At 59.3% G+C, this 45,167-nt stretch carries 32 protein-coding genes, 3 pseudogenes and 1 riboswitch; of the genes and pseudogenes, 20 read left to right on the plus strand and 15 right to left on the minus strand.

From position 1 onward, the window contains the following. Positions 1-346 precede the first annotated feature (346 nt). The 6 genes from lexA (at position 347) to HU806_RS24280 (ending at position 8,740) form a co-directional block, all read left to right on the plus strand. A complete protein-coding gene (gene lexA, locus HU806_RS24255; protein WP_186615206.1) occupies positions 347-964 on the plus strand; it encodes a transcriptional repressor LexA in 618 nt (205 codons plus the stop codon). Then, a complete protein-coding gene (gene imuA / locus HU806_RS24260; protein ID WP_186615208.1) occupies positions 964-1,587 on the plus strand; it encodes a translesion DNA synthesis-associated protein ImuA in 624 nt (207 codons plus the stop codon). The genes lexA and imuA overlap by 1 nt, the downstream gene beginning before the upstream one ends. Positions 1,588-1,594: 7 nt before the next feature. Then, a complete protein-coding gene (locus HU806_RS24265) occupies positions 1,595-3,016 on the plus strand; it encodes a Y-family DNA polymerase (RefSeq protein WP_186615210.1) in 1,422 nt (473 codons plus the stop codon). Further along, positions 2,992-6,090: an error-prone DNA polymerase gene (locus HU806_RS24270; protein WP_202884441.1), complete on the plus strand. Its 3,099-nt coding sequence runs from the start codon at positions 2,992-2,994 to the stop codon at positions 6,088-6,090. Before HU806_RS24265 ends, HU806_RS24270 begins: the two co-directional genes overlap by 25 nt. A 158-nt stretch (positions 6,091-6,248) precedes the next feature. Continuing rightward, positions 6,249-8,360, plus strand: coding sequence for an ATP-binding protein (locus tag HU806_RS24275; protein ID WP_186615215.1), 2,112 nt, complete (start codon positions 6,249-6,251; stop codon positions 8,358-8,360). A 95-nt stretch (positions 8,361-8,455) separates the two neighbouring features. Next, complete coding sequence (locus tag HU806_RS24280; RefSeq protein ID WP_186615217.1) at positions 8,456-8,740, plus strand: hypothetical protein; 285 nt, start codon at positions 8,456-8,458, stop codon at positions 8,738-8,740. Positions 8,741-8,818: 78 nt separating this feature from the next. On the opposite strand, the gene HU806_RS24285 is transcribed toward HU806_RS24280, so the two are convergent. Then, on the minus strand, positions 8,819-9,472 hold the full coding sequence (locus tag HU806_RS24285; protein WP_186615219.1) for a Pr6Pr family membrane protein: 654 nt from the start codon (positions 9,470-9,472) through the stop codon (positions 8,819-8,821). 223 nt (positions 9,473-9,695) lie between these two features. Then, positions 9,696-10,217, minus strand: a complete 522-nt coding sequence (locus tag HU806_RS24290; RefSeq protein WP_186615221.1) for a DUF4142 domain-containing protein — start codon at positions 10,215-10,217, stop codon at positions 9,696-9,698. 217 nt (positions 10,218-10,434) lie between these two features. Between HU806_RS24290 and HU806_RS24295 the strand changes: the two genes are divergently transcribed. Continuing rightward, a complete protein-coding gene (locus tag HU806_RS24295) occupies positions 10,435-10,668 on the plus strand; it encodes an HP1242/YdcH family protein (RefSeq protein WP_186615223.1) in 234 nt (77 codons plus the stop codon). 114 nt (positions 10,669-10,782) lie between these two features. On the opposite strand, the gene HU806_RS24300 is transcribed toward HU806_RS24295, so the two are convergent. From HU806_RS24300 to HU806_RS24310, 3 genes are all read right to left on the minus strand, one after another. Then, positions 10,783-11,646: a LysR family transcriptional regulator gene (locus HU806_RS24300; RefSeq protein WP_186615263.1), complete on the minus strand. Its 864-nt coding sequence runs from the start codon at positions 11,644-11,646 to the stop codon at positions 10,783-10,785. Positions 11,647-11,799: 153 nt separating this feature from the next. Then, positions 11,800-12,117, minus strand: coding sequence for an SCP2 sterol-binding domain-containing protein (locus HU806_RS24305; RefSeq protein WP_186615225.1), 318 nt, complete (start codon positions 12,115-12,117; stop codon positions 11,800-11,802). A 51-nt stretch (positions 12,118-12,168) separates the two neighbouring features. After that, the gene (locus tag HU806_RS24310; RefSeq protein ID WP_186615227.1) at positions 12,169-12,879 is read right to left on the minus strand and encodes a histidine phosphatase family protein; all 711 of its coding nucleotides are present in this window, start codon (positions 12,877-12,879) and stop codon (positions 12,169-12,171) included. A 261-nt stretch (positions 12,880-13,140) separates the two neighbouring features. Here HU806_RS24310 and sohB point away from each other — a divergent pair, with 261 nt between their 5' ends. Continuing rightward, entirely contained in the window at positions 13,141-14,172 is a 1,032-nt protein-coding gene (sohB, locus tag HU806_RS24315; RefSeq protein WP_186615234.1) for a protease SohB, read from the plus strand. A gap of 75 nt (positions 14,173-14,247) precedes the next feature. Here the strand turns inward: sohB and HU806_RS24320 are convergent, their stop codons facing one another. From HU806_RS24320 to HU806_RS24330, 3 genes are all read right to left on the minus strand, one after another. Further along, positions 14,248-14,742, minus strand: coding sequence for a DUF934 domain-containing protein (locus HU806_RS24320; RefSeq protein ID WP_053121484.1), 495 nt, complete (start codon positions 14,740-14,742; stop codon positions 14,248-14,250). After that, positions 14,726-16,384 carry a nitrite/sulfite reductase gene (locus HU806_RS24325; protein WP_186615236.1) on the minus strand — a complete coding sequence of 553 codons (1,659 nt, stop codon included), beginning with the start codon at positions 16,382-16,384 and terminating at the stop codon, positions 14,726-14,728. Before HU806_RS24325 ends, HU806_RS24320 begins: the two co-directional genes overlap by 17 nt. 475 nt (positions 16,385-16,859) lie before the next feature. Further along, a complete protein-coding gene (locus HU806_RS24330; protein WP_186615238.1) occupies positions 16,860-17,078 on the minus strand; it encodes a DUF2970 domain-containing protein in 219 nt (72 codons plus the stop codon). 170 nt (positions 17,079-17,248) lie between these two features. On the opposite strand from HU806_RS24330, the gene HU806_RS24335 reads away from it, so the two are divergent. Next, positions 17,249-24,145: an NEL-type E3 ubiquitin ligase domain-containing protein gene (locus tag HU806_RS24335; protein WP_186615240.1), complete on the plus strand. Its 6,897-nt coding sequence runs from the start codon at positions 17,249-17,251 to the stop codon at positions 24,143-24,145. 83 nt (positions 24,146-24,228) lie between these two features. Here HU806_RS24335 and metH read toward each other — a convergent pair whose 3' ends face one another. After that, positions 24,229-27,939 carry a methionine synthase gene (gene metH, locus HU806_RS24340; protein WP_186615242.1) on the minus strand — a complete coding sequence of 1,237 codons (3,711 nt, stop codon included), beginning with the start codon at positions 27,937-27,939 and terminating at the stop codon, positions 24,229-24,231. A gap of 81 nt (positions 27,940-28,020) precedes the next feature. Here metH and HU806_RS26575 point away from each other — a divergent pair, with 81 nt between their 5' ends. From HU806_RS26575 to nfuA, 5 genes and pseudogenes are all read left to right on the plus strand, one after another. Beyond that, positions 28,021-28,308 carry a fatty acid cis/trans isomerase gene (locus HU806_RS26575; RefSeq protein ID WP_238350233.1) on the plus strand — a complete coding sequence of 96 codons (288 nt, stop codon included), beginning with the start codon at positions 28,021-28,023 and terminating at the stop codon, positions 28,306-28,308. After that, positions 28,271-28,375, plus strand: coding sequence for a fatty acid cis/trans isomerase (locus HU806_RS26685; protein WP_346657193.1), 105 nt, complete (start codon positions 28,271-28,273; stop codon positions 28,373-28,375). The genes HU806_RS26575 and HU806_RS26685 overlap by 38 nt, the downstream gene beginning before the upstream one ends. Continuing rightward, positions 28,348-28,448, plus strand: a pseudogene (locus HU806_RS26935) (hypothetical protein); the annotation flags it as partial. The gene HU806_RS26685 and the pseudogene HU806_RS26935, both read left to right, overlap by 28 nt. A gap of 63 nt (positions 28,449-28,511) precedes the next feature. Beyond that, on the plus strand, positions 28,512-28,829 hold the full coding sequence (locus HU806_RS26580) for a fatty acid cis/trans isomerase (protein ID WP_346657192.1): 318 nt from the start codon (positions 28,512-28,514) through the stop codon (positions 28,827-28,829). Between the two features lie 116 nt (positions 28,830-28,945). Beyond that, the gene (nfuA, locus tag HU806_RS24350) at positions 28,946-29,530 is read left to right on the plus strand and encodes a Fe-S biogenesis protein NfuA (RefSeq protein WP_135844710.1); all 585 of its coding nucleotides are present in this window, start codon (positions 28,946-28,948) and stop codon (positions 29,528-29,530) included. Between the two features lie 204 nt (positions 29,531-29,734). Here the strand turns inward: nfuA and cobM are convergent, their stop codons facing one another. The 5 genes from cobM to HU806_RS24375 all read right to left on the minus strand — a co-directional run bounded on the left by cobM (position 29,735) and on the right by HU806_RS24375 (position 33,035). Beyond that, a complete protein-coding gene (gene cobM / locus HU806_RS24355) occupies positions 29,735-30,481 on the minus strand; it encodes a precorrin-4 C(11)-methyltransferase (protein ID WP_186615244.1) in 747 nt (248 codons plus the stop codon). Between the two features lie 68 nt (positions 30,482-30,549). Beyond that, a complete protein-coding gene (locus tag HU806_RS24360; protein WP_186615246.1) occupies positions 30,550-30,954 on the minus strand; it encodes a cobalamin biosynthesis protein in 405 nt (134 codons plus the stop codon). Further along, entirely contained in the window at positions 30,951-31,646 is a 696-nt protein-coding gene (locus HU806_RS24365; protein ID WP_186615248.1) for a CbtA family protein, read from the minus strand. The genes HU806_RS24360 and HU806_RS24365 overlap by 4 nt, the downstream gene beginning before the upstream one ends. Before the next feature lie 11 nt (positions 31,647-31,657). Further along, positions 31,658-31,846, minus strand: a complete 189-nt coding sequence (locus HU806_RS24370) for a CbtB domain-containing protein (RefSeq protein ID WP_186615250.1) — start codon at positions 31,844-31,846, stop codon at positions 31,658-31,660. Positions 31,847-31,945: 99 nt separating this feature from the next. Then, positions 31,946-32,167, minus strand: a riboswitch (cobalamin riboswitch). 58 nt (positions 32,168-32,225) lie between these two features. Further along, positions 32,226-33,035 (minus strand): hypothetical protein, encoded by an 810-nt coding sequence (locus HU806_RS24375; RefSeq protein WP_186615252.1) that lies wholly within the window; start codon positions 33,033-33,035, stop codon positions 32,226-32,228. 193 nt (positions 33,036-33,228) lie between these two features. On the opposite strand from HU806_RS24375, the gene HU806_RS24380 reads away from it, so the two are divergent. The 5 genes and pseudogenes from HU806_RS24380 (at position 33,229) to HU806_RS24400 (ending at position 41,705) form a co-directional block, all read left to right on the plus strand. Continuing rightward, the gene (locus tag HU806_RS24380; RefSeq protein ID WP_186615254.1) at positions 33,229-34,410 is read left to right on the plus strand and encodes a pyridoxal phosphate-dependent aminotransferase; all 1,182 of its coding nucleotides are present in this window, start codon (positions 33,229-33,231) and stop codon (positions 34,408-34,410) included. 35 nt (positions 34,411-34,445) lie between these two features. Continuing rightward, positions 34,446-34,613, plus strand: a pseudogene (locus HU806_RS24385) (IS630 family transposase); the annotation flags it as partial. Between the two features lie 356 nt (positions 34,614-34,969). Further along, a complete protein-coding gene (locus HU806_RS24390; protein ID WP_186615256.1) occupies positions 34,970-36,895 on the plus strand; it encodes a hypothetical protein in 1,926 nt (641 codons plus the stop codon). A gap of 185 nt (positions 36,896-37,080) precedes the next feature. Then, positions 37,081-39,114 carry a hypothetical protein gene (locus HU806_RS24395; protein WP_186615258.1) on the plus strand — a complete coding sequence of 678 codons (2,034 nt, stop codon included), beginning with the start codon at positions 37,081-37,083 and terminating at the stop codon, positions 39,112-39,114. Positions 39,115-39,413: 299 nt separating this feature from the next. Then, positions 39,414-41,705: an autotransporter outer membrane beta-barrel domain-containing protein gene (locus HU806_RS24400; protein WP_186615260.1), complete on the plus strand. Its 2,292-nt coding sequence runs from the start codon at positions 39,414-39,416 to the stop codon at positions 41,703-41,705. 207 nt (positions 41,706-41,912) lie between these two features. On the opposite strand, the gene HU806_RS24405 is transcribed toward HU806_RS24400, so the two are convergent. Further along, positions 41,913-43,898 (minus strand): hypothetical protein, encoded by a 1,986-nt coding sequence (locus HU806_RS24405; protein WP_186615262.1) that lies wholly within the window; start codon positions 43,896-43,898, stop codon positions 41,913-41,915. 37 nt (positions 43,899-43,935) lie between these two features. Here HU806_RS24405 and HU806_RS24410 point away from each other — a divergent pair. After that, positions 43,936-45,167: pseudogene (locus HU806_RS24410) on the plus strand (hypothetical protein); the annotation flags it as partial.

Below are 45,167 nucleotides of genomic sequence, written 5' to 3' on the forward strand. Positions count from 1 at the left end.
TTTCTGCCCAACTGTCGTAGTCGCCCAGGCAGCGGCGAAAGTCCTGCAGTACTTCCTCGACGTCGGGCGTGCTCCTGGCGGCCAAGACCAGAGAACCAATGGCGCCTATTAAGGACGGGATCTTGTCGGATGGAAGCATGCAGACATCTCGCAACACAGAGGTGGGCGCGAGACTGTGCCGGGGTTGGCTGAAGAAATAAGTCAGGGAAAGAAGCAGCGTATGTAGGGCAATTCTCAAATTTCCCCTGCGCCGCCAGAAACCGACGCTCCCTCGCCACAATGACAAGCGCAGCCAACCTGTGAACTGACTGGCGGCGCTTGTCAGAAAAAACCGACAGGAGTACAAATGTACTCCATGACGACTCTCACTCCTCGCCGCACCGCTATCCTGACCTTTATCCGCGAACGCATCGCCGAGCAGGGGCAGCCTCCGAGCCTCGCTGAAATCAGCGAGGCGTTTGGGTTCGCCTCTCGCAGCGTGGCGCGCAAGCATGTGCTGGCGTTGACCGAGGCCGGTTTCATTGAAGTCAATCCGCACCAGGCCCGAGGCATTCGGCTGCTGAACCAGCCGTCACGGCCCGAGTTGCTGGACGTGCCGGTGCTGGGGCGGGTGGCTGCCGGGCTGCCGATTGGCGCCGACGCCGAGGTTCACAGCCGCCTGCTGCTGGACCCGGCGATTTTCACCAAGGCGCCGGATTATTTGTTGCGGGTCCAGGGCGATTCGATGATTGAGGACGGCATTCTCGACGGTGACCTGGTGGGTGTGCAGCGCACGCCCCAGGCCGCCAATGGGCAGATCGTCGTGGCGCGCCTGGACGGGGAAGTGACTATCAAGCGCTTCGAGCAAGTCGGCGAGCGCGTGCGTCTGTTGCCCCGCAATCCGGCCTATCAGCCAATCATCGTTGAAGCCGACCAGGACCTGGCGATCGAAGGCGTGTTCTGTGGCCTGGTGAGACAAGGCTGATGGGCGCTGTCGTTGCGCTGGATACGCTGTTCAATGGCGGCCAGGTCTGGAAGGGGCGACCTGCGCCGCCGGCCGCCAGTCCGCAGCCCACCGGTCATGCGGCGCTGGACGCGGCATTGCCCAATGGCGGCTGGCCGGAAGCAGCGCTGACGGAAATTCTCATCGGCGCGCCGGGCGTGGGCGAGTTGCAACTGGTCTGGCCGACCCTCGCGCGGCTGTCGGCGGCGGGGGAGCGGATCGTGCTGGTGGCGCCACCGTTCGTACCCTATCCCCAGGCTTGGCGAAATGCCGGGGTCGACCTGCGCCAACTGTCGATCATCCAGGCCGATCAACGCGATGCCTTGTGGGCCACTGAGCAATGCCTGCGTTCGGGCAGTTGCGGCGCGGTGCTGTGCTGGCCTCGGCAGGCGGATGACCGGGCCCTGCGTCGGTTGCAAGTCGCGGCGGAAACCGGCCAGACCCTGGCGTTCGCCTGGCGCCCGATCCAGGAAGCCATCAACCCGTCTCCGGCGGCCCTGCGGATTGCCATCGATGCCCGGCCAGCACAATTGCGAGTGCTCAAGTCCCGGGGCGGGCTGGCTCGTTCGGCACCGATTGCGTTTGCCACGCACACCGAGCATTGAGGTTGCGATGCGCTGGGTCTGTATCCTCTTTCCGCAATTGGCGCTGGACGCCGCGCTGCGCCAGCGCCCCGATCCCGATGAGCCCCTGGCGCTGCTGACCGGTCCGGCCCAGCGTCGGGTGTTGCAAGCGGTCAATGAACCGGCCCGCGCCCTGGGCTTGCGGCCCGGGCAGACCATGACCGCCGCCCAGGCCCTGAGCAAAGGGTTTGCCACGGCCGAGTACGACGCGGCGCAGATCGAGCACTGGCAACAATTCCTTGCCGCCTGGGCCTACCGCTTCAGTTCCCAGGTCAGCGTGCATTACCCGCGCACGGTGGTGTTCGAAATCGAATCGAGCCTGGGGCTGTTCGGGCCCTGGCCGGTGTTCGAGGCACGCTTGCGGGACGAGCTGACGGAACTGGGCTTTCGCCATCGCATCGTCGCCGCACCCAACCCGGTGGCGGCGCGGGTACTGGCCAATGCTTATGACGCCCTGGTGGTGCCCGATGGCGAGACCCTGCAAGCGTACCTGGGGCACATGCCCGTGGACCGCATCGGCCTGGCGCCCGACGTCGCCACGGCGTTGTCGCGCATGGGGCTGCGCCGCCTGGATCAGGTCCAGGCCTTGCCCCGGCACACCTTGGCGCGGCGCTTCGAGGCCGACGTGCTCAAGCACTTCGACGCGCTGACGGGCAGTCGCACCCTGGCGCTGTCGTTCTACTTGCCTGCGGACCGTTTCGATGCGCGCATCGAACTCAATTACGACGTGCAATCCCACCAGGCGTTGCTGTTTCCGCTGCGCCGCTTGACCGGTGATCTTTCGGCTTTTTTGTGTGGACGCGACAGCGGCGTGCAGCGCTTCGACCTGCATCTGGAGCATGCGGGTTTGCCCGACACGGTGATCAAGGTCGGCCTGCTCAGCGCCGAGCGGGACCCTTCGATGCTGTTCGAACTGGCCCGTGGCCGTCTCGAACAGGTACAGGTCGAGGCACCTGTGCGCGGTTTTCGGTTGTGCGCCGAAGACCTGCCGAGCTTCGTGCCCCAGCGCCTGGAGTTGTTCGACGAACGTCCCCAGCAGTCCTTGCCCTGGGAGCAATTACGCGAACGACTGCGGGCGCGCCTGGGTGACGATGCCGTGCAAGGGCTGGGGTTTGGCGACGATCATCGACCCGAGTGCGCTTGGCAACTGACGCCCGAGCCGCGACTCCAGGCCTGTCCTCTGCGCGATGAAGTCCAGCGTCCCGGCTGGTTGCTTGGCGAGCCCCAGGCGTTGCCCGAAGGCCAGGCGCGCATCCTCATGGGTCCGGAACGCATCGAGTCCGGCTGGTGGGACGGCGCCGATGTGCGCCGCGATTACTACCTGATCGAAACCCGTACCGGGCAACGCGCCTGGGCCTATCGACCGGTGGGCGAAAGCGGGCCGTTATGGCTGCAAGGCTGGTTCGCATGAGTATCGACTACGCCGAACTGCATTGCTTGTCGAACTTCAGCTTCCAGCGTGGCGCCTCCAGCGCCCTGGAGCTGTGTCGCCGTGCCAGACAGCAGGGCTATCGGGCCCTGGCGATTACCGACGAGTGCACCTTGGCCGGGATCGTCCGGGCCTGGCAGGCGGCCAAAGAGCTGGACCTGCAACTGATCGTGGGCAGCGAAATCCAGGTCGAGGATGGCCCCAAGCTGGTGCTGCTGGTGGAAAACCTCGAAGGCTATCAAGCCTTGTGCCGGTTGATTACCCGCGCCCGGCGTCGCAGCGAGAAGGGTCGTTATCGCATCGTCCGGGAAGATTTCGACGACCCCCTGCCGGGACTGTTGGCGTTGTGGGTTCCCGACGGCAAGGACCCCGAGGCGCAAGGCCGTTGGCTCCAACGGTTTTTTGCCGGGCGCCTGTGGCTGGCTGTGCAGCTGCATTGCGGACAGGACGACCGCAAGCGCCTGGCCGACTTGCTGGCGTTGGCCGAACGCCTGGACCTTCCCGCCGTCGCCACGGGCGATGTGCACATGCATGTACGTGGTCGCCGCGCCCTGCAAGACACCATGACCGCGATCCGACATCACATCACCGTGGCCGAGGCTGGCCAGCGTCTGCACCCCAACGGCGAACGTCATTTGCGCAGCCTCCAAGCCTTGGCCGGTCTTTACCCTCGCGCCTTGCTCGATGAAACCCTGGAGATCGCCCGGCGTTGCACGTTCGACCTCGCTCAGTTGCGCTATGAATACCCCCGCGAACTGGTGCCCGAGGGCCATGACCCAGCGTCCTGGCTGCGGGAGCTGACCGAGCGCGGCCTGCGCGAGCGCTGGGAAAAAGGCGTGACAGACAAGGTACGAGTGCAGATCGACAAGGAATTGAAGCTGATTGCCGAACTCGGCTACGACAGTTATTTCCTCACCGTGCAGGACATCGTCAGTTTCGCTCGCAGCCGCCATATTCTTTGTCAGGGAAGAGGCTCGGCGGCCAATTCGGCGGTGTGCTACGCCCTGGGCATCACCGAAATCGACCCGAGCTGTACGGACATGCTGTTCGAGCGCTTCCTGTCCCGCGAGCGCAATGAGCCGCCGGATATCGATGTCGATTTCGAACACGAGCGCCGTGAAGAAGTCTTGCAGTACGTGTTCCAGCGTTATGGCCGTCATCGCGCGGCGTTGACCGCAGTGGTCAGCAGTTACCACGGCGCCGGGGCGGTGCGCGACGTGGCCAAGGCCCTGGGCCTGCCGCCGGACCAGGTCAATGCCCTGGCCGATTGCTGCGGCCGTTGGAGTGACGAGGCACCGCCATTGGACCGCTTGCGTGAGGGCGGTTTCGACCCGGACAGCCCGGTGTTGCGCCGGGTGCTGGGGCTGACCCAGCAGTTGATCGGCTTTCCCCGGCACTTGTCCCAGCACCCTGGCGGCTTCGTGATTTCCCAGCAACCCCTGGACACCCTCGTGCCGGTGGAAAACGCCGCCATGGCCGAGCGCACCATCATCCAGTGGGACAAGGACGATCTCGATGCGGTCGGGCTGCTCAAGGTGGACATCCTGGCCTTGGGCATGCTCAGCGCGATTCGCCGATGTTTCGATTTGATCGCGCACTACCGAGGCATTCGCCATACCTTGGCGTCACTGGCCAAGGACGACAAAGCCACGTTCGACATGATCAGCCGCGCCGACACCATCGGCGTGTTCCAGATCGAATCCCGGGCGCAGATGGCGATGTTGCCGCGGCTCAAACCCAAGGAGTATTACGACCTGGTGATCGAAGTGGCGATCGTGCGGCCGGGACCGATCCAGGGCGGCATGGTGCATCCGTATCTGCGTCGGCGGAACAAGGAGGAGGCTGTCACTTACCCTTCGCCAGAATTGGAAGAAGTATTGGGACGTACCTTGGGTGTTCCGCTATTCCAAGAACAGGTCATGCAGATCGCCATCGTCGCCGCGGGTTACAGCCCGGGCGAAGCGGACCAATTGCGGCGCTCCATGGCTGCCTGGAAACGCCACGGTGGGCTTGAGCCTCATAAGAAGCGGCTGGCCGACGGGATGGAGGCCAGGGGTTACAGTCTTGAATATGCCGCGCAAATCTTCGAGCAGATCAAAGGCTTCGGCAATTACGGTTTCCCTGAATCCCACGCCGCCAGTTTCGCCTTGCTGACCTACGCCAGCAGCTGGCTCAAATGCCACGAACCGGCGGCGTTCGCCTGTGCCTTGATCAACAGTTGGCCCATGGGTTTCTACAGCCCGGACCAGATCCTCCAGGATGCTCGCCGCCATCAGTTGCAGATCCGTCCAGTGGACGTGCGCGCCAGCGATTGGGACTGCAGTCTCGAACCCTTGGAGGGCCGGCAACCGGCCATTCGCATGGGCCTGCGCATGATCAAGGGTTTTCGCGAGGACGATGCCAGGCGCATCGAGGTGGCTCGCGGCCAGCGGGCTTTCAGCGATGTGGCCGACCTCGGCGAGCGTGCTCGACTTGATGCCCGGGCCTTGGCGCAACTGGCTGACGCCAGTGCCTTGCGCGGTCTGTCCGGCGATCGCCACCGCGCCCGTTGGGACATTGCCGGGGTACAAAAACAACTGGGCCTGTTCGCGGGCCTGCCCAGTCAGGAAGAGCCGCCCGTGGACCTGCCAAAACCCACCGTGGGAGAAAACCTGTTCGCCGACTACGCCACGCTGGGCACGACGTTGGGCCCCCATCCGCTGGCCTTGCTGCGTCCCGAACTGCGCGCCCGGCGCTGCCGCAGTTCGCGGGAATTGCAGGACGTTGAACATGGTCGCAACGTCAGCGTCGCCGGTCTGGTCACCGGTCGCCAGCGCCCGGGCACGGCCAGCGGCGTGACCTTCGTCACCCTGGAAGATGAATTCGGCAACCTCAACGTAGTGGTCTGGCGCGACCTCGCCGAGCGCCAGCGCAAGGTCCTGGTGGGTTCGCAATTGCTCCGGGTGGATGGGCGCTGGGAGAGTGTCGGTGAAGTTCGCCACCTGATCGCCGGGCGCTTGAGCGACCTGAGTGGACTGCTGGCGGGCATCCATGTGCGCAGTCGCGATTTCCGCTAGCGCTGCAGCCCCGTGGCGAGGGAGCAAGCTCCCTCGCCACGGGGAGCGGCGCGCACCTGCCGCATGAAACCAATTGCCAACCTTGCGCTCGAAGCACTAGCACAAGGGACTTGTGGTATGCCGCTTCCCTGCTGGTAGTTTGAGGTGAGAGTCGTTCCATGAAGTTCTTATCCCAGAATAACGGGTGTCCCGGATGGGACGGCGAAATGGCCCGGCGCATTCGGGCATACGATTGGAGTCGCACCGAACTGGGCGCGATCGAGCACTGGTCCGCCAGCCTGCGCAGCGCCGTCCAATTGATGTTGGCTTCGCCCTTGCCAATGGTCATGTTGTGGGGCCGCCAGGGCTTCATGATTTATAACGACGCCTATGCCGAGTTTGCGGGCGGCCGTCATCCCTATCTGTTGGGACGCGCGGTGGAGTTGGGCTGGCCGGAAGTGGCCGAGTTCAATCGCCATGTGCTGGACGTGTGCCTGGCCGGTGGCACCTTGTCCTACCGCAGCAAGGAGCTGGTGCTGCTGCGCGATGGCAAGCCCGAAGATGTCTGGATGGACCTCTATTACAGCCCGGTGCCCGACGACGATCACACACCGGCGGGCGTGTTGGCCATCGTCGTGGAAACCACCGAACTGGTACTGACCGAGCGGGCCCGGCAAGAGGCTGAGCGCAGTTACCGTGCGGTGAATGAACGCATCCAACTGGCGCTCTCGGCCGGGCCGTTGCTGGGCTCGTTTGTCTGGGATATCCAGGCCGACACGCTGTCTGGCGATGAGCGTTTCGCGCGTACGTTCGACTATCCGCCGGAATGCCCGCTGGACGCATTGCCCATCGAAATCGCACGCCAGCGTATCCATCCGGATGACCTTGAAGACGTTGAGCAACGGGTCGATTTGACGGTGCGCACAGGCACACCCTACACCGCAGAATACCGTGTGCGCCGTGGCGAGGACGATTACCTTTGGGTGCTGGCCAGCGGTCGATGCGAGTTCGATGCGTTGGGCAAGCCCCTGCGCTTTCCCGGCGTGCTGATCGATATCAACGAGCGCAAGACCGCCGAAGCTTCATTGCTCAAGTTCACCCGCGATCTGGAGCAACGCGTCGCCGACGAGGTACAGGCGCGGTTGGCGGCTGAAGAGCAGTTGCGCCAGTCGCAGAAACTCGAGGCCATCGGCGGCCTCACTGGCGGCGTGGCCCATGACTTCAATAATCTGTTGCAGGTGATTGCCGGCAACCTGCACTTGCTGGCTCGTCACGAACCTGACAATCCCAACGTGCAGCGGCGGGTGGGGGCTTCAATCGAAGCCGTGGAGCGGGGCGCCAAGTTGTCATCGCAACTGCTGGCTTTTGCCCGTCGCCAGCCATTGTCGCCGGCGGTCTACAACCCACGGCGCATCTATGATGGCCTGGGCGAGTTGCTGCAACGGGCGCTGGGCGAAACCATTCGGATCGAGGTTTCGTTGCCCGTTGAGCCTTGGTGCATCCATGTCGATCGCAACCAGTTGGAAAATGCCCTGTTGAACTTGGCGATCAACGCCCGCGACGCCATGGGCGGGGAAGGCTTCATCAGCATGATCGGCGATAACATCGTGCTGGATGAATCGTCCTGCGTTGGCAAGGGCGTCGCTGCCGGCGATTACGTCCGGCTGTCGGTGATCGACAGCGGCGCAGGCATGGCGCCGGAAGTCCTGAACCAAGTGTTCGAGCCATTCTTTACCACCAAGACCGACGGCCAGGGCACCGGGCTCGGATTGAGCATGGTCTTCGGGTTCGTCAAGCAGAGCGGCGGTCATATCGAAATTTCCAGCCGCCCGGGTGAAGGTACCCAAGTGCACATGTACTTCCCGCGCAGCCACCAGCCTGAAGCCTCGGATCCGGCGCACCAGCGCACGCTCGCCTCAGGCGGACAGGAGACGATCCTGGTGGTGGAAGACAACGATGAAGTACGCAGCGCCTCGGTGGACTTGCTCGAATTGTTCGGTTACCGGACCTTGACCGCCGCCAACGGCGACGAGGCGATGAAGCTATTGCTGGAAGGCGTCGCGGTGGATCTGATTTTCACTGACGTGGTCATGCCCGGCCTGATCAAGAGTTCCGACCTGGCCGCCTGGGCCAAGGTCCAGATCCCGCCGATACCGGTGCTGTTCACGTCGGGGCACACGCGCGACATTATCTCGCGCAACCATCAATTGAGCCCCGACACTCATTTGCTGAGCAAACCCTATAACCCGCAGGCGCTGGCTCGGATGGTCCGCTCGGTTCTGGCGGGTTGAACGCGAAGCTGCAAACAAATGGAACCCAAGCCCCTGCATCACCTTCGAATAATCAAGGTCGGTATTAACCCGGCCCTGTCATGAACGAGGTGCCTATGAACGACAATCCTGCAAACACGCAGCAGAAAGGCCAGATGCAAACCCCGTCATCACCGCGCAACGATCCGGCCATCGATCCGCAGCCCCAGGCCGACCTGTCGACCGCCCAACCGGTCAGCCCGCCCGGCGCGGACCAAGCCCAGAGCGCTGCCAGCGAGGTCGATCAGAAGCAACATCACCAGGACAACGACAACACCTTCAGCCCGGGCTTCAAACCTGATCCGGATCGCCCCCAGTCCGATGACAGCACGGATGCGGACATCGACACTGATGGCGGTTGATTGCCAGATGGAGTTTGCCTCGGTGTGCGGCAGGGCAGTGCACACCGGGGACGGTTCATGCCCCTTGGCTTCAGTCGCTCAGCGCGTGCCTTTACGGCGATCCAGGGCGACCACCACCAGCGACACCAGCACGAACCCCACCAGCACCATGACCGCATTGATCAGCACTTGCGTAAGCCCCAACGTGTTCACTTCGATAAACGGATAAGGGTAAGCGTCGACAATGGCGCCGCGCACCAGCGCATAAATGAAATAAGCCAGCGGATAAAGCAGCCATGGCCCGATATCCCGCCATTGCAGCGGCGCCTTGGGCACGCAGAACCACCAATAGAACATAAACACCAGTGGCATCACATCGTGCAGCAATTCGTCGGCCACCCACTGCCAACCTTGCGGATCCCAGACATGGCGCAGCAGCAGGTTGTAGGCCAGCCCGACCAATACAATTGCAGCGGCCACACCGCCCTGGACCTTGGGGTTCAGGAAAAACCGGCGCAATGCCGAATCCCCTGAGGTGGCCGCATAGCTCAACACCAGTGCGACGAGGATATTGGTCAATACAGTGAAATAGCTGAAGAAAATGTCCACCCCACCCAGCAGACTCTTGCCGCCCTGCCAACGCGAGGCAAGGATCAGGCAGAGTTGGAGAATCAAGGCAAACCATCCCAACAGTGCTGCAATTTTCACGGCGATGCCGCTGCCGCTTCGAGTCAATACCAGTTTATCGCTCATGATTTCGCTCCTGGCTAAACGAAACCTGCAACGGCAAAGCCCCCAGGAGGTTGGACGCTCATGAACAGGTGTCTGTTGAGCGGGACCCTAGGAGAGCACAACAACAGTGTCTACTGTAGGAATTGACAGTGCCGACCGGCGGTAGCAGAGCGTAGGGAGTTATTGCAGCGTAGAAATAAGGGGACGGGCCGTCCTTCTGTGAGGACGGCCCGGGATTGCGGTGTTACTTGCTTGGATGAGCTGCCTGAAGTTTCTTGGCCATTTCCAAATGATGCTGGAGGTCCGGCAGCATTTTCTGGGCGAACGCCTTCAGTTCGGTATTGCCGGGCTTCTTGTCGTCGGTGACGGTCTCGGCTTCTTTCTTGAACAGGGCGATGGTTTCTTCGTGGGCCATCACCTGGTTATTGGCATAGGCTGGATCGAAGGACTCATCACGCACATCGAGAATCTTGGCCTTGGCCTTCTTCATCAGCGTGGTGTCGTCAGGGACTTCGATGTCATGTTTCTGCGCCAGCGCCTTCAGCTCTTCATTGGCTTTGGTGTGGTCGGCAATCATCTTGTTGGCGAACTCCTTGATGTCCGCCGATTGGCTTTTTTGCAACGCCAGCTTGCTGGTTTCGATTTCCGCAATGCCGCCGGCCGCCGCGTTGTCGACGAAGTCGTTGGACGTCGCGGCCCATGCCATGCCCATGCTGCTACTCAGGGCAACAGCCAGGCCGAGTTGACGCAGGGTAAATCTGTCCATAGGTAAGTCTCCACACAGGTTGTACAAGTGTTTCTTGTGGTCACTGATCAATGGAGGGCGATACGTGGGTGAAGGTTTGATCGCAGCACATGGCGGGACGACGAACGGTCACCGCTGGTCGGATTGGCGGTCGACAGAAGCCGACCGGCAAGGCCATGCTGAGGACAGGCAGTGCCCTGAAAAGCGCTTGCCACCGAACTCATGAAGGAGGTGCTCCATGCCGGTGTCCCATGATCTTTGTCAGGATCTCAAATGCACAAAAGACCATATCCAGCAAAAGCGCAGCAAGGACCCGAAGCTCGATTCATTGCTTCAAAAGTATTCGCGACTTGATGCCGAGGTCGTGAATGCCGAGAAACCCCCCGTCACGCTGTCGGACTCCGCTTTGGAGACACTCAAGAAAGAACGGCTATTGGTCAAGGACGAGATCGCTGCATTGATGCAGGAGTAGCCTGAACAAGATACGGGGCCCTTTGAGTTGCAAAGGGCCTTTCTGACGATAGGCGTTTCACGTGGCGAGGGAGCTTGCTCCCGCTGGGGCGCGGAGCGGCCCCTTCCAAACCCATCAACCCAAAGGATCCCAGCGCTGGGACCAATCGCTGCCCGTCTTGACGATTCCTCGCAACACCTCGAATGCCTGCTGCAACGCCGCCGAATCCCGGTCCCTGGAATACACCAGATAAGTCGGGTAGTTGAACTCCGGCGCCTTGGGCACCCGCTCCAGGATTCCACTGTCCAGGTAGCTCTGCACGACCCGCGTGCGGAAATAACCGCTGCCACCGTTTTCCAGGATGTACTGCAACGCCAGGGGGCCGAGATTGAAGGTCACGGCGGCCTTGGCCTTGTCCGGCAACGCTGTATCGTGCTGGCGGCGGAAATCGGCGCTCCAGTCGATGTACACGTAGGGCTCGGGGCGAGCGGCCAGGCGTACGAGGATGAGTTTTTCTTCCAAAAGCTGTTCGACTTGCAGCCTTGGCCAGTATTCGGGTTGATACACCACCGCTGCGTCCAGCAGCCCTAGCTCCAGTTGTTGCAACAGCTTTTCCCCGTCGCGGATGTCCATGCGCAGGGCGTGGCCGGGAATCGCCTGGCGCAGCGCCCCGGCCCAGGCAAGCATCAAGGGGTTGCACAAACTGACTTCCCCGCCGAGGTGCAGGACGTTGCGAAAACCCTCGGGCAACGGCAGGTCGCGGCGAGCGGCCTCCCAGGTTTGTACGAGCTGATTGGCATAGACCACAAAGGCTTCGCCATCGGCGGTCAATCGTGCGCCGGCCCGGTTGCGCACGAACAAGCCACAGCCGAGCTGGCTTTCAAGCTTCTGTACCCGGGCGGTAATTGCCGTCTGGGTGACGTGCAGCTTTTCAGCCGCGGCGGCGAGGCTGCCGTGGCGGACGATTTCCAGGAAGGTGCGGGCGAGGTCGATGTCCATGGTCAGGCCGATGCGGGGGAAGCGGGCATTGTAAGAGCTGGCAGTTTTGTCCGATACCACCGTGATCCGCTCGCGATGCGGTGGCTCATTCAGAGGAAACAAAAATCCCGCCACAAGGGCGGGATTCGGCTACAGCGGCGGCGCGAGCCGATCTCAGGAAGGGAACAGCTCGGCCAGTTTCATCGACAGCATCATGTCGCCTTCAACGCGCAGCTTGCCGCCCATGAAGGCTTGCATGCCGTCGGTTTCGCCGCTGACGATGCCCTTGAGGGTTTCGCTGTCCATGATCAGTGTGCAATTGGCGTCGGCATGTTCGCCTTCCTGCAATTCGCAGGTGCCGTCCTTGACGATCAGGGCGTATTGCTTGTCTTCGTCAGTGATGTTGAAACCAAACACCAGGTCCAGGCCGGCAGCGGCGGCTGGGTTGAACTTGGCTTGCATGGCTTGTACGGCGTCGGCTACGGAGGTCATGGTTTCGATCCTTATTTGAGTGGTACGGCAAGATCTGCAAGTAATCCGGCCTCAGCGGAAGGTGATGAGGTCCGGGGTCTTCAGCAGTTGCAGGTGGGCATGACTGTTGAAGGAAGCCAGGGCTACCTCGCGGCCCCTGAATTTCAGGTGGTTGAGCGAGGTGTTGACGATTTGCCAGTTCAGTTCGAAGGCCTGCCGGGCAGGCATCTGGGTAATCAGGTGGAGCAGGGCGGTGATGGTCCCGCCGGAGGTGAACACGGCGATCTTATCGGTCTTGTCGGCCTTTTCGAGGAGGCGCTGCAGGCCGGCCTGGACGCGCTCGACGAAACCCAGCCAGCTTTCCAGCCCCGGCGGGTCGTATTGGCCACCGAGCCAGCGCTCGACGATCAAGGCGAAGATACGCTGGAATTCGGCGCGGTTCTGCGCAGCGTTACGCAGGATGTAAAGGGCTTCGGGTTCTTGGGGCAACATGTCCGGCAACAGGGCGCGGATCACTGCGTCGGCATCGAATTCATTGAACGCGGCGTCAATTTCCACTTCGGGAACCGGCAGCCCGGCGGCGGCCATCTGGCCTAGCGCGCCGATGGCAGTGTCCTGCTGGCGACGCAGGTCGCCCGAGAGGCAGCGATCGAACACGACACCGAGCTCCGCCAGATGGCTGCCCAGCACTTGCGCCTGGCGTATGCCGTTGGGCGAAAGGACATCGTAGTCGTCCGCACCGAAGGAGGCCTGGCCATGTCGAATCAGATAAATGCTGCCCACGTCCGCGTCATCCCGGTACGTTGAAGGTTTGGCGAGGTTATGAGGATGGCGTTGGCCTGTCAATGAAAAAACATACGCTTGTTTGAAATGGCCGTTACAGCCCGTAGCGAGGGCGCCTGCTCCCCGCTTGAGTGTTTGGCTTCACCTTGGCGGGCGCTAAGGTAACCGTAGATTTCATGGCTGGCAGCAGGGCAGGCGCATGGGTATGCTGGCAGCGTTACGCGCCTGCGTTCAGTGGCGCATTGCATTTAAGGAGTCGCTGTGGAGTTTTTTGTCGAATACGCCGGTTTCCTGGCCAAGACGGTGACACTGGTGATCGCCATTCTGGTGGTCATGGCCAGTTTTGCTGCGCTGCGCAGCAAGGGGCGACGCAAGTCGGCCGGGCAGTTGCAGGTCAGCAAGCTCAACGATTTCTACAAAGGGTTGCGCGAGCGCCTGGAGCAGACACTGCTGGACAAAGACCAGCTCAAGGCCCTGCGCAAGGCCGAAGGCAAGGCTGAAAAAGCCGGGAAGAAACAAAAAGACAAGCCGGCCGCCAAGCCTCGGGTGTTCGTGCTGGATTTCGACGGTGACATCAAGGCTTCCGCCACCGAAAGCCTGCGCCACGAAATCACCGCGCTGCTGACCCTGGCGACCCCGAAGGACGAAGTGGTGCTGCGCCTTGAAAGCGGTGGCGGCATGGTTCACAGCTATGGCCTGGCCTCGTCGCAACTGGCACGGATCCGCCAGGCCGGCGTGCCGCTGACGGTGTGCATCGACAAAGTCGCGGCGAGCGGCGGCTATATGATGGCGTGCATCGGCGAGAAAATCATCAGCGCCCCCTTCGCCATCCTGGGCTCCATCGGCGTCGTCGCCCAGTTGCCCAACGTCAATCGCCTGCTAAAAAAACACGACATCGATTTCGAAGTGCTGACAGCCGGCGAATACAAGCGGACCCTGACAGTGTTTGGCGAAAACACCGAGAAGGGCCGGGAAAAATTCCAGGAAGACCTCGACATCACCCACGAGCTGTTCAAGAACTTCGTGGCCAACTATCGCCCGCAACTGGCCATCGATGAAGTGGCGACCGGTGAAGTCTGGCTGGGCGTTGCCGCACTGAGCAAGCGTCTGGTCGACGAGCTGAAAACCAGCGACGAATACCTGGCCGAACGGGCCAGGACCGCTGAGCTGTACCACCTGCACTATGCCGAACGTAAAAGCCTGCAAGAGCGTATCGGCATGGCCGCCAGCGGTTCGGTGGACCGCGTGCTGCTGAGCTGGTGGAGTCGCCTGACGCAGCAGCGGTTCTGGTAACGCGCGGTCATTGACCGGCAATAAAAAAAGCCCTGATCCGATGCACCCGGATCAGGGCTTTTCATTTTCTCGTTATCAGCGACGACGAAACAGCGGCAGCGGCTCGTCGGTAGCGGCCTGGTAAGTCACCGAGAAGTCCTTGAGGCTTTCGAGAGCTTCATAGGGGTCTTTGTCGGCCCGCAGGGCAAAGGCGTCGAAACCGCAGCGGCGCATGTAGAACAGCTGGTCGCGCAGCACGTCGCCAATCGCCCGCAATTCGCCTTTGAAGCCATAACGGTCACGCAACAAGCGGGCGTTGGAGTAGCTGCGCCCATCGGTGAAAGCCGGGAAGTTCAAGGCAATGACCTGCAACTGATTGGCGTCATCACCGATTTCTTCGGCTTCCTCGTCAGCGTCCAGCCACACGCCCAGCCCGCCGTCGCGGGCCTTGAGGGCGTGGGCATGGTCGCGCCACAGGGCCAAGGGCACGATCAAGTCATCGCAGTTGGAAATGCCATCGAAGGTCGCGTCCTTGGGCAGCAGGTGCCAGGTTTCGTCGATGACTTCGTTGTTCTTAATGATTCGCTGCATAGACGCGTTCCTTGAAGAGGTCGATGCCAATACGTTGGTAAGTGTCGATGAAGCGCTCGTCTTCGGTACGTTGTTCGATGTACACGTCGATCAGCTTCTCGATCACGTCAGGCATGTCATCCTGGGCAAACGACGGGCCGAGGATCTTGCCCAGGCTGGCGTCGCGGCTACCGCTGCCGCCGAGGGAGACCTGGTAGAACTCTTCGCCTTTCTTGTCCACGCCCAGGATGCCGATATGGCCAACGTGGTGGTGACCACAGGCGTTCATGCAACCGGAAATATTCAGGTCCAGCTCGCCGATGTCGAACAGATAATCGAGGTCGTCGAAGCGGCGCTGGATCGATTCGGCGATCGGGATCGACTTGGCGTTTGCCAGGGAGCAGAAATCACCGCCGGGGCAGCAGATGATGTCGGTCAGCAGGCCGATGTTCGGCGTGGCGAAACCTTGCTCGCGCAACTCGCCCCACAGGGTGAACAACTGGCTCTGCTCGACGTCCGCGAGGATGATGTTCTGCTCGTGGGAGGTGCGCAGCTGGCCGAAGCTGTAGCGGTCGGCCAGGTCGGCGACGGCGTCCAGTTGTTTGTCGGTGATGTCGCCCGGCGCAACGCCGGTGGGCTTCAGGGACAGGGTCACTGCAACGTAGCCCGGCTTTTTGTGGGCCAGGGTGTTGCGGGTACGCCAGCGGGCGAAACCGGGATGTTCCTTGTCAAGGGCAGCCAGTTCGGCGTCCCCATTGCCCAAAGCCTTGTAGTGCGGGTCGACGAAATGCTTGGCCACGCGTTGCACTTCGGCTTCGGTCAGGGTGGTCTGGCCGCCGCGCAGGTGAGCCATCTCGGCCTCGACCTTCTCGGCGAACACTTCAGGCGTCAGGGCCTTGACCAGGATCTTGATCCGCGCCTTGTACTTGTTGTCGCGACGACCGTAGCGGTTGTACACGCGCAGGATGGCGTCGAGGTAGCTCAACAGGTCTTGCCACGGCAGGAACTCGTTGATGAACGCACCGACCACCGGCGTACGGCCGAGGCCGCCGCCCACCAGCACGCGGAAGCCCAGCTCGCCTGCGGCGTTGTAGACCGTTTCCAGACCAATGTCATGGACTTCAATAGCGGCGCGGTCCGAGCTCGAGCCGTTGATGGCGATCTTGAACTTGCGCGGCAGGTAGGCGAATTCCGGGTGGAACGTGGTCCATTGACGGACAATTTCGCACCATGGGCGCGGGTCGATCACCTCGTCGGCCGCAACACCGGCAAACTGGTCGGTGGTGACGTTGCGCAGGCAGTTGCCGCTGGTCTGGATCGCGTGCATCTGCACCGTGGCCAGTTCCGCGAGAATTTCCGGCACGTCTTCCAGGGCAGGCCAGTTGTACTGGACGTTCTGCCGGGTACTGATGTGGGCGTAGCCCTTGTCATAGTCGCGGGCAATCTGGGCCAGCTTGCGCACCTGGCGCGAAGTCAGCTGACCATAAGGCACCGCCACGCGCAGCATCGGGGCGAAGCGCTGGATATACAGGCCATTCTGCAAGCGCAGAGGGCGGAATTCTTCTTCGCTCAGCTCGCCTGCCAGATAGCGTCGGGTCTGATCCCGGAACTGCTTGACGCGGTCCTCGATGATCCGCTGATCGTACTCGTCATATACGTACATATAAGTCTCGTTCTCAGGCTTGGGCCGATCAGAAACAGCTGCAGGTTGGCTCGCTGAAATCGGGTTCTGCCTCGGCAATTCTGCGCGCACGGCCGCGCACTCCTAGAGGAGCCGGTGCAAGATACCTGTTTTGAGTTATGCGCAAAAGTGATGTTTGAGTATATGTAAAGAACCAAATCGACTAATGAGATCGATTATTGCCTAACCCACATTTGTCGTACGGGCAATCATCGTCTTAACTGTGGTCGAGTCCCTATGCAATCACCTACAAAACCGACAAGAGGCGATGCAATGAGCAATCCGACCAAAGCAAGGAAAAGCGACAGTACTGTTGATGCCTGGGCCATTTTGTTCCTGATTATCCTGGTGGTGGGCACGGCGGTGTTCTGGGTCAGCCACCAATAATCTGCCGCCCACGCAATGCCAATGCGGGAGCCAGTTCGCTCGCTCCCGCAGGGGTTGCTGCTGAAGGTTTCTACAAACCCGCCAGATGCACCACCAGCTTGACGATGCCAAACAGCGTCAGGGCAAAGATCACCGTGAATGCGATCCCCAATATCACGAAGTGACTCGGTTTGCCGTGGGTGAAATCCCGGGCGCGGTTCTTGCCGCTTTGCACGCCGATCGCGGCGGCTAGCACGCTGTGTATCATCTGCAGCAGCGTAGGCGGTTTGTTGTCGACTGGATCGTCCATAAAACCCTCATTCGAAGTCATCCCCAAGCAAGCATAGTCAAACTGCGCCTGCGTGGTTGAGTTCGGTCATCCGCGACATTCGTTACACAATCCCGATCGACCTATAAATATGTACTGCCAATGCGGTTGGCAGAACTGGTCCGCTGTCGCTTCATTCAAAGGAGCGACACATGTCATCGAGTCCCACGCAAAAACCGGAAAAAACCCAACACGCAACACCTCGGGCCACGGAGAGTCTGCACGCGGACTTCCTGGAAGCCGCCATGCCCGCATGGCTTATCGAGGCTACGACCCAACGCAGGCAGGCGATCAAACAAGCCGGAACGCAAGCGCCGGCCTGGTACACGATCGCTTCGCCAGAACAACGTAAGGTTGTGGATGCCAGCTTCAAGGCAAGCGTGGCAGCACAGGTTCAGTTGGATAAAACCATGTCATCGTTCCAGGACGTTGACAATTTTGCCAGGCCGTTACTGAGACAGGCACTGAAAGACCAGTTCGATATCGATGTGGATGTCGACAAAACCTGGTTATGCCTTAGACGGCCACTGAAAATGAGCGTGTTGAGGATAGAAGTTTCTTGGTTCGAACTGTTCAAGTTGCCCCTGTTGGAAGTCGCGCTGCACAACTTTGAAAGCTGGGAGTGTGAGAAGGGCGCCTACCATGAAAGGTCTGAATTTGTAGTGAAGACGGACACGCCCGGCACTGACACACCTGTGATGCTGGGTATATCGGTCGGTCAATTCCTGACCTTGTGCCGCAGCCTGGACATTGGTGCGAAGTACCAAGCCTACCTCAAGTCGTTTTTCTACCCTGCCGACGCGGCGACCGAAACGACGCTTCGCCAGCACTTCATTGCCAGCCAGAAAACCGCGATGCGGGCCGCAGCCGAGCAAGCGCTGTTGACGAAAGATATCGAACCCAGGGATCACGCGATGATCCTTTCGGTCATCAATGGCGAGAACAATCCCAGGTTGGGCGCAAAACCGGTCTGGTTCGAAGACATGACCCTGATGAAGCAACGGTTGGTGGGCTGTGTCGCGTTCTCGATTTGTGAAATGCATCGCTACAGCGACGAGGTGATTCTCTATGTTCCTCATGACCCGGAGCATCCGCTGAAGCGTTACGACAACGACCAACTGAAAACGCGTTTCAAACAATTGCTCACCACTCCCGCCACCGGTCAAGCACAAGACACTGATCCTACGCCGTATCAGCGCTTCTTCAGTCAATTTGTGCCCTACGAAAAGCGACCTTATTTTTTCAGCCAGTTCGTCCAGGAGGCGAACAGCTTACCGAGCGATCCATTCAGTTTGCAGCCGCTGCCTTTGCTCGATCCTTTTTCGCTGCTGACGCGGGTCGATGAGCGCCCCCCGAGACGTCCAAAGATGCAGCGCCATCCCGATCCTTACATCGCGCCTTCGACGCTGCACCAGAAAGGCCGAACGTTATGGGCCGATAACCTGGACCCGTGGACTTACCTTTACGACCGGCACCGTGAAAAGGTACTCGCCGATGCGCGCAGCCATGCCGTCCCCACGAGCGACGTCGACGCCAAGGCAAGGGAAGCCAAACTGGCCCATCTACTGCAAATGGGCCTGTATGCCGTGAACATGGTGTCCATGTTCGTTCCGGTGTTGGGTGAGGTCATGATGGCGGTCATGGCGGAACAACTGTTGTACGAAACCATCGAAGGCGCAGTCGAGTGGGGGGAGGGAGACAAACGAGCCGCCAAGGCCCACTTGGTCGATGTCGCGCAGAACCTGGCGCTGATCGGTGGGATGGCCGGTGTGGGCGCTGGGTTCAGCAAGCTGGTCGCGATCAAGCCGGAGCCGGTGATCGAGCGCCTTCAGCCCGTGACATTGCCCAATGGCGAAACGCGCCTGTGGAAGCCGGACCTGAGCGGCTATGAAAGTGCGGTAACGCTCGACGGCCCGAGCGCTCCGAACGCGTTGGGACAATACGGACTCGATGGCAAGACCTATATCCGTCAAGGGAACAAGGTCTACGAGCAGTTCTTCGATGAGTCGATCCACAAATGGCGTATCAAGCACCCGACGGACACTTTGGCGTATCAACCTATCCTTGAACATAACGGTGCTGGAGCCTGGCGGCACTCGCTGGAGCGCCCGATGACGTGGGATCGCCTGACGCTGCTCAGGCGCATCGGGCATCAGACCGCAGCGTTTTCGGATGCGGTGCTGCTGCGGCTCGCCGATGTCAGCGGGGTTAGCGACAACGCCCTGCGCAAAATGCACATGGACCTTGCGGCTCCCCCTCCCGAGCTGAGGGATGCAATGCGTTTGTTCAAGGCGGATGCCGAGGCAGGCCAGATGATGGGCCGGTTGCAAGGCGCAGCCAGCTCGGGAGAGCTCACCCGGCAACCGGCGATTTTCGACAGCCTCTACCATGCGGAACCTGCGGACGTTCGAGTCAGGATTTTGCAGCGCGAATGTCCCGGCCTTAGCGAGGCTGCCGCCCAGGAGGTGATCGCCCATGGTAGCCCCGCGGATCTCGCCCGTCTGGATGCGACGCGACGCTCGCCATTGAAGATGCTAGAGGAAGCTCGCTGGTATGCACGACAAGGACGTCAGGTTCGGGCGTATGCGGGGTTGCGCAGCGACACTATCGGTTCGGCCGACAGCCGGCGCCTGGCATTGCGTGCCCTGGAAAAACTCCCGGGATGGCCGGATACGGTACGTTTGGAAGTCCGCGAGGAAAGCAGCCAGGGTGTATTGCTCGATAGCATCGGCGCCGAAAATGCGCCTGAAAAAAAATACCTGATCAAGAACGGACCTCGCTATCAGGCGCTCAACGAGCGTGGGGAAACTTCCAGTAGCGTGCCCCGGCAGGGCGACAACTTCTACGGTTCGATCCTGCATGCCTTGCCTGATGACACGCGTTCCGCATTGGGGCTGTCGCGTGTCGATCCGAGCGCCGAACTGCAACGCAAGATCATCGATTACGCTGACGTGCATCATGGAGAACTGACAAAGCTCCTGGAACCCCACGCCAAACGCTTCAAGCCACCGGTTCGAGTGAGCGCGACACTCAAGGGCTATTACGCGAGCGGGCGCGGCAGGGGGATCAATCCTTCCCTTGAGGCGCGAGTGGAGGAGCTTTATCCAGACGGACAGCAGGCCCAGGCCTTTATCAGGCAGCAGCGGGGCAAGACAGATCAGCAGATCTATTCGGTATTGCAAGCGCGCCGGCGTGAGTGGGACGCGCTCAGTGACGCGCTTGACCAATGGCAGGGCACTGCGACGGGTACTCCGGCGGACTTTCATAAAAATCAATTCGTGCAAGCGCTCAAGCAGAGCTGGCGCAATCGCCCATTGGCAGAGGAAATGCCCGAAACTGCGCGCTTGTCACTTTCTTGCGAGGAGCCGCCGCCTGCCATTTCCGCCGACTTTTCTCATGTGCGTGAATTGTCGGTCGTTGGCAGCGGCCTGACCGACGCCAATGCGGATGCCTTCCTGATGCATTTTCCCAAGGTGACGAAGCTGTCGATTGGCGGTAGGGAAAATGCCTATATCGATCTGTCCATCGAAGCGCAACCGTTGACCACCCTGCCGCAAGCGGTGAGCCAGATGCCTGGGCTCATCAACCTGAGGTTTACCACCAGCGCTCCCAAGTTGGCGGCGGATTTCTCGGCGAGACTGACAGCATTGTCCTCACTGGAGGCGTTGCACATCTCCTACTCAGGCTTTGACCAGGCTGTCATACAAGATCTTGATCTGACGCCGGTGAGTCGTTTGCGAACATTGAAGATCGAGGCGCCCTACACGTTGACGCAATGGCCTGACTACGTGCGCAATCTTCCTCGGCTCGAACGCCTGGACCTGACACATACCTCAATAACCACGTTGCCTGACGCGATATTCAAAGGGCACGAAAAACTGTGGACCGGGTTGTCGCTGGATTGGTCAAAGTTGACCCCGCAAGCCTTCACGCGCGCCTACCGCTACGTCAGCAATTACTCCGGTGAGTTCGGTCATTTGGTTGATTTGAACCAAATGGTGGATGAGTACTGTCGCGGGCAATTGCAGTTCATGGTCGGGAGGGGCGAGTACCTGGGACGTCTGCCCGAGCGATTCAAGGGCGCTTTGAACAACCCTCAGGAACGATTCGATGCGTTGGAAACGATCAGGGCTGAATACGATGCGATCTTTAACCAGTTTTATGAGCCGGCTGAGCCGGGCGAATTGACGTTGACCCATGCCATAGCGTCGGCGCAGTGGCGGCAGCCCGGAGAAGGACGCTTGCTTCGAGCCCTGCAAGATAGCTGGCGCCAGGCTTTACGCCGACGTTTTGGCTTGCCGATCGATGTCGCCAGGTTTGAACTGTCTCCATCCGAATCGGGTTTGGCCGGTGAAAAGATAAATAGGTTGCCGGTGTTGCCGGCCGGTAGCTTTCCTCATGTCCACACCTTGAGCCTGGGAACGTTGGATGTCCCACTTGATCAGGCACGCAACTTCTTCAGGGCATTCAGTAACACGCGAACACTGGAGATCAGCGGCAACGGCTTCACCGAATTGCCTTTTGTCGCCAGGGATTTGCCTGCCTTGAGGCAACTCGACATGCGCAACAACAACGTATTCGTCACCCCCGCCGTGCAAGCACAGTTCAATGGCATGAAGAACCTTGAAGAACTGAACCTGGAAAACAACCCGCTCAGCGTTCTCGATGTCAGCGGCTTGACCCAGCTCAAGGCGCTGAATCTCAAAGCCACCCAATTGCGGGCTTGGCCCAGCGGTGCCGAAAGCCTGCCTCAACTGTCGTGGCTTGATTTGCGCGACAACCGGCTTGAGTCGCTCCCCAAGGCGGTACTCTCCGACGACGATGTTCTACTGAAGATCAATGTGACCGGTAACCCCTTCAGCGCCGAAGGCGAAGCAGCCCTGAGCGCGGCGCATCAGCGCGTCGAGGATGCCAAAGGACTTCCCCACGGGACATTGGCGCGCTTTGCCAAGGAAACGGTACCGCTTGATTTTCCGCCGTCAGAAACAGGCAAGTCGATAGCGCAACTTTTATTATCGCTCCCCGAGGCATCGGCCGTGGTCGAGGGCGACGCCGGGCTTGAGCTTCGGCTGCAGCGCCTGGGGCCGATCATGACGCCGGAACGGGCAACCCTAGAGCTTGCGCAATGGCGTGAAACTGGAATGACCGAGGCGCAAATCGACGCGCGGATCAGCCAGTGGCATCAGGCGTGTGACACGCTGACTCGGCAGTTGAACGGTTGGATCTATACGCGGGGGGAACGCCTGGCCAGGCATACGGTGTCCGCGCAAAGCCGCATGCTTGCGGCGATGCGCATCGGTGAGGCGTGGCAAGAAGGATTGATACGCGTCAGTGGTTCAGAACAGACACTCAGTCTGCATGGCCTGCTATTGGGTGACTTGCCTGAACTGGTTGAACGGTTTCCTGGCGTGACGACGCTGGACCTGTCGGGCGTGCTTTTAACCGAACAAGGTTCAAACGGTTTTTTCGAGTCTTTCCCTCAGGTGCGCCGATTGAATCTGAGCAGCAATGGACTGGGCGACGTCCCCCACGCTGTCTTGCAAATGAGTCAGTTGCAACACCTGGAACTGGCTTATAACAACATCCCGCCCGAGGCGGTTTACCCGTTGCTGACCAATGGGCGCCTACGCGGGCTCAACCTGCGGTCCAACTGGCTGGAAACATTCGATCCCGCGGATTTTGGCCAGATCGAAACACTGGATCTCAGTGACAATGGGATAAATGACTGGCCACGGCATTTATTGACCGCACAACATTTGCGGGGGCTGGACCTGAGCAGCAATGAGCTTACCGAGGTTGCGCCAGGACTGCTGGATGGCAATCACGAAACGCTGGTGGCCGGGACGGACCTGAGCCATTGCGAAGACCTCTCGCTCGACGCGCTCCATGAGCTCAGGAGCTACAGCGACCAGCGCAATCGCACAGGTGTGATGGGAATCCCGCGAGATGAATTGGATAGCTGGATAACCGGGTTGGAGGCGTCGGAAAGTGAAAGTGATACGTTGGATTTTGATGACGACTCCCAGGGTGGTGGCCAGGGTGGCGCAGGTGCTCACGATCCTCATGCAATCGTCGCCCCGGTCGAGCCTCTCCTTGATCCTGCGGGCGATACCTCGGCCATGGCGCTGGAGCCATGGCTGGTTGGCTCAAGCGCTGCGCAGACCAGCGTCCGGAGCGAAATCTGGACGCAGTTGGCCGAAGAAACCGAACACGAGCGGTTCTTCCAGTTGCTCGCGATGTTGCGTGACACCTTCGATTTCAGATTCAACCGCGTAGACCTGACACAACGGGTCTGGAATGTCATGGATGCTGCCAGCGAAAACAGCGAATTGCGCCAATTGTTGTTCCGCAACGCCGAAACCCACGGCACCTGCATCGATGGGCGCATTTTGACGTTCAGCGAGCTGGAGGTTCGTGTGTTTGTCTATCAAGCCTTGCGCGACATTCCGCTGGATCGCCCGATACTCAGGGGCCGGGCATTGCTGCGCCTGTCGCGGCAGTTGTTTCGGCTGGACAGGGTCGATACGTTGGCCGAAGCAGCCGGTCTGGGCATGGATCGGGCAGAAGTTCGCCTGCGCTATCGCATTGGTCTGACAACAGGGTGGGGCGACGGCATCGATTTGCCGGGGCAGCCCGCTCATATGGCTTTCGGCTCTCCAATCACCGGAGAGCGCGCGGCGCAAACGCGCGCCTCGATTCTTGAGGCAGAGCGGGGCGATGAGCTATTGAAGGACATGGTGAAGCGCGAATACTGGATAACCTACCTCCGTGAGCGTTATCCAGAAGAGATGAGCGATATTGAAGATGTGGTTGCCCAGAGGCGCGATGAGCTTCTGAACGAACTGGAGGATCGTCGAACTGCCGGCACAATCGATGCGCAGCAATACGACCAGCAAGTGATCGCGATGGGCCGAACGGTTGATACCCTGCGCGAGGGGCAACTGGTGGAGCTCACGCGAAGAGAGAAGAGCAATTTGGATGGCATCGCCGCTGAAACGGAGCAGTCCGGTAACCGCTCGCCTCAACCCGGACCGTCACGCCGCAACTGATCCGGATCCAGGTTCAAGCGGCGGATATGAATGCCGACCTGTCGATGCCAGCGCCTTCGACAGGTCGGTTTGCATTGTTTCGCTTAGTTGTCGTAACCCAGGTTCGGCGACAACCAACGCTCGGTCACGCTCAAGTCCTGCCCCTTGCGGGCGGTGTAGCTCTGGACCTGGTCCTTGTCGATCTTGCCCACGGCAAAATATTGCGCCTGTGGATGAGCAAAATACCAACCGCTGACCGCTGCCGCCGGGAACATGGCGTAGTGCTCGGTGAGGAATACACCGCTGCGTCCGGCCTTCAGTTCGCTGGCTTCGGGATCGAGCAGGCGGAACAGGGTGGCCTTCTCGGTGTGATCCGGGCAGGCCGGGTAGCCGGGGGCAGGGCGGATGCCGGTGTATTGCTCTTTGATCAGGGCGTCGTTGTCCAAGCTCTCGTCCTTGGCATAACCCCAATGTTCCTTGCGCACCTGCTGGTGCAGCCACTCGGCGCAGGCTTCGGCCAGGCGGTCGGCCAGGGCCTTGACCATGATCGAGTTGTAGTCGTCGCCAGCCTCCTGGTAGGCCTTGGCGACTTCTTCGGCGCCGATGCCAGCTGTGGTGATGAAGCCGCCGACGTAGTCGGTTACGCCGCTGTCCTTCGGCGCGACGAAGTCGGCGAGGGAGAAGTTCGGCTTGCCGTCGGTCTTGATGATCTGCTGGCGCAGGTGATGCAGGCGCGCCAGTGGCTTGCCGTCGTCGCCATAGACTTCCAAGTCATCGTCATGCACTTGATTGGCCGGCCAGAAACCGAACACGGCGCGAGCGCTGATAAGTTTCTCGTCGATCAGCTTGCGCAGCATCGCCCGGGCGTCGGCGTACAACGCGGTGGCCGCTTCGCCGACCACTTCATCGGTGAGGATGCGTGGGTACTTGCCAGCGAGGTCCCAGGAGATGAAGAACGGCGTCCAGTCGATATATTCGGCGAGGACATTGAGGTCAATGTTGTCCAGCACCTTGGCGCCGGTGAAGGTCGGCTTGACCGGCTGGTAGCTGCTCCAGTCGAACTGTGGCTTCTTGGCCACGGCCGCCGGGTAGCTCAAGCGTTCGGTGCGAGCGCTGCGGTTGGACGTACGCTCGCGCACATCGATGTATTCCAGGCGGGTTTTCTCGACGAACGCCGGTTTCAGTTCCTTGGACAGCAACTGGGTCGCCACGCCCACGGCGCGGGAGGCGTCGGTGACGTAGATCACCGCGTCGTTGCTGTACTTGGGCTCGATCTTCACCGCCGTGTGGGCCTTGGAGGTCGTAGCACCGCCGATCATCAGCGGCAGGTGGAAATCCTGGCGCTGCATCTCGCGCGCCACATGCACCATCTCATCCAGGGACGGGGTGATCAGGCCGGACAGGCCGATGATGTCGCATTTCTGCTCCTTGGCCACCTGCAGGATCTTCTCCGCCGGCACCATCACGCCGAGGTCGACGATGTCATAGCCGTTGCAACCGAGCACCACGCCGACGATGTTCTTGCCGATGTCATGGACGTCGCCCTTGACCGTGGCCATCAGGATCTTGCCCTTGGCCTCCGGCTTGTCGCCTTTTTCCGCTTCGATGAACGGGATCAGGTGGGCCACGGCCTGCTTCATCACGCGGGCGGACTTGACCACCTGGGGCAGGAACATTTTGCCGGCGCCAAACAGGTCGCCAACGATGTTCATGCCGGCCATCAGTGGGCCTTCGATGACCTCGATCGGCCGGGCGAACGACAGCCGCGACTCCTCGGTGTCTTCAACGATGTGGGTGGTAATGCCTTTGACCAGCGCATGCTCCAGGCGCTTGTTGACTTCCCAGCCGCGCCACTCCTCGGTTTCCGCTTCCTTGACGCTGCCGTCGCCCTTGTACTTATCGGCGATGGCGAGCAGGGCGTCGGTGCCTTCGGGGGTGCGGTTGAGGATCACGTCCTCCACGGCGTCGCGCAGTTCCACCGGGATCTGGTCGTAGATCTCCAGTTGGCCGGCGTTGACGATGCCCATGGTCAGGCCCGCGCGGATCGCATACAGCAGGAACACCGAGTGGATCGCCTCGCGCACCGGGTTGTTGCCGCGGAACGAGAACGACACGTTGGACACGCCGCCCGAGGTCAGCGCATACGGCAGTTCGTCGCGGATGTAGGCGCAGGCGTTGATGAAGTCCACGGCATAGTTGTTGTGCTCTTCGATGCCGGTGGCGACGGCGAAGATGTTCGGGTCGAAGATGATGTCTTCCGGTGGGAAGCCGACTTCATTGACCAGGATGTCGTAGGAGCGCTTGCAGATTTCTTTCTTGCGCGCTTCGGTGTCGGCCTGGCCGGCTTCGTCGAAGGCCATCACCACCACGGCGGCGCCGTAGCGCTTGCACAGCTTGGCGTGGTGGATGAACTGCTCGACGCCTTCCTTCATGCTGATGGAGTTGACGATGCCCTTGCCCTGGATGCATTTGAGGCCGGCTTCGATCACTTCCCACTTGGAGGAGTCGATCATGATCGGCACGCGGGAAATGTCCGGTTCGCCGGCGATCAGATTGAGGAAGGTCACCATGGCCTTCTTCGAATCGAGCATGCCCTCGTCCATGTTGATGTCGATTACCTGGGCGCCGGCCTCGACTTGTTGCAGCGCCACTTCCAGGGCTTCGGTGTAGTTGTCCTCGCGGATCAACCGGGCGAACTTGGCGGAGCCGGTGATGTTGGTCCGCTCGCCGACGTTGACGAACAGCGAGCTGCGATCGATGGTGAACGGTTCCAGGCCCGACAGGCGGCACGCCCGGGGAATTTCCGGAATCTGCCGTGGCGCATAACCGGCCACGGCCTTGGCGATGGCTTCGATGTGCGCCGGGGTGGTGCCGCAGCAGCCGCCGACAATGTTCAGGAAACCGCTTTGGGCGAACTCTTCGATGACCTTGGCCGTCTCGGCCGGCAGTTCGTCGTATTCACCGAATTCGTTGGGCAGGCCGGCGTTCGGGTGGGCCGATACGTGGGTGCTGGCCTTGTTCGACAGCTCTTCCAGGTAGGGGCGCAGTTCGCTGGCACCGAGGGCGCAGTTCAGGCCCACGGAGATCGGCTTGGCGTGGGCCACGGAGTTCCAGAAGGCTTCGGTGGTCTGGCCGGAGAGGGTGCGGCCGGACGCATCGGTGATGGTGCCGGAGATCATGATCGGCAATTCGACGCCCAGTTCTTCGTAGACCCCTTGCACGGCGAAAATCGCCGCCTTGGCGTTCAGCGTGTCGAAGATGGTTTCGATGAGGATCAGATCGGCGCCGCCTTCGATCAGGCCTTTGGTGGCCTCGGTGTAGTTTTCCACCAATTCATCGAAGGTCACGTTGCGGTAGCCGGGGTTGTTCACGTCCGGCGACAGCGAGCAGGTGCGGCTGGTCGGGCCGAGCACGCCGGCGACGAAGCGCGGCTTGTCCGGGGTTTCCAGGGTCTTGGCATCGGCGACCTTGCGGGCCAGGCGTGCGCCTTCCAGGTTCAGCTCGTAGGCCAGGCCTTGCATGCCGTAGTCGGCCTGGGACACTTGGGTGGCGTTGAAAGTATTGGTTTCGAGGATATCGGCGCCTGCGTCCAGGTAGGCTTTTTCAATGGCGCCGATCACGTCGGGACGGCTGAGCACGAGCAAGTCGTTGTTGCCCTTGACGTCGCTCGGCCAGTCGGCAAAACGCTTGCCGCGGTAGTCCTGCTCTTCCAGCTTGTAGCTCTGGATCATCGTGCCCATGCCGCCGTCGAGGATCAGGATGCGTTCCTTGAGGGCTTGCTGGAGAAGATAAAAGCGAGCGCTGCGATCAGACATAGGACTACCTGGAAAAAAAGACCATTACGAAGGCCGGGATGATAGCAAACCTGTGCAGGATTTGATCATGATGGCTTTTGCATGAATATCGCTCATGTTTGCAAGGGGATGCAATGGGAGAACCTGCTCAACGCCACAGGCGCTCGGGAAAGCCTGGTGGGCCGCTGGCTGTTCGAGCATTGGTTCTTGGCACACGTCTATTTCAAGGACGGCGAGCCGGGACATTTCTATCAATGGGTGCGTTCGCGCACGCCGACCGGCCAACCCATCGACCTGATCAACACCCGTCGTCCGAACGACGACCCCGGCACCGTTTTCCACCTTCGAGGCGATCCCGGCCCAGGCCCGCTATCAGTTCATGCTCGATAACGCCGAAAATTTCGTGCGCACATTCATCCGCGGTCCGGTGTGCCGGGGCCAGATTGCCACGGACTGATCCGCGATAACTTCTGGGCGCTGTTCCAGGCGCCCGAGCACGATCTCTATATCACCGACCCCAATTATCGTGGCCAGGCCACGCCACTGTTGGCGATGCCGCGCCAGAACGAAGACGTGGGCAGCGTCGTCAGCCTGTGGCTCGACTACTGGGACAAGCGAAACGAGTACGAAGCCCTGCGCCGCGACAGTTATGCCGAGCTGCCTACCCTGGCGTACTCAGCAGCTATCCGAATTTCATCTTCAACGTGCCGGCTGCACAAGTGCCGGCGTTCGTCGATGCCATGGAGAGCGCCCCGGATGCGGCAGCGTTCGAGCGGATCGTCGAGCATTGGGGGATTCGCCGCAGTCATCCGCAATTCTGGGAGTATTTCCACGACCTGAGCCGCTATATCCAGCAAACCGACCCCTTGGAAGCGGGCGTGCTGGACATGAATCGCTACCAGAACCTGTGATCGATGAACCCGACGGCGAGCTCTTGCGCCGTCGGGCGCTTTCCTGACAAAAATACTGGGACTTTGTGCAAAGCAATGATTGGCGTAAACTGCCGGCAAGCCTGCGAGGAGTTTCCATGACCGCCATTACCATTACCGATGCCGCCCACGATTACCTGGCTGACCTGCTGTCCAAGCAGAACACCCCGGGAATCGGGATCCGCGTCTTCATCACCCAGCCCGGCACCCAGTACGCAGAGACGTGCATTGCCTACTGCAAGCCGGGAGAAGAAAAACCTGAAGATACCGCGCTGGGGCTCAAGAGCTTCACCGCGTACATCGACTCGTTCAGCGAAGCTTTCCTGGACGATGCGGTAGTCGACTACGCCACCGACCGCATGGGCGGCCAGTTGACCATCAAGGCGCCGAACGCGAAAGTGCCAATGGTCAATGCCGACAGCCCGGTCAACGAGCGCATCAATTATTACCTGCAAACCGAAATCAATCCGGGGCTGGCCAGCCACGGCGGCCAGGTATCGCTGATCGACGTGGTGGAAGACGGCATCGCCGTGCTCCAGTTCGGCGGCGGTTGCCAGGGTTGCGGCCAGGCCGACGTCACCTTGAGGGAAGGCATCGAGCGCACCTTGCTCGAGCGCATCCCGGAGCTCAAGGGTGTACGCGACGTGACCGACCACACGCAGAAAGAAAACGCCTACTACTGATAGGTGTGCGCTGCGAGCAAAAACCGTGGCGCAACGACCCGGAGTTGTGGCGAGGGGATTTATCCCCGCTGGGCTGCGCAGCAGCCCCCAAACCAGGCAACTCGGTGTGTCAGGAAGGTCGAGTTCACTGCTTTTGGGCTGCTGCGCAGCCCAACGGGGATAAATCCCCTCGCCACCGGTTCTTTTGCCGTCTGATTGATTGTTTCAGGGCCGGTAGAGATGCGCATGGCCTGCGCGATACAGCGAAGACTCGCTGAACACATCGTTGCCCAGCACCCGTCCCACCAGAATCAGCGCGGTGCGGCGAAAACCCTTGGCCTGCACCTTCTCGGCAATATCCTCCAGCGTACCCACCACCCAATCCTGATCCGGCCACGTCGCCCGATGAACCACCGCTATCGGACAATCAGCGCCGTAGTGAGGCAGCAGCTCGCCGACGATCTTCTGCAGATGATTGACGCCCAAGTGGATGGCCATCGTCGCCCGGTGTTGCGCCAGGCTGGCGAGTTCCTCGCCGGCGGGCATGGCCGTCTTGTCGGCGTAGCGAGTGAGGATCACACTCTGGGACACGTCGGGCAGCGTCAGTTCGGCACCCAGCAGGGCGGCGCAGGCCGAGGTGGCGGTGACGCCTGGAACGATCTCGAAAGGGATGTCCAGCTCCCGCAGGCAGCGGATCTGCTCGCCGATGGCGCCATACAGTCCTGGATCGCCAGAATGCACCCGAGCCACATCCTGCCCACTGAGATGGGCAGCCTTGATCACCTCGATGATTTGGTCCAGATGCAGCTCGGCGCTGTTGATCACCTGTTCGGCACGATGGCCTTCCAGCACGGCCGTCGGCACCAGGGAACCGGCGTAGATGATCACGGGGCAGCTATGGATCAATCGCTGGCCCTTCACGGTGATCAGTTCCGGGTCGCCGGGGCCGGCGCCGATGAAATAAACGGTCATGACCGGTTCCTGTCGAAAGAGTGGCTTGCATGAGCCGAGCTCATGATCCCGGCGGCGATTATCGAGCGTTACGAAGCGGCCGCCAATGCCAATGTGGCTTGGGGAGCTTTCCGGCGGGTAATTAGCAACGTTGCGGGCGAATCGCCCAATTGATCGGCCAGCGCGAGGGCGGCGCTTTCGGCAACGCCATGGCAGCCCGTACGCTCGAAAGCAATCCGGGAGCGATGGCTGAGTTGCCCTTGATAGCCCGATAACTGTTCGGCAGTGAAGCAAATCAGCGGCAGCGCCAGTTGCTCAGCCAACTTCAGCAGGCCCGGTTCGTTGCACTTGAGTTCGATACTGGCCAGGGCCCGCACCTCATCGAGCTCAATACCGTGGGCCTGCAGCGTCTGGTCGAGCAATGCCCGCAGGGAACTGGCCGGGCAGCCGCGTTGGCAGCCCAGGCCGACCACCAGGATCGGCCCGGCCTTCATGCGTCGTGGTGCGCCTGGCCGCCACGGCGAAACAGCCAGGCGCTGATCAGGCCCAAGGCGAGCCAGAACGCGACGTTGGTCAATTGCGAGGCAATCTTGAACTGACTTTCCAGCGCTTCGGGCGCCAGCATCGAATGAACCTCGGGTTGTGGCGCGCCGATCACGTGGGGCACCAGCAAGGTCGCCAGACCCAGCAGCTTGAGCAGCCAATGCCGACCGAAAACCATCAGCGCGATGCCGACCGCCGTGGACGCCGCCGTGCCGATCCACCACATCTGCCGCTGGGCCAGGTCCGCCGCCGCGGTGCCGGGCAGTTCCGGTGGCAGGCCGAGGGTTGGCGCCAGGACAAAAGTGGCATAACCGGCCAGGCCCCAAAGCAATCCGTGGGACGTACGAGCCGGTGCGCGCAAGGTATACAAACCCGCCAGCATCAGGGCGAAACCCACCGCGACCACCAAATTGCCGCCCGTGGTGGAAAGTACCCGCTGCCAGCCGTCTTCCGGCTCCCAGGCTTCGGCATCGTGGCTGTGGGCCGCGCCTGAGACGTGCTCATGGGCCTCGGCCACCGGAGCCTTTTCGTAGGTTTCGGCCTGCTGGATCAGCGGCGATACCCACAGGCTTTGCAGAAGGGTCAGCAGCAGGGCGGCCAGCAATCCGCTGAAACCGGCGGTCTGGGCGATACGCTTGATCATGTCGGCAGGTCTCAGTGGCACGGGAACGCGGCGCTGTGCCGTGTGTCGTGGGCCGCGTTGTGCACCGCTTCGATGTGGGAGAAACCGGCGAAATAGACCAGGCCCGCACCGAGGACCGAGGCGAAGATCGCTGCGCTCAGGCGCTGGCTCAGGGTGACGGTGCTACTGGTGGTGCGGGCGGTGCTGCTGATGGTCGACATGGCGCTTCCCTCTGGTCTTTTCAGCGGGTAAATCGAGCGCAATGAAAACCCGGGCGAAGGCTTGCCAGGATTCGAACAGCGCCCGCCCACCGCGGGTTTGTTGAGCATGAGTCATGGGCCGGTCTCCGGGCTAACGAGGGGCTGGGCCTTGAGCCTTGCCTGCAAGCATCACCTTCCCATGCGCATGCACAGTGGATTCGACGCTTCGCTCGCTTACCGTTGCGGGGGCAGCACCGGACTGACGTGGCCTTGAAGTAAAGCACACGATTCACCGGTTTCCCGTTTCACCCTGTGAAGGGCACCCATGACAAGTGGTTTGTGTAGCAAACCATACACAGGAAACCATGGGCGAGGATGGAACGTCAACGTTCGCATCAGGTCATGTGGGGCGCCCACCGTCCTCGATCGGGTCCGCTGCGCCAATGCCGGCATGCCCGACACGGATGAAAACTCCCATGGAGTTAGTCGTCTGTAGCCCGGCACGGTTGGCGATACGGTAGAACAGCATGTGTGCGCCGTTGGCGAGCGACTGAAAGACATAATCGGCAATCGTCACGACCGTCGGCAATGCCTGCCCTCCCGGCACATTGAGCGGGTCCGGGGTACGAACCACGGCCATGGCCACCGGTGGAGCGTCCGGACCTCCGCAGAAGACGGTAATCTGGTGTCCGGTTGTCTGACCTTCGTAGACCGGGATGACCACCGGGACCCCGTAGCAGTGCGCTTTCAGGTACGCATTGGTCACGCCCTCATCAGTCAATTCTTCATCGATCACGGCTTTGACCGGTGTCTGACCGTTCAAGGGGACTCGCTTGTCAATGGTAAACGTCACTGCTTCGGACTCATGAAACTCTTCAGCGTCGGTTGTCACCTCAAATTTCACTTTGCTGACGCCTTCTTCCAAATGCTCTTTGCCCAGCGTTATGAAGCGCGGAAAGGTAATCAGGCCTTCCAGCACGAAGGTTGCGACCCGTTCATAAAGCTGTCCGCCTGGCTTGAGTATCCATAGTTGCAAAGTGTCCCTCTGGTTTCCTATGGCCGAACCCGGCCAGGGGCGCTGGATTTGCAGAAGCAGATCGAATTGGGTTGCCCAATCGGGCAAGAGATTTTCTTCGCTGTAATACGGTCCATCCTCGTCCTTGTGGCTGCTCAGGGCGTGGAAGACCTTCAGTGGCTCGAGCTTTTCCATTCCAACCTCCTGACATCCGCTGTGCGGTTTGTCATTGACGGTGTGCGGATATTTTCCCCTCGATTAAATAGCCGGCGGTGCGCTGGCGCTACTGTCAGACCTGACAGGTCATACCCATTTGCAGCCGTTGACTGGCATCCCTGATGGATTGAGATAGGGTTGAGGCTGGACACCGCGCTCACAGGAGAAACACATGCGCTTTTCAGCCTTGACCCAACGCATCACCGGCGATGGCGCCGCCGCCTGGCAGATTCACGACCGGGCGCTGGCCATGCGCGAGCAGGGCAGGGAAGTGTTGTTGCTGTCAGTAGGCGACCCGGATTTCGACACTCCGCCGGCCATCGTCGAAGCCGCCGTCGCCAGCCTCCGCGCCGGCGACACTCACTACTCGGATACCCGTGGCCAGCAAGCCTTGCGCGCCAGCATCGCCCGGCGTCATCAGCAGCGTTGCGGCCAACCGGTCGGCGCCGAACACGTCACGGTGTTGCCCGGTGCTCAATGCGCCGTGTATGCCGTCGCGCAATGTTTGCTCAACCCCGGCGATGAAGTCATCGTCGCCGAGCCGATGTACGTCACCTACGAAGCGGTGTTCGGTGCTTGCGGGGCGACAGTGGTGCCGGTGGCGGTGAGTCCGGAAAACGGCTTCCGGGTCGAGCCGACCGACGTTGCCCGGCTGATCACCCCGCGCACCCGCGCCATGCTGCTCAACAGCCCCAACAATCCCTCCGGTGCCAGCCTGCCGCTGCCGACCTGGCAAGCGCTGGCGCAGCTGTGCATCGACCATGACCTGTGGCTGATCAGCGACGAGGTCTACAGCGACTTGCTCTACGAAGGCGAACACGTCAGCCCGGCCGGGCTGCCGGGCATGGCCGAGCGCACGGTCACCATCAACAGCCTCTCCAAATCCCACGCCATGACCGGTTGGCGCGTCGGCTGGGCCATCGGCCCCGAACCGCTCGCCGAACATCTGGCGAACCTGTCGCTGTGCATGCTGTTCGGCCTGCCGGACTTCGTCCAGCGCGGCGCCCTGGTTGCCCTTGAACGGGATTTGCCTGAGGTGGCGCGGATGCGCGAGGAGTATCGCCAGCGGCGGGACCTGGTGTGCGCCATGCTTGACGACTGCCTGGGCCTCAAACCGGTGCGGCCTGATGGTGGCATGTTTGTGATGGTCGATGTGCGTGAGACCGGTCTGGGGGCGCAGGCATTTGCCGAACGGCTGCTCGACGGGTATGGCGTGTCGGTGTTGGCGGGGGAGGCGTTCGGGCCGAGTGCAGCGGGGCATATCCGGGTTGGGTTAGTGGTGGGGCGGGGGGAGCTGGCACAGGCGTGTGAACGGATTGTTCTATGTGCAACACAATCATTGCGAGATGCGTGAGGCTTCCATCGTTACATGCAACAGTGATGAGGGGGCGTGAGGGCAGTTTCAGTTCGGTTCGCGAACTGGAAAGCTCGATCACCACGTTTCTGGCCCTGCGAAATGCGCAACCGGCTCGAAATGTCTGGAACGCAAAGGGTGAAGAGACCTTGAACAAAGTTCAGCGAGCCCGCGAGGCAATCGCCTCACAGACCGATGGGTAAATTTTTTCGAATACAGCACACTCGTGGTGGTGATCAATGAGCCGCTAGTTTAAAGCCGTTTATGCGGTGATTCTCTTCCTTTTCCTTAATAAGCGCATTTCGTGCGCTCGTTTCATTCTGTTCTCACAAGACCCTGCCTCTGCCTCTGAATGTTGTTAAAGCTCGGATAAGCCGACGGACGGTATGTATACCTGTTATTTCTGACAGTAGGCGAGCTTCGAAAAAAAGTATTGACTAAGTCAACAGTGTTGCACAAACAGATACCTGATCCGAGCCATAAAGACTTGCGAGTTAATACGCGAAAAAGAATGGCGCCCTGATACCTCCATCGCCCATGGGAATGAGGATTTTATAAAATGCCATCATCTAAAAAAGCAAGCAACTCGTCGTCCGATGGCGGCATTCATCTTGTAGAACCCAAGGTTCCGGCGGTCCTGGATCCGGACGATCCCGATGGATTGTTACCTTCCCGGGTATTGGGCCAAGACTTGGAAGTTCAGTTCATGGAGTGGGATTTCGGTGCCCCGGGACGTACGGATAGGGTCGAGTTGGGATTCAGGTTGTCAGGTTTGGATTTTGTGAAGGTGGATGAAAAAGAATATCTCATCACTGACCCGATCAATATCAGCTTTCCTCAATCGTTATATGTTCCGGTGGAGAAGTTAACACCTGATGGCCCTTATGACGTCTCGATTATGGTCTATCGAGGAGGGATCAATCCCGTTGAGTCACCGAAGAAAAGAATCACGATCGATAGAATGCCTCCCGATTTTGGCCGGCAACCGGCCCCTATTATTTTTCCGCCGGATGCGAATGGTTTGATTACGGAGGAATATTTAAACGAGCATGATCAGGAAATGATCGTTGAAGTGCCTTTTTATACCGATGCCAAGGGCAAGGATAGAGCAATTTATTACTGGACCGATACATCGTCACCTTCTGATCTTGAAGTTGAAATCGGCGAACAGGAATTCAGTGAACTTGATGTCAGCAATAAACTATTGCGTGTGACTTATCGCGGGCCTGACATCCGTCCATGGGGTTCCGGGGTGCGATACGCTTATTACCGACTTCGGGACCGGGCCGGTAATACCGGACCTCGATCCATAGTTTCGCCGATAGAGGTCGATTTGACGCCGATACCCGGTACGCTTCCACCCCCACGGGTAGAACTGACGCATGGGTTATTGGACCGGCGGCAGGCGCGGGATTCCGTATGGGTTGAAATTGATCACTACACAGATGCTGATAATGCGCATTGGATTGCTGTGTCATGGGACGGAACCCCGTTACCCGAATTCCAGGTCGATACTGCGAAATTTCCACTCAAAACCCCGATTGAATGGTCAGTGTTAAAGGCCCAAGGTCTGGGACCGCTGCGTGCAAAGGTTGATTACCGGGTTCGAACCACACCGGGTCAGTACACCCCGCCTTCACCGGATATCAGTGTGCCAGTCAATCTGACTATCGCTGGCCAGGATCATGCCGCGGCACCAGGGTTGATCAATGCGGATCTGGAAAGGCTGGAAGTATGGGGGCAGTCACCTATCCCGAATATTTTGACAGGGTTGGATGAAGGGCTGGACGCCACAGTCAAGATAAAACTCTTCGACGATCCGAATCCTGGCGAGAAAATTTGGCTGTACTGGGGGCAGATTAGCCAGCCGGTGGGAATCTATATCGTCCAATCGGATGATGTAGCGGGGCGAGTTATCTCGATCCCCGTGCCGTGGAGTGCAATCGCGCAGGATAAAAACAATCCGGCGCTACCGGTCTATTACATCACCACTAACGGCGTTAACGAGCAACAGTCGCTGATCACTGAAGTCAATGTCATGGTCGAGACAATTCAGGGGTTGCCGGCCCCGACATTTCCAAGTGCTACGGACCAAGGCTACCTGAATTGTTGCTCGCAACCCAGGCTCTGGCAGGGCGTGCGCGTCGCCATTGAAGGCAATGCCCACTTCTCGGCAGGCGATACCGTGCTGGTGACCTGGCAAGGCAGCGAAGGTTTGAATGGAACGTCTCCGATAAGGGGCGTTCGAGGCTCCTTTTCCAAGGTGCTGAGCCTATCCGACGCCACGAATGGTTTTGAAGTGTTAGTCGAGCCCTATGAGTCACTGATTGCTCCAATGGTAAAAGAGGGTTCGGCCAAGGCATTTTATCGGTTGATCAAGGCTGATGGGAAAATAGGTGTTTCTAGGGATGACTTTGTGAAAATCAATCGAACAATGGGTAGCGGAAATATTTGCGGTCCGTTGAATGATATTTGCGGTAAATGATGCAGATTTATGAACGAAGGTTGGAGGCTTGGGCGGCGCGGTCTTATGGCGTCGAGCCAAGGCATAAGGTGTGATGAACGGTTGCTTATCTTGAAAGGCTTGGTATTTGGGTTTCGAGCAAGTGTTCTTTTATTTTAAGTCAACCTAGGCCATTGAGTGAGGGTTCACTCTAACTTGCGGAGTTGATGATAATGCTTGATATAAAGAAATACGAAAATCTCCAAGTCGTTAATAAGGTGTCCGGTGGCTTACATAAAACCCGGCGTCGGAATAACGCCGATGCACCTCCGGAACTACAGGGGTTACTCCCTAATGTTCCGGGGGACGGTGAAAATAAACTGCCGAAGGCATTGCAAGGGGTGACCAATGAAGTATGGTTGAGGGAGGTGCTTTACAGCGAAAACGTGCCTGCTGGTCGTGAGGTTCATATCAGCTTGCGCTGGCAAGGTATTGATGTTGGCAGTGTTCAAAGTTTCACAACACCAATTGATCCTGATAATCTCCCGGCCAAATTCGAGCTTCGTGATACGTTGACGACAACACCAGGAGAACGTAGGTTGTCCTATGTTTCCTATTATCCGGTTCATGGCGCTAATCCGTATTTTGGGCCAGAGATCCGTATCCTGATCGATAGGGAGCCGCCAAACCAAGGATTGCAAGATGTGCCTTTGAGTTTGACTAATGTCAGTGGCTCAGTCATAGATTTGGATTTTTTTGAGAATAATACCACTATTGATATTTCCATTGCTCGTCCGGCGGATCGTGCGACAGGTGATATCGCGCATATATATTTTGGACAAAGTATTCCAGGGGCGCTAGTAGGCTCTACTGTTCCTGCCCTCGACAACTCAAGTGGAGATTTGACCATCAGTATTCCCGCTTCACTGATCCGCGGTCAAGGTGAAGGACAGCGGATGTTTTACTATAATTGGGAGGATCGTGTAGGTAATGTCGGTGTGGAATCTAAGGAGCTGGCCGTTACTGTTTTCCTGACGAGGGCACCTACGAATTTATTACCTCCCGTTGTTCCTGATGCGATTGGTGCGGATAAGCTTGTTAACGTCGCAGTTTCTTTTCCTACCTTGGCGGTGGAAATTGGGCGCTACACGAATTTTGTAGTTAGTGTCGACAAAGTGCAGGTTGAGTTTGATGGGGAAAGACAAATCCCTAGAGACGTGGATGGCAATTGGCCGTTGCTTGTCGAGGTGCCTTATGCCAGCGTGAAGCGCGGTGGAGTTGGCCCTAGAAATGCTCGGGTCACGTACGAGGTTGTACGCAATACTGTGATCGTCCCAGAGCTTATTGGTGAGACTGTCAAGATTGATTTGAACCGGCCGGGTCCTGTGTTCCCCGATCCTGAGGACCCGGAAATTGGTAACCCCAACTTGAATCCCGTCGTCGTCACCGGCAGGGGGCTGCCGCCATCAGGGGATAATAGGCTGGAAATGCAAGACGCCAACTTGGATGCTGATGCAACAGTAACCATTTTCGATGGTTTCAAAGCGGATGATCACGTTCAGTTGTTCTGGAATAAGGTTCTGGTGCCAGCACCTGGCGGCGTCTATGAGGTCGATGGTAGTGAGAGCGCAGGTGATCCCATGGAGTTTGTCATTCCATGGAGCATGATCGAAGAGACATCCAACGGAAATTGGCCTGTTCATTATGTGATAACAAACCCTGCGCAACCTAATCCTAACCCGTCTCTACGTGCGCATGTTTCCGTGCATGTCCTGGCTGTTACGCTACCGCCACCGGTCATCCAGGGTGTTGTCTCCTCGGGAGGCGATGATTATATTGTTTGTGAGACCGTGGTGACCGTTCCAGGGCAGGGGCGAGTAGCTGTTGTCCATGTAAACGGAGGCGCACCTCTGGCAGAGGGACTTGAATTGACTTTCACTTGGAGTGGGGAGCGGCTAAGTGGGCTTGATCCGTTAGAGCCTGATCCGGGCTATACTGTTCCTGGACCCGTGCCGAACTACCCCATCAAGAAAACATTGGTAGGGACAGAGCATCTTTCCGGGTTTAATGTCTATCTACCGTTTGCCGAGGCTCTGTTACCTATTCGTGACGGCAAAGGTTCGATTGTTTATACAGCGATTATCGACGGCGAAGAAGAAACGTCTAGCACTCATGATGTGGAAGTTATTGTTGTTAATGCCAACAATGAACCATGTCCCGTGGTTGCGAACAGTAGAGCAAAGGGTAAAGTTGATCAATAATTATATATAGGCGCGACAAGAGCAGATATTGTGATTTTTCTGCTCTTGTCAGTGCGCCTTGAGGGTTTCAATTGCACTTCGGAATAGCCATCGGAGCGTGTGTTTAGTTTTTATGGGTTGTGAGGCCGACGGTAGAAGTCTCAATGTATGGCGGATGGTCGGATCTGTAGTGGGAATATTCTTGCCTTTTACAGGAAAATTCCTACATACCGCGTCTTCAAATCTCTTTAATCTCCGCGCCCTAATTTGCGCTGTCTCGGACTTGAGCCCGCCACCTATCGACTTTTGAAGGTTTCGCAATGACTGTGACTATCGCCATCATTCCTATACTACGATTTCCGCGGCGGGTGCTCGGCGCACTGGCTTTCACCCCGGTATTGTTCAGCCCGTCGGTGTCGGCATTGACAACCGTCGGCGCCGATGAGACCAAGAATATAGACAGCTCAACGGCCCCAGACACCTATTTGGTAGTGAATGGTGGGGTCCTAAATGCCAGCGGCGCAAACACCCACGAAGTGTTCGTTCAGAGTGGTTCGACCCTCAATGTGGTGGGCGGCACGTTCACCGGTGGTAGCAGTTCTTCCGCCTCGCCGGGCATCACCCTCACCAATAGCCAGGGGGCAATATCAGGCGCGCGGATTACTGGCAATCTCGCTGGGATGGCGGTCAATCGGCAGTTCGGTACGACGACGGGCTCAGCGGTTACCGTGGCCAACAGCAGCATTATTGGCGGAACGGCGGGCGTAATTATTACTGGCGCCAGTACGCTTCAATTGATCAACACTGAAGTCACTGGCACGGGTAGCACCAGTACGGGAATTAACTACCTCGGCGGTAATGTCAATGCGGTCGGCAGCACCATCAGTGGCGGTGCCGCAGGCATCACCATGATCCAGGATGCCGAAGGGGAAGGGGCTGATACCAACCGCCTGGTGTTGGACAGTACCCGTGTAGAGGGCCGTTCAGGCGCAGCCATTAATGTGGGCGACGGACTGGAGGCGAACATCGACATCCTCAACGGTTCGACCCTGACCGGTGGCAACGGCAATATCCTCGAAGTCCAGGGAGCTTCCACCGCCAATGTCAACGTCGTCAACAGCACCCTCACCGGCAATGTCGACGTCACCGGCAACAGCACCGCCAACCTGCGCTTTAACGGCGCTCAAATGACCGGTGATTTCAACGTCGAAGCCGGCAGCACCGGCAACCTGGCCTTGGCCAACGGTTCGCTGTTTAAAGGCAGCCTGACCAATGTCGCTGGCGTGACCATCAACAGCGGTTCCCAGTGGGAAATGACCGCCAGCAACAGCGTCGGCGCGTTGGCGATGGACGGCGGCAGGGTCACCCTGGGCCAGGGCAATAATTTTTATCAGCTGGATGTGGGAACCTTGGCTGGCAACGGTACCTTCGCCATGAACGTGGATTTTGCCACTAACCAGCACGATGTGCTCAATATCACTGGCGTTGCCAGCGGCAATCATTCATTGCTGGTGGCGGGGTCGGGTGTCGATCCAACGTCACCGCAGGAGCTGACCCTGGTCAAAACGGCGGCAGGCGATGCTACCTTTGGCTTGGCCGGTAATCAGGTGGATGTCGGGACTTACTCCTACAAGCTGGCCTCAGCAAGCAATGGTTCAGGCGGGACTGACTGGTTCCTGGACCCTGAAACCGCGACGGTGAGCCCCGGTACCCGAACCGTAATGGCCCTGTTCAACACCGCTCCGACCGTCTGGCTGGGTGAGCTGACCAGTCTGCGCAGCCGCATGGGCGAGTTGCGCTTCAATGGTGGCAAGTCTGGTGCTTGGGGTCGTACCTATGGCAACAAGCACATCGTGGACGCGGCTTCCGGTACCGGTTACAAGCAAACTCAGCAGGGCTTCTCCTTGGGCGCTGATGCACCGCTGCCCACGGGCGATGGACAATGGCTGATTGGCGCCATGGTGGGCCATAGCAACTCAGACCTAGACTTGTCCCGTGGCAGCTCGGGCACCGTGAAAAGCTACTATCTGGGGGCTTACACCACTTGGCTGGACGCGGACACAGGCTACTACTTCGACGGTGTACTCAAGCTCAACCGTTTTCATAACGAGGCGAAAGTCTCCATGAGTGACAGCACCCGTGCCAAGGGCTCTTACAATACCGCCGGCTTGGGCGGTTCGGTGGAGTTCGGACGGCATATCAAGCTGGACAACAACTACTTCATCGAACCCTATACTCAGTTTTCGACGGTGGTGATTCAGAGTCAGGATTATGGCCTGGACAATGGCATGCAGGCCGAAGGCGACCGTACTCGCTCGTTCCTCGGGAAAGTCGGCATGACCGGTGGGCGTAATTTTACCCTGGACGACGGTACGGTGTTGCAGCCCTATGTTCGGCTGGCGATGGCGCATGAGTTTGCCAAGAACAATGAGGTGCAAGTCAATAACAATGTATTCAACAACGACTTGTCGGGTTCGCGCGGTGAGCTGGGCGCCGGTGTAGCCGCGCAACTCAACGAGCGCCTGCAGCTGCATGCTGATTTCGACTATGCCAATGGCAAGAATATCGAAATGCCGTTCGGCGCGAATGTGGGGCTGCGTTATAGCTGGTAAGAATCGTTTTTCGCCGGACGGTCTCAAAAAGAACCCTGCCTTCGTGCAGGGTTTTTTGGTTTGAGGCGGCCCATCACTGGGGTGATATGGGAGATAAAATGCGTCCCTTGCTTCCCAGATCGTTATCAAGCTTTCAGAGGGAAACAAAGAAGCCTTTGCGCGCCACTTCATAACCGAGCATCACGGTACGGTTGATATGGGCTCCGATCACCGAGGCCGGAATGTTGATGATTCCCCCAGCAGGTCGCCGATGACCAACTCAAGCAACCCCGAATAGCGATACCGTCCGGTGAGTTTTTCAAGGACAACATAACGAATCCGGACAATGCTATTGATATTCGGTTCGATATATTTACGCCGAATAGTAAAGTCCAGTGGCTTGCCGGCGCTGACATGGGATATCGGCACCCAATCGCTGGTACTGCCATCTCCGGGATTGCCCTGCCAGTAATAGGTGAGAATATCGTCCTTGGCGGTGCCCAGGTATCCAACGTGTAGCGTCACGCTGCCGGTATGAATTTCCGGGTCCAGTTTATTGTCAGGTGCTTCAATGACCAGCGGCGCAGGAATGTCGGCACGGATGACCTGGACTTGCGCGTCGAGGAAGTCGGACTCCCTGACGTCATACACCACTGCGTCATCATTGGAGACCCAGTAGCCCAGTCTCAGGGTGCCTCCCCTCAGTACCGCGATATGTTCACCGGGCACGGACATTACAATGTCCGTGCCGACTTGATTGTCGCTGACTGGATGCTCGTCTTCATGTAAATACGGGCCACCATTGTTGGCCTTTTCACCCAGCCAGACCAGTTTGAGATGGTCGCCACCCTTCATTCCCGGATAAGCATGGATGATCACAGTGGCGAAGGGCAGGTCCGGTTCGAGGGTGTCGCCAATCAGCTCTATCAGCGTCGGCGCCGGTAGAGAGGATACCTGCCCCTCGACGATTGCAAAGGCATGTTTGGACGACAGGGGAGGGGCGCCGTTGGCTTTTTCCAGTATATAGAAAGCATCGCCCTTACCGCCTGACAGGGCGCGGATTTCAGCGTTGGGGATCTCGAATTCATAGATGTAGGGCAGGTTGTCGATAACTTTGGATTGACGGTTTTCGAAGGGCAGGCCGATCACTGGAGTACCGATCCAGACCATATTCAACGTGTCGTTCAAGGCAAAATCAGGTGCGCTCGCCCAAATCTGAATCGTTACCGGCTGTTTGCCCAGCGTCGGCAAATCGATAGTGCCGCCGGAAGCTTCCTTGATGATGGGCTCAGGTAGTCGGGCGGCCCCGGCGTTTACTTGCACATAAGTGCGCAAGGAATATTTTTCCGCGTAGTTCCAGACCAGATCGAACACCATGTAGTGCACCAGCAGCCTGTCACTGTCCCCGCCGGCCAGAATCGTTCGTTGGTCGATTCTTATGAAAATCGAGTCGGTGGTGTTGGCTTCATCAGGAGTCACCTCGCGGTATACAAAGGCGCTGCCCCAGGCCAACTGAATGGTGTCGTGGGCCGCTCGACCCGGATAATGCATGATTTCTAGATCGAAGCCGTCCTTTGCTGAGCCGGCGTCGACGCCATTATCGATCACATCCTGAGGGGGCTTCGGAGCCTTCAGTTCCGAGTGTCCTGGGTTGTTAGGTTCTTTGTCCTTGCCGCCGGGTCGATCCAATTTGACACGCAGACGCTGGGGTTTGGATTCGTCGCTGGGCACAGCTTCGCCTACGGGGGTCATTTTGAAATGGAAATTCTCGCCCCAGCGGGCGGCGATTTTTTCATGAGGCAACCACAGAAACATGCGTTCGTTGACCTCACCCTCCCCAACAGTCTCCTCGGCGATTTTTTCATCATTCAGGTAGACCTCGGCACGGTCACCTGCTGCTTGGTCGCCCCAAGGGTCGATCACACAAAGTGCATCCTTGGGCGGGTCTTCGGTCTGGGGGGGGACCGCAGGGTTGAAAACAATATCGCGATTGATCCCGTAGTCGGCATCGTTTACCGGACTGGTCCAACCGGGGATGAACAGACCTTTAAGTACCAGGGGGGCTTGATAAGGGGCCAGGGGAGGCAGTAGCCAAGGCATGAACCGGGTCATGAGAAATGTCCAGTTGATGTTTGAGGAAACCCTAATTTGATCGCTGCTCGAAGACTTGCCTACTGTCAACTCTGACAGTAGCCACACCTCGATTTCAGGCATTGAATAACCCCAGACCTCATCCGACTGGGACCTTGCCATGGACACTGCCGACAACACCCCCCGCATACTTCCAAAACTGGAGGTCCCCGAGGGCGGCCCGGCGTATCCGCCGGCTCCTGAAAACAGCGTCGGCATCAACATTGCCGCCGCCCGCGAAGTTTTTCCCCACGACGGGCTGCGGGTGATTCTACCGCCTTGGCCAAACATGGGCCGGGGCGATGCCTATAGGATCAAGCTAGGTTCTCAACCGGTTGTGCCGGGCTCTATCACTGAACAAACCGAAGTAGGCCAGCCGGTCATACAGCATATCCTGGCAGACATGCTGATCGATGGAGACGTTGCCCTGAGCTACGAGGTGAAAAAACTCGATGCCTCCACTTACGAGCCTTCGGTGGAGACGGATCTCCACATCAAGATCGAATTTGCCCCACCCGGTGGCCGGGACCAGAATGGCGATACGCCCGGTCACTCCGAACTGAAACTGACGATTCCTGTCGAGTTCCTGCCACCCGGCGCGGTGGATAAAGACGCCGCTGCCGCAGGCGTCCCGGTGACCATCGAGCCGTACCCAATCATGGCCGAGGGAGACCGGATCAAGCTGTCCTGGGGTGGTGAACTCATTTGGAAGACGGTAGAAGCGCAGCACCTGCCGCCACAATCTGCGCCCCTGGTCATCACCGTTGACGAAGCCACCATCCTCAGGGCCGGGGATACTGATAGCAATGGCCTGGCGGTGGTCTTTGAAGTGTATGACCGGGTGGACAACAAGTCCGACGACTGGAGTGCCGAAGTGCGGGTGATTATCGACACCGGCAACTCGCGTCTCGGGGCACCGTTGATCGCGGAGGCGATCAACCTGGTGTTGGACATGGACAAGCTCGGTGAGGCGGACCTGACCTTCCAGTTAGACACTAGAGGGCCCGACATCCTTGTAGGCGATCAGGTCGAGATGCGTTTAATGGGCACAACGGCGGAGGGTGAAAAAGTCGAGGTGGTCTATACGCCGGAACCGGTCGTCAACGCCGAAGGCTTCATGTCATTCAAACGCCCCAGCGCCGAGGTCCGGCAACTGGCCGGTGGTCCCCATGCGGCTTTTTCCTACCGGCTGATCAAGGCGGATGGCAGTGCTGACCTGTTCTCCAAAATATTCTCCCCAAGGGTCGTGGGCCGGGCCAATCCCCTGGCGGCGCCGATCCCGCTGGACGAGATCGCCGGCACGCTCGACCCGCAACTGCCGAGCACAACGATCGAGATTGCGCTGGATCCGGC

The sequence above is a fragment of the Pseudomonas sp. SWRI154 genome, from assembly GCF_014268645.1.
Lineage (GTDB): Bacteria > Pseudomonadota > Gammaproteobacteria > Pseudomonadales > Pseudomonadaceae > Aquipseudomonas > Aquipseudomonas marvdashtae.

What these genes read in the sequence shown, in the direction of transcription:
- HU806_RS24380 (WP_186615254.1), top strand. Translation starts at nt 33,229, where the DNA reads ATGCGCTTTTCAGCCTTGACCCAACGCATCACCGGCGATGGCGCCGCC.
- HU806_RS24320 (WP_053121484.1), bottom strand. Translation starts at nt 14,742, where the DNA reads ATGCAGCGAATCATTAAGAACAACGAAGTCATCGACGAAACCTGGCAC.
- HU806_RS24290 (WP_186615221.1), bottom strand. Translation starts at nt 10,217, where the DNA reads ATGGACAGATTTACCCTGCGTCAACTCGGCCTGGCTGTTGCCCTGAGT.
- HU806_RS24285 (WP_186615219.1), bottom strand. Translation starts at nt 9,472, where the DNA reads ATGAGCGATAAACTGGTATTGACTCGAAGCGGCAGCGGCATCGCCGTG.
- HU806_RS24360 (WP_186615246.1), bottom strand. Translation starts at nt 30,954, where the DNA reads ATGAAGGCCGGGCCGATCCTGGTGGTCGGCCTGGGCTGCCAACGCGGC.
- metH (WP_186615242.1), bottom strand. Translation starts at nt 27,939, where the DNA reads ATGTCTGATCGCAGCGCTCGCTTTTATCTTCTCCAGCAAGCCCTCAAG.
- HU806_RS24390 (WP_186615256.1), top strand. Translation starts at nt 34,970, where the DNA reads ATGCCATCATCTAAAAAAGCAAGCAACTCGTCGTCCGATGGCGGCATT.
- imuA (WP_186615208.1), top strand. Translation starts at nt 964, where the DNA reads ATGGGCGCTGTCGTTGCGCTGGATACGCTGTTCAATGGCGGCCAGGTC.
- HU806_RS24325 (WP_186615236.1), bottom strand. Translation starts at nt 16,384, where the DNA reads ATGTACGTATATGACGAGTACGATCAGCGGATCATCGAGGACCGCGTC.
- HU806_RS24270 (WP_202884441.1), top strand. Translation starts at nt 2,992, where the DNA reads ATGGCTGCAAGGCTGGTTCGCATGAGTATCGACTACGCCGAACTGCAT.
- HU806_RS24395 (WP_186615258.1), top strand. Translation starts at nt 37,081, where the DNA reads ATGATAATGCTTGATATAAAGAAATACGAAAATCTCCAAGTCGTTAAT.
- HU806_RS24295 (WP_186615223.1), top strand. Translation starts at nt 10,435, where the DNA reads ATGCCGGTGTCCCATGATCTTTGTCAGGATCTCAAATGCACAAAAGAC.
- HU806_RS24400 (WP_186615260.1), top strand. Translation starts at nt 39,414, where the DNA reads ATGACTGTGACTATCGCCATCATTCCTATACTACGATTTCCGCGGCGG.
- HU806_RS24305 (WP_186615225.1), bottom strand. Translation starts at nt 12,117, where the DNA reads ATGACCTCCGTAGCCGACGCCGTACAAGCCATGCAAGCCAAGTTCAAC.
- HU806_RS24335 (WP_186615240.1), top strand. Translation starts at nt 17,249, where the DNA reads ATGTCATCGAGTCCCACGCAAAAACCGGAAAAAACCCAACACGCAACA.
- HU806_RS24365 (WP_186615248.1), bottom strand. Translation starts at nt 31,646, where the DNA reads ATGATCAAGCGTATCGCCCAGACCGCCGGTTTCAGCGGATTGCTGGCC.
- lexA (WP_186615206.1), top strand. Translation starts at nt 347, where the DNA reads ATGTACTCCATGACGACTCTCACTCCTCGCCGCACCGCTATCCTGACC.
- HU806_RS24370 (WP_186615250.1), bottom strand. Translation starts at nt 31,846, where the DNA reads ATGTCGACCATCAGCAGCACCGCCCGCACCACCAGTAGCACCGTCACC.
- cobM (WP_186615244.1), bottom strand. Translation starts at nt 30,481, where the DNA reads ATGACCGTTTATTTCATCGGCGCCGGCCCCGGCGACCCGGAACTGATC.
- HU806_RS24330 (WP_186615238.1), bottom strand. Translation starts at nt 17,078, where the DNA reads ATGGACGATCCAGTCGACAACAAACCGCCTACGCTGCTGCAGATGATA.
- HU806_RS26575 (WP_238350233.1), top strand. Translation starts at nt 28,021, where the DNA reads ATGAATATCGCTCATGTTTGCAAGGGGATGCAATGGGAGAACCTGCTC.
- nfuA (WP_135844710.1), top strand. Translation starts at nt 28,946, where the DNA reads ATGACCGCCATTACCATTACCGATGCCGCCCACGATTACCTGGCTGAC.
- HU806_RS24375 (WP_186615252.1), bottom strand. Translation starts at nt 33,035, where the DNA reads ATGGAAAAGCTCGAGCCACTGAAGGTCTTCCACGCCCTGAGCAGCCAC.
- HU806_RS24280 (WP_186615217.1), top strand. Translation starts at nt 8,456, where the DNA reads ATGAACGACAATCCTGCAAACACGCAGCAGAAAGGCCAGATGCAAACC.
- HU806_RS24300 (WP_186615263.1), bottom strand. Translation starts at nt 11,646, where the DNA reads ATGGACATCGACCTCGCCCGCACCTTCCTGGAAATCGTCCGCCACGGC.
- HU806_RS24275 (WP_186615215.1), top strand. Translation starts at nt 6,249, where the DNA reads ATGAAGTTCTTATCCCAGAATAACGGGTGTCCCGGATGGGACGGCGAA.
- HU806_RS24405 (WP_186615262.1), bottom strand. Translation starts at nt 43,898, where the DNA reads ATGCCTGAAATCGAGGTGTGGCTACTGTCAGAGTTGACAGTAGGCAAG.
- HU806_RS24265 (WP_186615210.1), top strand. Translation starts at nt 1,595, where the DNA reads ATGCGCTGGGTCTGTATCCTCTTTCCGCAATTGGCGCTGGACGCCGCG.